General features: G+C 72.7%; 51 protein-coding genes and 2 pseudogenes (1 of these 53 only partly in view). 21 read left to right on the top strand and 32 right to left on the bottom strand.

Translation table 11 applies throughout. The annotated features are described in order from the left end of the window. The 6 genes from OG294_RS36645 to OG294_RS36620 all read right to left on the bottom strand — a co-directional run. Nucleotides 1–66 carry the 5' end (the start) of an RHS repeat-associated core domain-containing protein gene (locus tag OG294_RS36645; RefSeq protein ID WP_327071798.1) on the bottom strand. 585 nt of this gene lie to the left of the window's left edge, so 66 of the gene's 651 nt are visible here — the first part of the coding sequence; its start codon is at nt 64–66; its stop codon lies beyond the left edge, outside the window. Nucleotides 67–1,038: 972 nt separating this feature from the next. After that, nucleotides 1,039–2,268: a hypothetical protein gene (locus OG294_RS36640; protein WP_327070885.1), complete on the bottom strand. Its 1,230-nt coding sequence runs from the start codon at nt 2,266–2,268 to the stop codon at nt 1,039–1,041. Between the two features lie 25 nt (nt 2,269–2,293). After that, the gene (locus OG294_RS36635; protein WP_327070884.1) at nt 2,294–4,132 is read right to left on the bottom strand and encodes a putative T7SS-secreted protein; all 1,839 of its coding nucleotides are present in this window, start codon (nt 4,130–4,132) and stop codon (nt 2,294–2,296) included. Next, entirely contained in the window at nt 4,132–4,701 is a 570-nt protein-coding gene (locus OG294_RS36630; protein ID WP_327070883.1) for a hypothetical protein, read from the bottom strand. The genes OG294_RS36635 and OG294_RS36630 overlap by 1 nt, the downstream gene beginning before the upstream one ends. Then, entirely contained in the window at nt 4,694–5,089 is a 396-nt protein-coding gene (locus OG294_RS36625; RefSeq protein ID WP_327070882.1) for an SseB family protein, read from the bottom strand. Before OG294_RS36625 ends, OG294_RS36630 begins: the two co-directional genes overlap by 8 nt. A 328-nt stretch (nt 5,090–5,417) precedes the next feature. Beyond that, nucleotides 5,418–6,275: a carbon-nitrogen hydrolase family protein gene (locus tag OG294_RS36620; RefSeq protein ID WP_327070881.1), complete on the bottom strand. Its 858-nt coding sequence runs from the start codon at nt 6,273–6,275 to the stop codon at nt 5,418–5,420. 204 nt (nt 6,276–6,479) lie between these two features. Between OG294_RS36620 and OG294_RS36615 the strand changes: the two genes are divergently transcribed. Next, a complete protein-coding gene (locus tag OG294_RS36615; protein WP_327070880.1) occupies nt 6,480–8,234 on the top strand; it encodes an FAD-dependent oxidoreductase in 1,755 nt (584 codons plus the stop codon). Between the two features lie 93 nt (nt 8,235–8,327). On the opposite strand, the gene OG294_RS36610 is transcribed toward OG294_RS36615, so the two are convergent. Beyond that, nucleotides 8,328–9,377 carry a saccharopine dehydrogenase family protein gene (locus OG294_RS36610; protein ID WP_327070879.1) on the bottom strand — a complete coding sequence of 350 codons (1,050 nt, stop codon included), beginning with the start codon at nt 9,375–9,377 and terminating at the stop codon, nt 8,328–8,330. 110 nt (nt 9,378–9,487) lie between these two features. On the opposite strand from OG294_RS36610, the gene OG294_RS36605 reads away from it, so the two are divergent. Then, nucleotides 9,488–10,453 carry a helix-turn-helix domain-containing protein gene (locus OG294_RS36605; protein WP_327070878.1) on the top strand — a complete coding sequence of 322 codons (966 nt, stop codon included), beginning with the start codon at nt 9,488–9,490 and terminating at the stop codon, nt 10,451–10,453. A gap of 12 nt (nt 10,454–10,465) precedes the next feature. On the opposite strand, the gene OG294_RS36600 is transcribed toward OG294_RS36605, so the two are convergent. Together OG294_RS36600 and OG294_RS36595 are read right to left on the bottom strand one after the other, a co-directional pair. Next, nucleotides 10,466–11,470: an alpha/beta hydrolase family protein gene (locus OG294_RS36600; protein ID WP_327070877.1), complete on the bottom strand. Its 1,005-nt coding sequence runs from the start codon at nt 11,468–11,470 to the stop codon at nt 10,466–10,468. Continuing rightward, nucleotides 11,467–12,387, bottom strand: coding sequence for a zinc-binding dehydrogenase (locus tag OG294_RS36595; RefSeq protein ID WP_327070876.1), 921 nt, complete (start codon nt 12,385–12,387; stop codon nt 11,467–11,469). The genes OG294_RS36600 and OG294_RS36595 overlap by 4 nt, the downstream gene beginning before the upstream one ends. A gap of 89 nt (nt 12,388–12,476) precedes the next feature. Here OG294_RS36595 and OG294_RS36590 point away from each other — a divergent pair, with 89 nt between their 5' ends. Next, nucleotides 12,477–13,400 carry a LysR family transcriptional regulator gene (locus OG294_RS36590; protein ID WP_327070875.1) on the top strand — a complete coding sequence of 308 codons (924 nt, stop codon included), beginning with the start codon at nt 12,477–12,479 and terminating at the stop codon, nt 13,398–13,400. Between the two features lie 7 nt (nt 13,401–13,407). Here the strand turns inward: OG294_RS36590 and OG294_RS36585 are convergent, their stop codons facing one another. The 10 genes and pseudogenes from OG294_RS36585 to OG294_RS36540 all read right to left on the bottom strand — a co-directional run bounded on the left by OG294_RS36585 (nt 13,408) and on the right by OG294_RS36540 (nt 23,753). Beyond that, on the bottom strand, nt 13,408–14,421 hold the full coding sequence (locus tag OG294_RS36585; protein WP_327070874.1) for a phosphotransferase family protein: 1,014 nt from the start codon (nt 14,419–14,421) through the stop codon (nt 13,408–13,410). Next, the gene (locus OG294_RS36580) at nt 14,418–15,053 is read right to left on the bottom strand and encodes a maleylpyruvate isomerase N-terminal domain-containing protein (RefSeq protein ID WP_327070873.1); all 636 of its coding nucleotides are present in this window, start codon (nt 15,051–15,053) and stop codon (nt 14,418–14,420) included. Before OG294_RS36580 ends, OG294_RS36585 begins: the two co-directional genes overlap by 4 nt. 295 nt (nt 15,054–15,348) lie before the next feature. Next, nucleotides 15,349–16,149 carry an aldose epimerase family protein gene (locus tag OG294_RS36575; protein ID WP_327070872.1) on the bottom strand — a complete coding sequence of 267 codons (801 nt, stop codon included), beginning with the start codon at nt 16,147–16,149 and terminating at the stop codon, nt 15,349–15,351. Between the two features lie 169 nt (nt 16,150–16,318). Further along, nucleotides 16,319–17,272, bottom strand: a complete 954-nt coding sequence (locus OG294_RS36570) for an SGNH/GDSL hydrolase family protein (protein WP_327070871.1) — start codon at nt 17,270–17,272, stop codon at nt 16,319–16,321. A 272-nt stretch (nt 17,273–17,544) separates the two neighbouring features. Next, nucleotides 17,545–18,579 (bottom strand): annotated as a pseudogene (locus OG294_RS36565) (alanine racemase); the annotation flags it as partial. A gap of 161 nt (nt 18,580–18,740) precedes the next feature. Beyond that, complete coding sequence (locus tag OG294_RS36560; protein WP_327070870.1) at nt 18,741–19,853, bottom strand: lipid II:glycine glycyltransferase FemX; 1,113 nt, start codon at nt 19,851–19,853, stop codon at nt 18,741–18,743. A gap of 83 nt (nt 19,854–19,936) precedes the next feature. Beyond that, nucleotides 19,937–21,157, bottom strand: coding sequence for a L,D-transpeptidase (locus OG294_RS36555; RefSeq protein ID WP_327070869.1), 1,221 nt, complete (start codon nt 21,155–21,157; stop codon nt 19,937–19,939). 313 nt (nt 21,158–21,470) lie between these two features. Further along, a complete protein-coding gene (locus OG294_RS36550; protein WP_327070868.1) occupies nt 21,471–21,878 on the bottom strand; it encodes a protease pro-enzyme activation domain-containing protein in 408 nt (135 codons plus the stop codon). Between the two features lie 6 nt (nt 21,879–21,884). Beyond that, the gene (locus OG294_RS36545) at nt 21,885–23,108 is read right to left on the bottom strand and encodes an MFS transporter (protein ID WP_327070867.1); all 1,224 of its coding nucleotides are present in this window, start codon (nt 23,106–23,108) and stop codon (nt 21,885–21,887) included. A gap of 9 nt (nt 23,109–23,117) precedes the next feature. After that, nucleotides 23,118–23,753, bottom strand: coding sequence for a winged helix-turn-helix domain-containing protein (locus OG294_RS36540; protein WP_327070866.1), 636 nt, complete (start codon nt 23,751–23,753; stop codon nt 23,118–23,120). A 122-nt stretch (nt 23,754–23,875) separates the two neighbouring features. Between OG294_RS36540 and OG294_RS36535 the strand changes: the two genes are divergently transcribed. The 3 genes from OG294_RS36535 (at nt 23,876) to OG294_RS36525 (ending at nt 25,181) form a co-directional block, all read left to right on the top strand. Next, the gene (locus tag OG294_RS36535) at nt 23,876–24,316 is read left to right on the top strand and encodes a helix-turn-helix transcriptional regulator (protein WP_327070865.1); all 441 of its coding nucleotides are present in this window, start codon (nt 23,876–23,878) and stop codon (nt 24,314–24,316) included. 82 nt (nt 24,317–24,398) lie between these two features. Next, nucleotides 24,399–24,818 (top strand): VOC family protein, encoded by a 420-nt coding sequence (locus tag OG294_RS36530; RefSeq protein WP_327070864.1) that lies wholly within the window; start codon nt 24,399–24,401, stop codon nt 24,816–24,818. A 159-nt stretch (nt 24,819–24,977) separates the two neighbouring features. Then, nucleotides 24,978–25,181, top strand: a complete 204-nt coding sequence (locus OG294_RS36525) for a cold-shock protein (protein WP_327070863.1) — start codon at nt 24,978–24,980, stop codon at nt 25,179–25,181. A 40-nt stretch (nt 25,182–25,221) separates the two neighbouring features. Here OG294_RS36525 and OG294_RS36520 read toward each other — a convergent pair whose 3' ends face one another. Next, nucleotides 25,222–26,784: a PTS transporter subunit EIIC gene (locus tag OG294_RS36520; RefSeq protein WP_327070862.1), complete on the bottom strand. Its 1,563-nt coding sequence runs from the start codon at nt 26,782–26,784 to the stop codon at nt 25,222–25,224. A gap of 292 nt (nt 26,785–27,076) precedes the next feature. Beyond that, nucleotides 27,077–27,901, bottom strand: coding sequence for an SAM-dependent methyltransferase (locus OG294_RS36515; protein ID WP_327070861.1), 825 nt, complete (start codon nt 27,899–27,901; stop codon nt 27,077–27,079). 248 nt (nt 27,902–28,149) lie between these two features. On the opposite strand from OG294_RS36515, the gene OG294_RS36510 reads away from it, so the two are divergent. Then, the gene (locus OG294_RS36510) at nt 28,150–29,613 is read left to right on the top strand and encodes a hypothetical protein (RefSeq protein ID WP_327070860.1); all 1,464 of its coding nucleotides are present in this window, start codon (nt 28,150–28,152) and stop codon (nt 29,611–29,613) included. 80 nt (nt 29,614–29,693) lie between these two features. Here the strand turns inward: OG294_RS36510 and OG294_RS36505 are convergent, their stop codons facing one another. After that, nucleotides 29,694–31,658: an AMP-binding protein gene (locus tag OG294_RS36505; protein WP_327070859.1), complete on the bottom strand. Its 1,965-nt coding sequence runs from the start codon at nt 31,656–31,658 to the stop codon at nt 29,694–29,696. A gap of 187 nt (nt 31,659–31,845) precedes the next feature. Continuing rightward, nucleotides 31,846–32,352 carry a GNAT family N-acetyltransferase gene (locus tag OG294_RS36500; RefSeq protein WP_327070858.1) on the bottom strand — a complete coding sequence of 169 codons (507 nt, stop codon included), beginning with the start codon at nt 32,350–32,352 and terminating at the stop codon, nt 31,846–31,848. Nucleotides 32,353–32,819: 467 nt separating this feature from the next. Between OG294_RS36500 and OG294_RS36495 the strand changes: the two genes are divergently transcribed. Beyond that, the gene (locus OG294_RS36495) at nt 32,820–33,128 is read left to right on the top strand and encodes a DUF4193 domain-containing protein (RefSeq protein ID WP_327070857.1); all 309 of its coding nucleotides are present in this window, start codon (nt 32,820–32,822) and stop codon (nt 33,126–33,128) included. Nucleotides 33,129–33,325: 197 nt separating this feature from the next. Here the strand turns inward: OG294_RS36495 and OG294_RS36490 are convergent, their stop codons facing one another. After that, complete coding sequence (locus OG294_RS36490) at nt 33,326–33,763, bottom strand: VOC family protein (protein WP_327070856.1); 438 nt, start codon at nt 33,761–33,763, stop codon at nt 33,326–33,328. Nucleotides 33,764–34,077: 314 nt separating this feature from the next. On the opposite strand from OG294_RS36490, the gene OG294_RS36485 reads away from it, so the two are divergent. Beyond that, complete coding sequence (locus OG294_RS36485; RefSeq protein WP_327070855.1) at nt 34,078–34,449, top strand: YciI family protein; 372 nt, start codon at nt 34,078–34,080, stop codon at nt 34,447–34,449. Continuing rightward, nucleotides 34,446–35,657, top strand: coding sequence for an RNA polymerase sigma factor (locus tag OG294_RS36480; protein WP_327070854.1), 1,212 nt, complete (start codon nt 34,446–34,448; stop codon nt 35,655–35,657). The genes OG294_RS36485 and OG294_RS36480 overlap by 4 nt, the downstream gene beginning before the upstream one ends. 108 nt (nt 35,658–35,765) lie before the next feature. Here the strand turns inward: OG294_RS36480 and OG294_RS36475 are convergent, their stop codons facing one another. Continuing rightward, the gene (locus OG294_RS36475; RefSeq protein WP_327070853.1) at nt 35,766–36,341 is read right to left on the bottom strand and encodes a hypothetical protein; all 576 of its coding nucleotides are present in this window, start codon (nt 36,339–36,341) and stop codon (nt 35,766–35,768) included. A 288-nt stretch (nt 36,342–36,629) separates the two neighbouring features. Further along, nucleotides 36,630–36,908: pseudogene (locus OG294_RS36470) on the bottom strand (hypothetical protein); the annotation flags it as partial. Nucleotides 36,909–37,180: 272 nt separating this feature from the next. Here OG294_RS36470 and OG294_RS36465 point away from each other — a divergent pair. Further along, entirely contained in the window at nt 37,181–41,320 is a 4,140-nt protein-coding gene (locus OG294_RS36465; protein ID WP_442789386.1) for a molybdopterin-dependent oxidoreductase, read from the top strand. 31 nt (nt 41,321–41,351) lie between these two features. Here the strand turns inward: OG294_RS36465 and OG294_RS36460 are convergent, their stop codons facing one another. Then, nucleotides 41,352–42,137, bottom strand: coding sequence for an AraC family transcriptional regulator (locus OG294_RS36460; RefSeq protein ID WP_327070850.1), 786 nt, complete (start codon nt 42,135–42,137; stop codon nt 41,352–41,354). 122 nt (nt 42,138–42,259) lie between these two features. Between OG294_RS36460 and OG294_RS36455 the strand changes: the two genes are divergently transcribed. Next, the gene (locus OG294_RS36455; RefSeq protein WP_327070849.1) at nt 42,260–43,978 is read left to right on the top strand and encodes an MFS transporter; all 1,719 of its coding nucleotides are present in this window, start codon (nt 42,260–42,262) and stop codon (nt 43,976–43,978) included. Between the two features lie 41 nt (nt 43,979–44,019). Here the strand turns inward: OG294_RS36455 and OG294_RS36450 are convergent, their stop codons facing one another. Next, nucleotides 44,020–44,301, bottom strand: coding sequence for a hypothetical protein (locus OG294_RS36450; protein WP_327070848.1), 282 nt, complete (start codon nt 44,299–44,301; stop codon nt 44,020–44,022). Nucleotides 44,302–44,400: 99 nt separating this feature from the next. Next, on the bottom strand, nt 44,401–45,717 hold the full coding sequence (locus OG294_RS36445; protein WP_327070847.1) for a helix-turn-helix transcriptional regulator: 1,317 nt from the start codon (nt 45,715–45,717) through the stop codon (nt 44,401–44,403). 155 nt (nt 45,718–45,872) lie between these two features. On the opposite strand from OG294_RS36445, the gene OG294_RS36440 reads away from it, so the two are divergent. The 5 genes from OG294_RS36440 to OG294_RS36420 all read left to right on the top strand — a co-directional run bounded on the left by OG294_RS36440 (nt 45,873) and on the right by OG294_RS36420 (nt 49,687). Then, nucleotides 45,873–46,865, top strand: coding sequence for a Gfo/Idh/MocA family protein (locus tag OG294_RS36440; RefSeq protein WP_327070846.1), 993 nt, complete (start codon nt 45,873–45,875; stop codon nt 46,863–46,865). Next, entirely contained in the window at nt 46,862–48,115 is a 1,254-nt protein-coding gene (locus OG294_RS36435; protein ID WP_327070845.1) for a DegT/DnrJ/EryC1/StrS family aminotransferase, read from the top strand. The genes OG294_RS36440 and OG294_RS36435 overlap by 4 nt, the downstream gene beginning before the upstream one ends. Further along, the gene (locus OG294_RS36430; RefSeq protein ID WP_327070844.1) at nt 48,112–48,552 is read left to right on the top strand and encodes an NUDIX domain-containing protein; all 441 of its coding nucleotides are present in this window, start codon (nt 48,112–48,114) and stop codon (nt 48,550–48,552) included. Before OG294_RS36435 ends, OG294_RS36430 begins: the two co-directional genes overlap by 4 nt. 104 nt (nt 48,553–48,656) lie before the next feature. Beyond that, a complete protein-coding gene (locus OG294_RS36425) occupies nt 48,657–49,127 on the top strand; it encodes an NUDIX domain-containing protein (RefSeq protein WP_327070843.1) in 471 nt (156 codons plus the stop codon). A 74-nt stretch (nt 49,128–49,201) separates the two neighbouring features. Then, the gene (locus OG294_RS36420) at nt 49,202–49,687 is read left to right on the top strand and encodes a glutathione peroxidase (protein WP_327070842.1); all 486 of its coding nucleotides are present in this window, start codon (nt 49,202–49,204) and stop codon (nt 49,685–49,687) included. Nucleotides 49,688–49,780: 93 nt separating this feature from the next. On the opposite strand, the gene OG294_RS36415 is transcribed toward OG294_RS36420, so the two are convergent. Both OG294_RS36415 and OG294_RS36410 read right to left on the bottom strand, forming a co-directional pair. Further along, nucleotides 49,781–50,392 carry an RICIN domain-containing protein gene (locus OG294_RS36415; RefSeq protein ID WP_327070841.1) on the bottom strand — a complete coding sequence of 204 codons (612 nt, stop codon included), beginning with the start codon at nt 50,390–50,392 and terminating at the stop codon, nt 49,781–49,783. Between the two features lie 314 nt (nt 50,393–50,706). Further along, nucleotides 50,707–50,943 carry an MbtH family protein gene (locus OG294_RS36410; protein ID WP_327070840.1) on the bottom strand — a complete coding sequence of 79 codons (237 nt, stop codon included), beginning with the start codon at nt 50,941–50,943 and terminating at the stop codon, nt 50,707–50,709. A 239-nt stretch (nt 50,944–51,182) separates the two neighbouring features. Between OG294_RS36410 and OG294_RS36405 the strand changes: the two genes are divergently transcribed. From OG294_RS36405 to OG294_RS36390, 4 genes are all read left to right on the top strand, one after another. After that, a complete protein-coding gene (locus OG294_RS36405) occupies nt 51,183–51,911 on the top strand; it encodes an ABC transporter ATP-binding protein (RefSeq protein ID WP_327070839.1) in 729 nt (242 codons plus the stop codon). Between the two features lie 17 nt (nt 51,912–51,928). Further along, the gene (locus OG294_RS36400) at nt 51,929–53,701 is read left to right on the top strand and encodes a hypothetical protein (RefSeq protein ID WP_327070838.1); all 1,773 of its coding nucleotides are present in this window, start codon (nt 51,929–51,931) and stop codon (nt 53,699–53,701) included. 132 nt (nt 53,702–53,833) lie between these two features. Next, complete coding sequence (locus OG294_RS36395) at nt 53,834–54,577, top strand: dienelactone hydrolase family protein (RefSeq protein WP_327070837.1); 744 nt, start codon at nt 53,834–53,836, stop codon at nt 54,575–54,577. A gap of 2 nt (nt 54,578–54,579) precedes the next feature. Further along, nucleotides 54,580–54,846, top strand: a complete 267-nt coding sequence (locus tag OG294_RS36390) for a DUF6295 family protein (RefSeq protein WP_327070836.1) — start codon at nt 54,580–54,582, stop codon at nt 54,844–54,846. A 66-nt stretch (nt 54,847–54,912) separates the two neighbouring features. Here the strand turns inward: OG294_RS36390 and OG294_RS36385 are convergent, their stop codons facing one another. Continuing rightward, nucleotides 54,913–56,238: a S53 family peptidase gene (locus OG294_RS36385; RefSeq protein WP_327070835.1), complete on the bottom strand. Its 1,326-nt coding sequence runs from the start codon at nt 56,236–56,238 to the stop codon at nt 54,913–54,915. Between the last annotated feature and the right edge of the window lie 260 nt (nt 56,239–56,498).

Below are 56,498 nucleotides of genomic sequence, written 5' to 3'. Positions count from 1 at the left end.
CTGGCCGGGAAAGCGGAGGGGGGTCGTAGTGCTGACGGCCTTGGGGTGGGTGGTGGTACCCCACAGGGTCGTGCGGGCTTGCCAGGCGGCGGTGCCGTCGTCGGGGTTGAGGAGGTGGGTGGGAGTACCGATGAGGTCGGTGACGATGGCGAAGAAGCGGCGGTCGACGTCGTTTTGAGTGTCGAGGTGCTCGGTCTGGGTGAGGGGGTGAAGGCCGTCGTGGTCCCAGGTGAGGGTGTAGGGGCCGGGGAGACTGGGGCCCTGGGCGGTCTGCTCGGCAAGGGTGGTGCCGTCCCAGGTGAAGAGGGTCCACTCGGCGGTGGCGGGGCACTGCTTGGCGATGCGGCGACCGAACGGGTCGTAATGGTAGAGCCACTGGGTGCCGTCGGGGGTGGTGACGGCGATGAGGCGGTCCTCGGAGTCCCAGGTGTAGTGCCAGGTGTCGCTGCGGCCAGAGAGGGTTCGGCGGCGGCGGGTGGTGACGCGGCCCTGGTCATCGTGGGTGTAGTGGGTGCGGCCGGCGATGGTGATCCGGGTGCCGGTGTAGGCACGGGGGCCGTCGGCGCTGTCGTCACGGGCGGGCCAGGTGGCGTGTGTGAGATTTCCGGCGTCGTCGTAGGCGTAACGCTCGGTCCAGTCCGTGGCATGGACGGCGGTGACGCGACCGGCGGGGTCAAGTTCGAAGCGGCGGGTGCCGGTGTGCTGGTCGTCGATGCCGGTGAGGTTGCCGTCAGCACGGTAGCGGTAAGCCCGCTGCTGGAGCGCATGGCGGGAGTCCCCTGCAACGAGAGCCTGGCCGGTCAGGCGGTGGGTGTTGTCCCAGGTGCTGGTGAGAGCGAGGTCGTTGGTGAGGTGGCGGGTTGTCTCACGGCCAGCGGCGTCACGGTCGAAGGCGAGGGTGCGCCCGCCGGTGTTGAGAGTGAGCGGGTTGCCGGCCGGATCGTAGGTCCAGGTGCTGAGCGTGCCGCTCGGGGTGGTACGGGAGACACGGCGGCCGACGGCGTCGTAGGTGTTGGCGAGGGTGCGGCCGTTGACGGTCTAAGTGAGGAGGCGGCCCAGCGGGTCGAGGGTGCGGACCAGTGCGACGGCGGGGCCCGCGATGGTGAGCAGGCGGCCCAGCGGGTCGTGGGTGTAGGTGGTCAGGTCACCTTCGACATCCTTGGCAGTGAGGTTGCCCAGGAGGTCGTAGGTGTAGCCAATGGTTTCGCCGAGGCCGTTGGTGCGGGCGGTGAGTTGACCGGCCGCGTCGTGGGTGTAGCCGAGGGTGCGGCCGTCGAAGTCGGTCTCCGCGGTGAGCCGGCCTGCCCGGTCGTGCTGGTAGGTCCAGGTCAGGCCCTGGGGGTTGGTGACCTCGACCAGGCGCAGCTCGGTGTCATGGGCGAAGGCGTGCCGGACGCCGTCGGGGGTGGTGCGGGCGGTGAGAAGGTCGAAGTCGGTGTACTCGAAGGTGGTGGTGGCGCCGAGCTGGTCGGTGTGGGTGAGGGTGTTACCCTCGCCGTCGTACGTCCACCGCTCCGTGGAGCCGTCAGGGGCGGTGCGGGAGGTGAGCAGGCCCTCGGGGTTCCAGACCAAGAGGGTAGTGCCGCCCACAGGGTCGGTGACGGCTACAGGACGGCCCAGGCTGTCACGCCGGTAGGCAACGGTACCGCCAAGCGGGTCGACGGCGGCGAGTACCAGACCCGCCGGGTCGCACTGTACGCGTGCGGTATGGCCCAGCGCGTCGGTGCTGGCGGCGAGGTGACCCGCAGCGTCGTAGGCGAAGCGCGTGGTGGCGCCGGCGGGGTCGGTGATCGAGGTGCGGTTGCCGAGCTCGTCGTACGTCTGACGCCAGATCGAGCCGTCCGGGGTGATCACCGTGAGCGGGAGATTGAGAGTGCTGTAGGTGACAAAGGAGCGTGCACCATCGGGGCGAGTGACCATGACAACGTTGCCCGCCGCGTCGTACTCGAAAGCATTGGTGCGCCCGAGCGGATCGGTCACTGACAGCAGGCGGTGGAAGGCGTCGCGGGCGAAGCGGGTGGTGTGGCCAAGCGGATCAGTGTGCGCGGTGATCTGATGGCTTCGGTTGACCTCGAAGCGGCTTACCGCGCCCAGTGAGTCGGTGGCGAACGTCTGGCCAGGGCGGTACTCGTAACTCCACCGAAGGTGGCCGTTCGCACCGCCCTGGGCTATGCAGCGGTCCTGATCGTCGTAGACGAAGTGGTAGCGCGAGCCGTTGCGGTCGATCCAGGCCGTCATCCGCCCCGCCGCATCGTACTCGAAACGCATCGGCAGACCCGAGGAGTTCAGTACCTCAGTGAGGTGGCCGTCCGTGTAGCCGTAGCGGACGAGCTCCACCCCGCCCGCGCGCAACGCCGTGATGCGAAAGTCGGCGACGTCGACTTCCAAGTGATAACCAGCTGAGTGCCGGATGCCCATCGGGGCTCCGTCGTGGTCGTACTCGAATACCAGTTGGTGGCCGACCCGGTCGGTGATCGAGTCGAGCGGGGCGAGCACCGGGTTGGTCGGGTCGGAAGACCCGCACCTGCCCCGTGGCGGGGTTGGTAACCGTGTACCGGCCCTCGGCGTCCACGGCCAGCGGCCAACGCGCGCCGGTGCTCGGCAGCGTCGATAGGCCCGGTGCCGGGTGGGGGTAGGCCAGGGCGATGCTGTCGGCACGGAGCAGAACCACGCCTTCGGCGTCGATCTCCAGGCGCTCGTCCAGCGTGCACGCCCAAGTCGGGCCCAGCCAGCGCCCGGCGCGGTAGTGGGAGTCGTGGGTTCGGGTGAACAGGAGTGGCAGAACGCCCGCGAGGTTGGCGTCGGTTTGACTTAGGGTCATGTAGCCGGTGGCCATGTCGATCGGGTCACCGCCGCGGCACCGATCACCCGGCTGGCGACCGTTGACGTCAGGGTCCTTGACCGCGTCACGTCCCGAGCCGCCGGCCGCGTCCTGGGCGGCGTCCTTGGTGGCGTTCTTGGCCGCGTTCTCGGCGGTGTCCTTGGCGGCGGCCGCGGCGGCGTCGGCTTCGGGGCCGGCGCCGTCGGTCAGGGCGCCGAAGGCGATGTTGGTGATGAGCTTGCCGCCCGCTTCGAAGGGGTCGGAGCCCCAGCCGGAGCCGACCAGGGACTTGACCACGTCGGTGGGGTGCATGTCGGCGTGCACCAGGCCGGCGGCGACCTGGTTGACGTGGTCGAGGTAGGTGGCCGGGTGGGTGACGTTGTAGACGTCCATCGGGTTCAGACCACGCCCGAAGTTGACGATGTCGGCGCCGCCCTTGAGGATCCCGCCATACAAGTGCGCGTCGCCCATCATGCCGCCCTCGGCCAGGTCCATCGAGTCCAGCTTCATCCGCTGGGTGAAGCTGGGCGTGGTCGGCGCGGTGGCGGTGGCCGCCTTCAGGGCGCTCGCCGCGTTGTCGGCCGCCGTGTCGCGTCCGGCGCGGGCGGCGCGCAGCAGGTCCTGGGCGTGGGTGAGTTGGTCGGTGCTGGGGTCGTGGAATTCGCCCGGGTCGGTGGGCGGGGGGCCGGGGTTGGGGTTGGGTTGGGCGGCGGCCTTGTTCCAGGTTTTGACGGCGGTGTTGTAGCTGGTGACGCTCGCGTTGTAGGCGTCCTGGGCCTGTTGGTGGGCCTTCTTGGCGGCGTTGTAGGCGTCGATGGCCTGCTGGGCCTGGTCTTGTGCCCAGGTGAGGCTCTGGGCGAAGGCGTCCAGTGCGGTGGCGGCGGCCGCGCAGGCGTCGGCGGCGGTCAGCCACAGCGCGGGGTGCGGGGCGAAGCGGGCGCGGAAGGCGTCGGCGGCCTGGCCCTGCCAGTGGGAGGAGTCCAGCGCCTGCAGGCCGCTGCCGGTCTCCTGGAACGCGTCGTGGAACCTGCGCAGGTGCGCGGCCGTGTCGGTGAGCGCCTTGGCGTCGCCGTGGACCAGGTCCTTGGGGTCCTCGGACTGCCCGAGCTGCTTCTCCCCGATCTGTGCGCCGAGGTCGTCGGCGACGCTGTCGCCCCAGCCGTCCACCGTCTTCGCCGCGCCGTGCAGGCCGACGAAGTCCAGCATCCCGCCCACTTCGTGGGCCTTGTGGTCGATGGCCTTGCCGACCTGCTTCTTGCCGTCCTTGTACAGCCCCTCCAGGGCGTCCCCGACGTCGTCCAGGAACCCCATCAGCCCTTACCCCCCAGGTCCGGGGCCGGTATGAAGACCCCCGGGAGGCCGGGCACCGGAACATGGCCCTCGATGTCCTTGCCCTCCGTGGCCCACGTCTTGCGGGTGTCGGCGGCTGCCTGGTCGAACGAGGCCTTCGAGTAGTCGGGATCGGTGACCTGGGTGTAGGGGTTGTTGTCCCAGGTCTGGCTCCAGGACTGCTTGTCCACCTGGTCCTGCGTCAGGTCCGGGTTGCCGATCGCGGCGTTGACCACGTCCTTCAGCACACCGGAGGCGTACTGCTCCTGGTCGTAGTACCGGCCCGCCGACAGACCCAGCCGGTCCGCGATCTCGGTACCGTCATGGACCAGGGTGCGAACCCCCCAGCCCCACCGGTCGCAGAAGCCGTCCAAGGCCGACTGCAGACCCGGGTTACCGACCTGCATCCCCGTCAGCGACAGACCGGAGAAACCCCGGCCCACCTCGGCACTCTCATCGATCCCCAGCGTCTTCAGCTCGGCGACCGCGTCATTGATGCCCTTCGCCGTGTTCTTCAGCGCGTTCGGATCGACCTGGTACGAGTCACCCACCGGACACCGCCGAGACGGGCAGCAGGAACGACGCCGGGCCGGCCACATCCAGCGCCACACCAGCCCGAGCGCCCAGTGCCGTCACCGCCACCTCCAGCACGCGGGACCCACGCACCGTCAGATACTCGACCTCGCCGCCGATGCCGCGCGCGGACGCGAACCGGGCGAGCGTCGACTCGCTGGTGAACGCGTACAACCAGCGCACACCCTCCGCCTCCCCCGCCAACGGCTCACCGCACCGGGTCGGCAGCAGGACGAGCGCCTCGCGCAGTTCCCCGACCAGCTCCGGGCCGTCCACCTGCCCGTCGTGCAGCGCCGCCAGACGCTCGGCCAGCCCCACCCCTGACATCAGCCCCCCGTAACGCTCGGCAATCAGTTCGACACGCATCTCAGCGTAGCCGACCGGAGTGACAGCGCTACCACCCTCCCCCAGCTGCCCAGCGTCCCGGTAGAACATCTGACGTGACCACGAGGTCGTGCAGCCGGACGAGGCCAACCCATGCCGTGTCGGTCGGCCCGGTTGCGACAGCGGAAGGCGATCCACTTGCCGCTGGAGCTCACAGACCATCCAGATCCAGCACCACGCAGGCCCACTCCGGGTTGGCGAATGGTGCAAGTCCCCCCTCGGACATGAACCCCCACGGGTGATGTCGCCGTGGTGGCGGACTGCCCTCAGGCGCGCAGGTGTCAGGGGGTAGGCGTCGTGAGAGGGAGGCTCAGGTCAACGGGGCCGTGCGGCGGGGGCCGGGTGGGGTGGTGAGGGACGGGTCTAGCAGGACGGGCTCGGCGGTGCGGGCGGCGGCGAGGGGGTGGGGGTCGAGGCGGGCGACGGCGATGGCGGGGTCGGCGGGGCCCGCGTCGGTGAGGAGGGTGCCGTCGGGGTTCCAGACGGCGCTGCCGCCGCAGCCGTGGAAGGGGCCGCTGGGGGCGCAGTGGTTGGCGAGCAGGGTGTAGCTGGTGTTGTCCAGGGCGCGGGCCGGGAAGACGACGGCGCGCTGGTGGATGCCGGCGCCGAGGCCGAACATGGCGCCGACCAGGTAGGCGTGGCAGCCGTCGAGTGCGGCGGCGCGGGCGTGTTCGGGGAAGCCGGAGTCCCAGCAGATGCCCAGGCCCAGGCGCCAGCCGTCGAGGGTGAGGGTGCAGCCGTGGGTGCCGGAGCTGAAGCCGGCGGCGCGCTCGCTCGGGGTGGAGTGCTGCTTGTCGTACTGGACGGCGAAGCGGCCCTCGCGGTCGAGGACCAGGGCGGAGATGTGCAGCCGCCCGGTGTCGGGGTCGCGGGTCGGGGCTCCGGCCACCACCGCGGTGCGCGTCTCGGCGCAGGCCGCGGCGAGGGGGTCCAGCCGGGGGTCGGCCGCGTTCAGGGTGTGGCGGTCGGGATCGGCCGCGATGCCCGCGGGCTCGTAGCCGGTGAGGAAGAGCTCCGGCAGGACCAGCAGCTCGGCTCCCCGGTCGGCGGCGCGACGGACCAGGTCGGCGGCTGCGGCGACGTTCGCGGGGATGTCCAGCGCGACGCAGGCGGCCTGGCCGGCCGCGACCGTGAGGGGGGTGGTGGGCAGGGGGTGAAGATCATCCATGGATGGCCAGGATAGCCCGGCCCGCGGGAGCCCGGCCGCTCGGGGGGGGAGGGTCGCGCGAGGGCAGCATCCGGCCGGGGCGGTCACGGAATTGATGGATCATCAATCATCGGGCGCGGCACGGTGATTAGGCAGCAGTGCGCGTGTAGCGTTCGCGGGCGGGCGAGGACACGGGGCCTTGCCACGGGCGGACGGGAGAACGTGATGGACCGATCGACGGACGAGCGGCTGGGACGCCGCCAACTGCTCACCCGCGCCGGTGCGGTGGCGGTCGGCGGCGCGGTGGTGGGGCTGGCCGGGGGCACCGCCGAGGCGGCGGGGACAGCGAGTGGGAGTCCGGGTACGGGCACCGGAGCCGCCACGGCCGACCGTGGCGGCGCGCCGCAGGCGACACCGTTCGGGCCGGTGACGGTGCGGCCGGGCGACACCCGGTACGACAGCCTGCTGCGCGGCGACAACTGGCGATTCGTCGGGCAGCCGGAGGAGATCCGCGTGGTCGGCTCCACCGAGCAGGTGGTGCAGGCGGTGGGCGACGCTGTCCGCTCCGGGCGGCGGATCGCGGTGCGCAGCGGCGGCCACTGCTTCGAGAACTTCACCGCCGATCCCGCGGTGCGGATCCTGCTGGACCTCTCCCCGATGGACGCCGTCGGCTTCGACCCCGTGATGGGCGCCTTCGCGGTGCAGCCGGGGGCGACGCTCGGGCACGTGTACCGGACCCTGTTCAAGGGCTGGGGCGTGACGATCCCGGCGGGCGGCTGCCCGGAAGTGGGCGCCGGCGGGCACCTGGTCGGCGGCGGGTACGGGCCGCTGTCCCGCCGGTACGGCTCGGTGGTGGACCATCTGCACGCCGTGGAGGTGGTGGTCGTCGACCAGGACGGCAGCGCCCGCGCGGTGGTCGCCACCCGCGACTCCGACGACCCGAACCACGACCTGTGGTGGGCACACGCCGGTGGCGGTGGCGGCAACTTCGGCGTCGTCACCCGCTACTGGCTGCGCTCGCCCGACGCCACCGGCAGCGGCAGCGGCAGCGGCAACGGCAACGGCAACGGCAGCAACACCGTCACCGGCGCCACCACCGACCCGACGAAGCTGCTGCCGCCCGCGCCGGGCGAGCTGCTGGAGTGCCTGGTCGTCTGGGCCTGGGACGCGAAAATGAATGAACAGGCATTTACCACCATCCTGCGCAATTTCGGGACCTGGCACGAGGACAACAGCACACCCGGCTCCCCCGCGGCGGGCCTGTACGCCGTCCTCGAACCCGCGCACTGCAGCGCCGGCAGCTTCCAGCTGGTCGTGCAGATCGACGCGGGCATCCCGGGTGCCGACGCCCTCGTCACCGACTTCGTGACCGCTCTGACCGCCGACACGGACGTCACCGAAGTCCTCAACGGCCGGCGCACCATGCCCTGGCTGCACCCCATGACCTGGCCCGGCAACGGCGAACCCGGCGACATGATCACCCGCCGCTACAAGGAGAAGGCCGGCTACCTGCGCCGCCGCCTGACCGACGACCAGCTCTCCACCATCTACCGCCACCTGACGAACAGCACCGGCGGCACGACCAGCGGCATGCTCCTGGTCGGCTACGGCGGCCAGGTCAACACCGTCGCGCCGCAGGCCACCGCCGTCGCCCAGCGCGACTCGATCATGAAGGCCGTCTACCACGCCACCTGGGCCGACGAGTCGGACGACGCCGGCAACCTGGCCTGGGTCCGCGAGCTGTACCGCGACGTGTACCGCGACACCGGGGGCGTCCCCGTCCCCGGCGAGGTCAGCGACGGCTCCTACATCAACTACCCCGACGTGGACCTCGCCGACCCCGCGTGGAACACCTCCGGGACCCCCTGGCACGCCCTCTACTACAAGGACAACTACCCGCGCCTGCAGCAGGTCAAGGCCCGCTGGGACCCGTGCGACGTCTTCCGCCACGCCCTCGGGATCGAAGCGCCCTCCGCCTGACCGTGCCCGACCCGCCCGACCCACACGACCCGCCCGAGCGTGCCCGACCTCAAAGCGTGCCTGAGCGTGCCCGCTCTCAGAGCGCGCCCGACCTCAGGCGGGAGCCACCCCGAGCTCCACGGTGATGTGCGGTGACAGCGCACGGAGGAAGTCCCGCGCGTCGAAGACCTCGCCGGCGGAGGCGACGCCCGTCGTCATCGTCCGCCCGGAGAGGACCCGGTCCACGGCCTCCACCACCAAGGGGGCCGTGACGGCGTAGATGTCCTGCCCCCTGGCGACCGCGCGCCGTCGCTCCCCGCCGCTGTGCACGACGACGTCGACGAGGAAGGTCTGGTCGGACCGCCCGTGCGCGTCGACCGCGGTCGGCGCCGGGGTGTCCGGGTCCGCGATGTCCCGCGCCGCCTCGGTGGTCATGTAGGTGCGCACCTCGGGGATGGCCAGGTGGCTCGGGACGGTCACCACGTCGGCCATGGTGAACTCCCCGATGACGGCCCGCGGTCCCATCGGGGCGGGGAAGGCCCACTCCAGGGCCGGCGGGTCGTCATGGCGGCGCTCCAGCCGCCCGTTGGCGTACACGACGCGCCCGCCGCCCCGTCGCTCCCGGGAGACCGCGCCCGCTGTCCGGGTCCCCGCGGTGGGCTGCCAGCCGCTCAGCCCGTACGCGACGTGCGCCTCGTCGGCCGCCGTCCAGTCGCCCATCGCGGCGGTGACCAGCAGGTCGCCGAGGCCGCCGTAGAAGGCCATCGCCGGGACGACCAGCACACCCGCGGCGCGGGCACGGTCGGCGAACTGCGCGAAGGTGTCGGCGTTGGCCTCGATCTCGGCCGCCACATCCAGGTACGGGACCCGGGCGCGCAGCGCCGCCTCGATCACCGGGGCGGCCGTGGTGGCGAACGGCCCGGCGCAGTTGACGACGGCCGCCGCGCCGGCCAGGGCGCGGTCGAGCGAGTCCGGGTCGTCGACCGACGCGGGGCGGACCGAGGCCGGGCCGTCGAGTCCGAACTCGCGTGCCAGCGCGTGCAGTCGGTCGGCGTCGCGGCCGGTCAGGACGGGGACGAAGCCGCGCTCCAGCAGCTCCGCCACCACGAAGCGTCCGGTGTGCCCGTACGCGCCGAACACCGTCACCGTGTGTGCTGATCCCATGGGTTGTCCCCCGTGCTCGAATGATCTCTGCGCTCTGTCACGGACATCCTGGCGGTTGTGCGCACCCCGGGACGAGTGTCCGGAACGCCATCGCTCGTACAATTCCGGACATGGGAACTGTCGCACTGGCCGTCACCGACGGAATGCTGCACTTCGAGCTGGCCCTGGCCTGCGAGGTCTTCGGCGCCAACCCGATCGGCCTGGCGGACCCCTGGTACCGCCTCTCCCTCTGCGGGCCGGGCGCCGTGCGGGCCGGCCGGTTCCGGCTGGAGCCCGACCGCGGGCTCGACGGGCTCGCGGACGCGGACACCGTGATCGTCCCGGGCTGGGCCGACGTCGACCAGGATCCACCCGCCGACCTGGTCGACGCGGTGCGCACGGCCCATCGCGCGGGCGCCCGGGTGGCCTCGCTCTGCACGGGCGCGTTCGTGCTGGCCGCCGCCGGGCTGCTGGACGGGCGGAGCGCCACCACCCACTGGGCGCACACCCGGGCCCTGGCCGCCCGCCATCCCCGGGTGACGGTGGACCCGGACGTGCTCTACGTGGACAACGGCAGCGTGCTCACCTCCGCCGGCAAGGCCGCCGCGATGGACCTGTGCCTGCACCTGGTGCGCCTGGACCACGGCTCCTCGGTCGCCAACACCCTCGCCCGCCGCCTGGTCGTGCCCCCGCACCGTGACGGCGGCCAGGCCCAGTTCGTGACCACCCCCGTGCCCGCCCCCGACAACCACCCCCTGGCCGACCTGCTGCCCTGGGCCGTCGAACGACTGGACCAGCCGCTCACCGTCCAGGACCTGGCCCGCCGTGCCAACATGAGCTCGCGCAACCTGGGCCGGCACTTCAGGACGGTGACCGGCACCACCCCGCTGCAGTGGCTGCTGGTCCAACGGATCCGCCACGCCCAGGAGTTGCTGGAGACCACCGACGACAGCATCGAGGCCGTCGCGACGGCCACCGGCATGGGCACCGCCACCACGCTGCGCCGGCACTTCAACCGCACGGTCGGCGTGCCGCCGGACACCTACCGCCGCACCTTCCGCGCGCGCTCGATGCCCGCCGCGCGGAACCGGCCGTGACGGTGCGGCGGTTCAGCCGCCGGCCCCCGTCAGCGCCTGCGCCATCCGGTCCGCCACCCGGGGCAGCCAGTCGGGCCGCGCGTTGCCGAGCAGGTGATCGCCGTGCGGGACGGACAGGTAGCTGCCGTGCGGCGCCAGACGGGCCAGCGGCTCGCCGTTCGTCACGCCGGGAATGACGTCCTGCGCCCCGTCGACGACCAGCAGCGGAGCCGCGATGCGCGGTGCCAGCGCGGCCAGGTCGACCTGGCGGGCGAACTCCCGGGCCGCAGCCGCCCCGCCGGCCCGCGTGGCCATGATCTCCCTTACCGGAACAGGCAGTTCGTCCCAGTCGAGCCGGAAGGGCCCGCTGACGGTCGCGACCGTCGCCACCCGCGGCTCCAACGCCGCGGTCCGGGCGGCGAAGTAGCCGCCCAGGCTGAGGCCGACGAGCCCGATGCGCGCGACCCCCAGGGCATCGACGACCCGGCCGACCACCTGCTCGTACGCCGGCTGCAGGGTCGTGGTGGCCGCGAGCACGCCCTGCCCGGGGCCGTCCATCGCGAACACGGCCAGCCCCCGGTCCAGCAGCGCGGACGCCAGATCGAGGAACTCCTCCTTGGCCGAGTCCAGCCCGGGGACGACGACCACCGTCCCGGGCGCATCGGCCGGGCCGCGCAGCCAGCCGGTGAACCCCTCCCCGCTCACCCGCCGCGCACCGGGCTCCAGCAGGGCGAGCGCCTCCCCCAGGGCGCGGTCCGCCTGGGCGGCGGCCTCGCTCGCCGCCCAGGACGGTGCCAGGGTGGCGAGATGGAACCAGCGGGCCGCCGTCAGCCGGTACTCCCCCGCCGAGCGGGACGATCCCGCCTCCTGTGCGCGCTGGAGGTAGGCGTGTCCCGTGCGCGCGAAGGCCGGTCCGCAGTCGGCGACGGAGCCGAGGCCGTCGGTGACGCGCCGGTACTCGTGCGGGTCGACGCCCACACCGGTGGCGCGCGTCCACAGCGCGGCGGCGAACTCGGCGGCGAGATCCCGGGCGCTCATCGTGCTCCTCCCGTCAGCAGCACGGCCTTGCCGCGGATGCGGCGCTCGCGCAGGTCGACCAGCGTGTCGGCGGTCTGCGCCCAGTCGGCGGTCCGGCCGATCTCCGGGTGCAGTCGGCCCTGGTCCACCAGGCTCACCAGGGACTTGAGGTCGGCGTCGTACGGCGCACCGGCATAGTGGAAGTGCTGGATCCTCACGCGCTCGGGCCCGCCCAGGAGTTGGAAGAAGTCGAGGGTCACCGGGGTGCGGCTCGCCTGGCCGAACCAGACGAGCAGGCCGCCCGGGCGGACCTTGGAGAGGGCGACCGGCAGATCCGGCCCGCCCGTGGACTCCAGCACGATGTCGAACGGCCCCTGCGCCGCCGCGACGTCGTGCACGACCGTGGCGCCCAGCTCCGCGAGCCGCTCGCCACGCTCCGGTGTGGCCGTCACCGCGGTCAGTTCGGCGCCGGCCCCGACGGCCAGTTCGGTGACGTAGTGCCCGACGCCTCCCGAAGCTCCGGTCAGCAGCACCCTCCGACCGGCCGGTGAGCCGGCCGTGCGCAGCAGCCGCAGGGCGGTGATTCCGGCCAGCGGCAGGGCCGCCGCCCGTACGCTGTCGATGCCGTCCGGGAGCGCCGCGAGCGAGTGCGTGGGCACCGCGGCGTACTCGGCCCAGCCGCCCTGGGCCGGATGCCCGACCACGCGGGTGCCGATGCCGGGGCCCGTGCCGTCCGCTGCGGCCTGCACGACGAGCCCCGCGATGTCCTTGCCGGGAAGCACCCCCGGCCGGGGGCGTTCGAGGAGGAAGGTCTCGCCGCGGTTCGGCGCGAACGCCTCGACCTTGACCAGGGCCTCACCGGGCCCCGGGACGGGTTGGGGGGCCTCGGCGAAGGCGACCGGACGCGCCTGCTGGCCCGTGGGAATCAGTCTCTGCATGCCGATGATGCAACCGCTCGGGCCGACCCGGGGTCCAACAACAACCGGGGGAATCCGACAACCCCTGGTTGTCACCTAAGGTGGGCGCCATGGATCTCGACGTGGCGCAGGTACGTGCCTTCGTGCGCACCGCCGAGGAGCTGCACTTCGGCCGGGCCGCCGCGGCCCTCGGCATCAGCCAGCAGGCGCTGTCCAAGCGGGTCGCGCGGCTGGAGTCCCTGCTCGGCACCAGGCTGCTCGAACGCGGCGCCACCGGGGTGCGCCTCACCGAGGCCGGGGCGCGGTTCCTGCCGCCGGCCCGGCAGACCCTGGCCGCCGCCGATGCCGCGGTCGCGGCGGTGGTGGGGCCGGACCGCCCGCTGCACGTGGACGTCTGGGGGCACCTCTACGCGCCGATGCGGACGCTGGCCCAGGTCGCCGGCCGGGCCGGTGAGCTGGTGCTGGGACACGGGCGCGATCTGCCGTCGGTGACGACCGCGCTGCTGCACGGCGACATCGACGCGGCCTTCGGCCGGGTCCACCCGCCGCTGCCCGCCGCGCTCACGCACCGGCTGGTCCGCCTCGAACCGGTGGACGCCGTGCTGAGCGCGGACCATCGGCTCGCGACCGAACCGGCCCTGCGGCCCGAGCAGTTGCGCGACAGTCTGCTGTGGGCACCCGGCCCGCTGGAGCGGCTCGACTTCCTGCACCAGTTCGCCGAGCGCTTCGGCATCCGGCACCGGAGCGCGAGCGTCAACCTGGGCCTCCCCCATTTCCTCGCCGAGGTCGCCGAAGAGCCGCACCGCTTCTCGCTGCTGCCCGCCGACCTGTCCCTGCCGCAGGTCCCGGGCCTTCGCACCGTCCCGCTGGTCGACCCCACCCCGCTGTACGCCTGGTCGCTGCTCTGGCCCGCCGGCGGCGGGCACCCCGGCCTGGCCGGCCTCGTCGCGGCCTGCACCGCGCAGGCGGCGCAGCACCGTTGGCTGGAGTACGACCCGAGGAACGACTGGCTCCCCGAGCCACCGGCGCGGTGACCGGCCCTCACCCGTCCCGCAGGAACGCCAGCGCCTGCTGCAGGTTGTGCTCCGCGATCCCCCGCATGAAGTCGCGGTCGGGGAAGTCGCCGTCCAGCAGCCGCAGCGGACCGGCGACCAGGGACAGGCGCATCGCCAACAGGTAGCACTCCAGGCGCTGTTCGTCCAGGCCGCCGGGGTCGAGCCGCTGGTGGTGGGAGCCGAAGCGGATCCGCAGGAAGGCGTGCTCCCATTCGGCGTCGAAGAACATCAGGCCCTCGATGTCGATCAGGACCGGCTGCCCGAACCGGTCCACCAGCACGTGGTCCGGGCCGAGTTCACCGTGGACGAGGGCGTACTCCGCGCGCGGGCGCACCCGGGCGGCCAGGATGCGAAGCCTCTCCTCCAGCCGGGCGCGGGCATCCGCGAGGCGTGGATCGCGCGAGGCGGCTTCGGCGAGGTCGTCGAGCGCCCGATCGAGGACGATCCCCTCGCACGACTCCCCGCGGGAGTGACCGCCGCCGTCGATCAGCGCGACCTTGCCGAAGTGCGGCGCGGTCGAACTCCTCAACACGTCGAGCAGCGCGGCTAGTTGCTCCAGCGTGGCGGCTGCCCGGCGAGGATCGCGGTCCAGCAGCGTCTCCAGGTTCTCGCCGGGCACGTCCTCGACCACCGCGAGGTCCGCCGGGTAGTGGGCTCCGCTGCGGTCGGCCCAGTGGAGGCGGGGCGTGCGGATCCCCAGGGCCGCCAGGCGCCGGTGGGCTGCCTGGAAGAGGTCGAGCCCCGAGGCGGCCGAGAAAGGGTCGGCGTGGTCCTGGGCGGCGTCGGCGGGCGCGGTGGGCCAGTAGTTCTCGGCCTCGTGCCAGCTGTAGAGGATCGCGGTCGAGTCGTCGTCGAAGGTCAGCCGGTACACGCCCTTCTTGGTGCCGCCGCGCAGCCGTGCCACGCCGACGAGGCGGCGGCGGGCACCCAGGGCCGCGCGGGCGACGCCCGCGAGCTGCTCCGGCGTCGGCACACCGCGGATCTGCTCGCGGCCGCTCACAGGGCGTTGACCGCCGCGGGTGCGCGTTCGGCGCGGGCCAGGGCTCGGAGCAGGGCGGGCTGGCCGTGGCGGCGGGCGGCGAGGCGGGCCAGCAGGGTCAGGACGGGGTCGAAGGCGGCGTCGGGGAGTTGAGGTGCGGCGGTTCCCACGCTGACGGCGAGGTCGTCGAGGTGGACGGCCAGCTCCAGCAGCCGTGTGGTGAGGAAGTCGTCCAGCCGCAGCGACCACCCGGTCGGCGACAGGAAGACGGCCTGCTCGCCGGAACGCCCGGCGAGCAGCGCCCGCTGCCCGGTGAGGGAGCCGCGGGCCCGCTCGGCCAGCGCGCGGGCGCCCTCGGCCGCGATGTCCGCGCCCTTCGCCCGGATTCCGGTGTTGGCCTCGCCGTCGAGCGGCGCGTCGATCCAGGCGGCGCGCGCGTAGTGCTCCAGCAGCGGGATGGGCTCCTGCTGCGGCTCGGGCTCCGCCAACGAGGTGTCGACGCTGAAGATCTGGTACGCGAGATGGCCGGCCAGGCTGCCGACCGTCATCCTGGCGAGCGCGCTGGGTTGCTCCCACGCTGCGTCAACTTCGGTGCTCGCCAGCAGTTCCACTGCCAGACTCGCGGCGGCCAGGTAGCCGTCCTTGACACTCATGCAACCCCCCGGGATCCGAGCCCCGAGACTACCGTGGGTCCGACGGCCGGACAGGCCGTAGGCCGTGTCTCACCATTCCCACCAGGCGCGCGACGCCGGCCCGCAGCGTCAGCTGCTGATGTCGCTGCCCGCCTGGACGCACCGGCGAATCATCCACGTACGACCCAGTACGAGGACGCTTCGCCGGCACGCCCAGCCGGGCGCCACCCAGCCGCCAGGCTGGGTGGTGGGGGTGCCTCCCGGCCGAAGGCTGGGGGAGCCGCGCGCTGATCCGACGCGAATGGTGAGACACGGCCTAGCCGAGGGTCCGCCACGTCCAGGTGGTGGAGATCTCCAGCGGGTCGATGGGGGTGACCAGGCGCGGGAGGGTGTTGAGGCCGTTCGGCGGGCCGCTCTGCGGCTCGACGGCGATGGCCTCGGCCTGTTCGTCGTAGACGACCACCCACTCCGCGTGGCTGGTGACCTTCAGCTCCAGGGCGCCGGGCCAGGTGAGGGTGACGTCCACGCCGTCGGGCATGCCGAAGCAGTCGTCCCAGGGGCTGGGCAGCGGCTCGATCCGCCGGCCGGTCGGCAGGTGGTCCTCGCCGCGCTCCTCCTGCCAGGCGGGGTCGAAGGCCAGCTGGAGCGGGCCGCCGGTGCCGAGGTCGCGCAGGAACCAGGGGTGCCAGCCCGCCTGCGCGGGGAAGCTGTCCTGGTAGGTCTCGACGCCCATCGTCAAGGTGAGCCGGTCCTCGGCGAGTTCGACGACCTGGGTGACGCGGCCGGGGTAGGGCCAGGGCTCGGCGAGGTCGTAGAAGAAGGCGGCGGAGTTCTCGTCGGCGCGGGCGGTGCGCCAGGCGGTGTCGCGGCCGGTGCCGTGGATGGCGTGCGGTGCCGCGTTGACGGGCAGCTGCACGAGCTCACCGCCGTTGCGGAACCGGCCGAGTTCGGTGCGCCCGCACCACGGCACCATCGGGAAGCAGCCGAACCTGGCGCCCTGCCGCAGCAGTTCGACGCCACCGACGCGCAGCCCGGTGATCCGGCAGCCGTTGTGCGGATCGACGGTCAACTCGGCATCGGCAGCCTTGAGCAGGACGGTGGTGTCGTTGTCGGCCATGGGTGTCCCTCCCTCGTGGACGCGAGGCTATCGGAACAAGGCCGGTGCCACCGGGAAACAGCTCCGGCCGCCACGAGAATTCTCGTGACGGCCGGAGCGACGGGGCGCCGTGACGACCGCAGTCAGGGCCGGAGCGGACGGCGTCGCGTCGTGTGCGCCGTTGCTCCAGCTACTTCAGCGCCGCGAGGACCGCGCCGGCCATCACCTGCTCGCCGGTGGCGTTGGGGTGGAACGGGACGGCCGGCGAGCCGGGCAGCGCGCCCTCGATCCAGCGGTCGTCGGAGCAGACGTCGTGGCCCGCGGTGGGCGTGGCGGTGTCCACGAAGGTGGCGCCGTTGGCCGCCGCCGTGCTCGCCAGCATGCCGTTCAGCTGGTCGAGGATCCCGCGCAGGTAGGCGACGTCGCCTACGGTGACGGGCTGGCGGCCCGCGCAGCTCGCGGCGTCCGCGGGCAGGACGGACGGGTAGCCGACCAGCATCACCTTGGCGCCGGGGGCCTTGGCGTGGATCTGCTGGAGGGCCGTGGCGAGCGCGGGCGCGGCACTGTTGATCCGGTCCACCAGCGTGTCGTCACCGTACTGCCAGCTCCAGCTGAACGTGCCCCAGTTGAACGCCCAGTGGCCGTGGGCGTAGACGTCGTGGCAGGGCGTGCCGAGCGGGTTGACCACGGCACCCGCGATGCAGGTGGCGATCACGTCCCCGATCCCGAGGTCGGAGGTGCCGAGCTCGTTGCCGCCGATGCCGAGGGTGACCAGTTGGGTCTTGGCGGAGATGGCGTTGATCTGCGGGTCGTTGACCTTGATGCCCAGGTCCGTCTGGGCGCCGGTGATGTCCTTCACCTTGGCGGCGGCACAGGTGACATCCGTGTACGAGCCGACATTCAGCGCGGCGGCCACCAGATGACCGTAGTTGTGGTCCGAACGAAGGCAGAGCCCGGCCGACTGGTCGAGGACTCCGGCTCCTGCCGCATAGGAGTCGCCGAGTGCGACATAGGAGTTGTAGCTCGCTCCGGTGCGCGGCGCGGTGGTGGCACTGGCCGAGGGCGCGGTGGCCGCGACCAGCGAAGTGGCCAGGGCGAGGCCGCCGCAGAGGGTGGCGGCAAGCTTTCGGGCAGGGCTCGGCACGGTTTCTCCTGGGGGCGCGGAAGAACAACGGGTGGGGGGCGCGTGGGAGGTGCGGGGGCGTGCGTGGGGGGGCTGCCTGACGCAGCTACTACTGGCAGGTAAGTTACCGTCAGGTTTCGTGGTCGTCCACAGAATCGCGGCTAATTTTTCCCCGGCTGCCCGACAGGGAAATTCCGAATTTCGCTCCACTGTGGAGTGGAATGAATTTCGATCCGCTCCGGAGCGGAATACGGCACGCGCCCGCGCACCGGACCACCCGCGCCGATTCGGGCCACCCGGTCGAAATGCGTGGTGGTGGAGCGGATCCGCAGCGGCAGTTCGTCGCCGATCGCCGGGGGCCTGGCGGTGCCGGTCACCCGGGCGGCGGGCAGGAAGACGATGCTGACCTGCATGTGCGGCGGTTCGGCGAACCAGAGTTGACGGCCCTGCCAGTGATAGGGCGACAGGGTGCGGTTCACGGTGGCCAGGCCCGCGCGGACGAGGCCCTTGATCCGGGGCATCAGCCCGCGCACGTACCTGGGCGCCTCCAGCCCGATGCCGTGCGCGGTGCCGCCGGAGACCACCAGCAGGTGGCCGTCGGCGGGTGCCTTGTGCTGGCGGTAGCCGTACCGGGCGCCCTTGGCGACGGGAACGGTGTCCAGCACGGTGGCGCGGGCCGCCATGCCGCCCTCGTCGCCCAGCCACAGCCGGGTGCCGATCCGGCAGTGGAAGCGCGTGTCCGGGTGGCGTTCGGCCAGCCTGGCGAGCTCGGCGGCGCTCACGTGGCTGAGGTGGAAGGTGTGGGTGGGCAGCCCGGCGGCGGCCACCGCCCGGACCCAGCCACTCACCTCCTCGACCGGGTCGGAGCGGTCGGGCCGGTCCAACGGCAGGTGCAGCGCGAAGCCTTCCAGGCAGACGCTCGCGGCGAGGCCGGCGAGTTGGGCGAGGTCGGTGCCGGCGATGCCGTGGCGGCTCATGCTGGTCATGCACTCCACCACCACCTTGCCGCCGGCCAGCGCCCGCACCGCCTCCAGACCGGCGACCGTGCGGATCACCTGCCGCAGCAGCGGTACCGGCTCCTCCCCCGGCCGGTACGGGGTGAGCACCAGCACCTCGCCGTCGTACCAGCAGACCGCCTCGGCCGCCTCGGCCGGCGTGCCCACCGCCAGCAGCGGCACCCCCAGCCTGGCGGCCTCCTCGGCGAGCAGGCGGTTGCCCAGGCCGTAGCCGTTGCCCTTGGCGACCGGGACCAGGGTGGGGAACTCGGCGAGCACCGCGCGCTGATGGGCCCGCCAGCGGTCGGTGTCCAGGTAGAGCGAAAGGGGCATCGGGCTCTCCCAGGGTGATTCGTAGGTACGGACGGTCCGGGCGACCGGCCTGCGTGCGGGCACGACGGATCGCCGGGCCGACGCCACGGCGGGCGCCGGTCCGCGGGATTCAGGGGTTCAGGGGGTACGGCAGGCTCAGCGGGTCCGCCGGGCTCAGCGGCTCATCGGCGGCGTTTCAGGTAGCGGCCGAGCGCCTCGTGCAGCAGCCTGTTGAGCGGGAAGTCCCACTCGCCAAGGTGTTCGACGGCCTGGCCGCCCGTGCCGACCTTGAACCGGAGCAGGCCGGCGAGGTGGTCACCGGGCACCAGGGTGTCGCTGATGCCGCGCAGGTCGTACACGCTCGCGCCCAGCGCGTACGCGTCGCGCATCATCCGCCACTGGATCGCGTTGGAGGGCTTGACCTCGCGCCTGTGGTCGGCCGAGGCGCCGTAGGAGTACCAGACGTGCTCGCCAACGGCGAGCATCGTGGTGGCGGCCAGCGGTTCGCCGTCCAGGTAGGCGATGTACAGCCGCATCCGGTTGGGGTCCTCGGCGGTCAACGCCGTCCACATCCGCTGGAAGTAGGCCAGCGGGCGCGGGGTGAAGCGGTCGCGTTCGGCGGTGACCTCGTAGAGCCGGTGGAAGACCGCGAGGTCCTCGTAGCCGCCCTGGACCACCTCGACGCCGCTCTTCTCGGCCTTCTTGATGTTGCGCCGCCACAGCTGGTTGAAGCCGCGCTGGATGTCGTCCAACGACCTTCCCGCCAGCGGCACCTGGAAGACGTAGCGCGGCTGCACGTCGCCGAAGCCGGCGCCGCCGTCCTCGCTCCGCAGCCAGCCGGCCCGGCGCAGCCCGTCCACCAGCTCGAAGCACTGCGGCTCGTGCCAGTCGGCCTCGACGTCCCGCAAACGTCGGGCCGTTCCGCCCGCGATCGCGTCCTTGACGGTCGCCGCCTCCCAGCGCCGCAGCGCCACCTGCGGGCCCATCTTCACCGAGAAGGCACCCTGCGCCTTCAGGTGCGCCAGCATCGGGCGCAGCCAGCGCCGGTCCAGCTCCGGATCGAACCAGTCGATCACCGGACCCTCCGGCAGGTAGGCCAGGTACCGCTTCAGCAGAGGCAGTTGGCGGTAGAGCACCAGCCCGGCGCCCACCACCGCACCGCTCTCGTCGATCCAGCCGATCGACTCGCTGCGCCACTGCGACTTCAGCTCGCCCCAGGAGGGCAGTTGCATGGGGCTGGCGGAGCGGCGGCCGGCCACGAAGGCCCGGTGTTCGGCACGGCTGATCGTCCGCACGGTCGGTCCCGTGGCCGGGTTCCGCTCCTGGTGCGAGGGATACGAGGGAGGTGTCGGACTGCCCGCAAGCAGCCCGGCGACCGTCACCAGGTGCTCCACGGCATGTTCCAGCCGCTCAGGCCGTTGTCCGGCGCCACCTGGCCGCCCTTGGAGTTGACGACCTTGACCACGTCGCCGACCAGCGAGTCCGCGTAGAACGTGCCTGCCACCGAGGTGTCGCTGCCGCCCTTGACGTCCTCCAGGCCGACGCAGCCGTGGCTGTTGTTGGAGTGCCCGTAGGCGCCCGCGGACCAGTAGTTGCCGTGCACGTAGGTGCCCGAGTCGGTCAACCGCATCGAGTGCGGGACCACCAGGTCGTAGTCCCCCGCCTTGAGGCCCGGCACGGTGGCGGAGTTCATCTCCACCGTGCCTTCCTTGGCACTGATCACCATGGTGCCGTTCCAGGAGGCGTGGTCGTCCGAGCCGGCGGTGATCGGGATCCGGCGCAGCTCCTGGCCGTCGCGCTGGACGTCCATGGTGTGCGCCGCAGCGTCGACGGTGCTGATCTGTGAGCGCCCGATGGTGAACTGCTCGTCACGGTCGCGACCGCCGTACACGCCGGGCGCCACCTCCACGTTGGAGAGCCGGACGTGCACCTTCACCGTGGTGCCCGGCTTCCAGAAGTCCTCCGGGCGCAGCTCCAGCCAGTTGTCGTCGTCGAACCAGTGGCCCTTGACCTGGGTGCCGTCGGACGCCTCGACGGTGATGCCGTTCGCCACCGCCGCCTTGTTCGTCACGGCGCGCTGGAAGTCGACCTTGATGATCATGCCGACGCCGTAGGTCCGACCGGTGTCGATGTTGTCGCCGGACCGGCTGGTCCTGGCCGGGGTCAGCGTGGTGAACGTGCTGTCGGCGCCGGCCACCACGCCCTGGGCGTCCACGGCCCGAGCGCTGACCCGGTACTGCGAGGAGACCGAAAGACCGGCCGCCGGGACCCAGTTGGTCCCGTCGGCGGCCATCGTCCCGGCCACCGCCTTGCCGTCCTTGTCGGTCACCGCGACCTGGGTCAGCTTGCCGTTCGCCACGGCTATCTTCAGCGCGTCCGGCGCCACCCCCTGCGCGCCGTCCTTCGGCTCGACGTCCAGCACGGCCGCCGAGGTCTTCGGCGACGGCGGGGCGGCCGGTGCGGACGGCGAGGCGGGCGGGCTGCCCGGGGCCGCCGCCCGGTCCGAGCTGCCCGCGCCGGCCGCGTGACTGCCGCCATCACAGGCCGTCACCAGGAGCAGCACGCTGCCCACGGCCAGTCCTATGCGTATCGCCTTCATGCCACATCCCTTGCTCCGGCGTTCCTCGCTCCCTCCTTCAAACGGCCCAAGGGGCGGTTCAGGTCGCAGCTGACTTTCAGATTTTTTTCATCGCCCCTCGTCAGGCGCTCCTTCCGGAGGCCGCCGGGGGCTTGTCGACGGGTGCAGGAGTGCGGGTCGGGGTGGTCGGCGCCCGTGCCCGAGGTGTCGGATCCCGGGCCCGGGCCGGCCGGCCGAGCCGTGCCGGAGCGGTGGTGCAGCCGCGCTGGGTCCGGGATGGATCCACCGCGCGGCCACCGTCAGTGACGGGCGAAGAAGCGCGCGAAGTCCGCGGTCACCGCGCCGACGCCGATGACGTCGTCGTGGCCGGAGCGGTGGCGGCACTCTGCGGCACAGCGGCCTGGGGCGTTGCCGTCCGGGACGCCGCGGGACGGGGTGCTGCGGGACGGGGTGCTGCCGCCTGCGGCACCGTGGTCCGCGGCGCCACCGTGCCGGCGGCGTCCGGTACGTAGGGGTTGTCGGAGTCGAGGCCGAGCACCGTGCTGATGTCGTGGCCGAGCGCGGTCGGCATCGAGACACCGGTCACCGGGCGCAGGAACACGGGATCCTGCCCCGCTCCCCAGGCGTAGCCGTGCACCGAGGTGGCGAACGCCGTCCGCGCCTGGTCCACGGTCGCGGTGACCGCCAGGTCGTGGGCGTTGGCTCGGCGGACCGGACCACCGGGGGACGCCCGGCGCGTCACGACCGCTCAGCCGGAAGGGACGGGTTGGGGCGAGCATTCGGTCGCCCCCGATCCCTGCCGCTGTTCGGGCCGGGTGGCGAGGTAGAGGGTGGCGAGGGCGAGCACGCCCGCGGCGACGTAGCACAGGTCCCGGTAGTACAGCGCGGAGACGAGCGCGGCGCCGGTGGCGATGCCCAGCGACTGCCCGCCGACCACGAGGAAGTTGTCGGCGCCGACCACCCGGCCCAGCAACTCGCCCGGGGTGTTCAGTTGGATCGCGGTCATGGCGCCGACGATGGCGAACGGCAGCCCCAGCCCGAGCAGCAGCGCGCCGCCGACCACGACCGCGTCCTCGGGCACGGCCAGCACCAGGGCGGACGCGCCGGTGACCGCGAGTCCCAGCGCCGCCAGCCGACCGGGGCCGAGCCGGCGGGCGAGGGCTCCGGCCCAGAGCCCGCCGAGGATCCCGGTGACGCCGACCGCCGTGGCCAGGACGCCGGTCCAGGCCGGGGAGTGGTGCAGGCCCGTGGTGACGATCGCGATGTCGAGCGTCTCGAAGAAGCCCATGACGAAGACCCCCGCGGTCATCGCGACCGTCAGCTGACGCAGCGCGGGCCGGCGGACCAGGAACGCGAAGCCCGCGGCGGCCTCGTGGCGCCACCGCGCGCCGGACGGCTGCGGTTTCTCCTCCTCGACCCGGACGAACGCCCAGCAGAGCACGCCGGCCGCGAAGCTGGCCGCGTCCAGCACGGCCACCGCACCGCCGCCGTGCAGTTCGAGCAGGCCCACGCCGAGCGCCGGGGTGATCAGGCGCTGGCCCTGCGTCAGGGCCTGGGCGAACCCGTTCGCAGAGCCCACCAGCTCCTCGGGGACCAGCCCGGGCAGCAGCGCGGAGGTCGCCGCGCTGCTGATCGAACCGGCCAGTCCGTAGAGGACCATGACGCCGTAGACCAGCCAGACCTGGTCCGCGCCGTGCACCTGCGTGAGCACCAGCACCAGCAGGCCGGTGGCCGTGTTGGTGACCATGATCAGCGGCTTGCGGCGGACCCGGTCGACGAGCAGGCCGGTCAGCGGTGAGAGCAGGGTGCCCAGGGTGAGGCAGAGGAAGCACAGGCCCGCCTTCGCGGTCGAGCCGGTCAGCTCCCTGACCCAGATGCCGGCGGCCAGCCAGAGCGCGTAGTCACCCATCTCGCTGAGGCTGTTGCCGAGGAAGTACAGGCGTATCCGGGGTAACGCGAGGAGCTTGCCCATGACACGGGGTCACCTTTCCGGTTCGGTGGGGAGGAGGACCTCGAAGGGGTGGGTGGCCGTCAGCACCTCGAAGGGCACGGAGCCCTCCGGGCGGGCGGCCGGATCGTCGATGCGGTCCGTGAACCGCATCAGGACGCTCGCGATCTCGCGCTGCGCCTGCTCGACCTCCGCCGTGGTGGCGAAGAGCACGAACTGGCTCTGACCGCTGACCGACCGCACCGCCTGCGGGTACTGCTCGCGGTGGCTGTCGTAGTGGCGCACCCGGGCCCACCAGCGGTCCAGCACGACATCACCCAGCGCCCGGGCCGCGTGACCGACGGTCAGATCGGGGTTCTCGGAGTCGATGCGCAGGCTGACCGCGCCGAGCTTCCACGGCCGTTCCCGCCCGGTGCCGCCGCCCGCCTCGACGACGTACTCGTACTTCGCCAGCGTGCGCAGGTGGTACGAGACGTTGGGGACGGTGCCGCCCACGATCCCCGCCGCCTCGGTCGCGGTGAGCGGGCCGCCCACCGCGAGTGCCTCCAGCAGCGCGATGCGTGTCGGGTGCGCGAGCGCGCGCAGCGCTCGTGGATCCGTCTCGTTGCGCATCGCGGCGTACGGGTCGTCACCGGCCGGCGGGGTGCTGTCGCGCTCTGGAGTGCTCACACCGAGGAGCATAGGCTCGCAAGAACCCTTTCGAAAGGGTTCTTGCGAAAGAGTTCTCCCGAGGCGCTGCCGAGCCCTCCAGCGGCGGCCCGATGTCACACCTGCTGCCTACGCTGGGTTCCGTGACCGCACATCCCCCCGCCCGACATCTGATGCGCGCCAAGGACCTCGCCGACGCGCGGTACGCCGATCCGCTCACGGTCGCCGAGCTCGCGGCGGCCGCCGGGCTGTCCCCCGCCCACTTCAGCCGCGCGTTCCGACGTGCCTTCGGGGAGTCACCGCACGTGTACCTGCTGACCCGGCGGCTGGAGCGCGCGGCCGCGCTGCTGCGCACCACCGACCGGCCGATCGCCACCGTCTGCCTGGACGTCGGGCTCAACAGCCTGGGGTCGTTCACCACCAGCTTCACCCGGATGTTCGGCCGCACCCCGGCGGCCTACCGGGCCGCGTTCCCGCCGGCCGCCGCGCACGCGATCGTGCCCGGCTGCGTGCAGCGCGCCTACGGCCGGCCGCAACACCGCACGTTTCGAGAAGACGGCCCGCAGGGTCCCGCCCTAGCGTGACGGTATGGCCCGCGCACCGCGGCCGACCTGTCCACACGTGCGCGCAACACACTGACAACCAGCCGATATCAGGAGGCTCACCATGATCAAGATCGCCACCGCGCAGCTCTGGGTGCACGACCAGGAGGAGGCCCTCGCCTTCTACACCAAGAAGGTGGGCCTGGAGGTCCGGTCCGATGTCACCCTCCCCGAGATGGGGGACTTCCGCTGGCTCGCCGTCGGTCCGGCCGGGCAGGAGGACGTGTCCATCGTGCTGATGGCCATCCCCGGCCCGCCGGTCCTCGATGCCGAGACCCAGTCCCAGGTGCGCGAGCTGACCGCCAAGGGCGCGGCCGGCACCGTCTTCCTCACCACGGACGACTGCGACGCCACCTACCAGGAACTCTCCGCCCGGGGCGTGGAGTTCAACGAGGAGCCGACCGACCGACCCTACGGCCGCGACTGCGGGTTCCGTGACCCCTCCGGCAACAACATCCGGCTCACCCAGCTCGCGGAGCTGTGACCGCACCCGCCACCCCATCCGGATGATCCCCCGACGACACCGGCGAATCAGCCGACCGGACACCGGCCGGGGTGACAGGGTGCAGGGGCCGGGGCCCGCGACGGACCCCGGTCGGTGCCGGTGAACTGGCGCCGTGACGTGGGCCGAAGGACGGAACAGATGGCAACTGGCAAGGTGAAGTGGTTCAACGCCGAGAAGGGCTTCGGCTTCATCGAGCAGGATGACGGCGGCCCGGACGTGTTCGTCCACTTCTCCGCCATCCAGAGCCAGGGATTCCGCTCCCTGGAGGAGAACATGGAGGTCGACTACGACGTGGTGCAGGGGCCCAAGGGGCCCCAGGCCGAGAACGTCGTACCGCAGTAGCGACCCGGGTACCGAGGGCGGCCTGCCGGGCAGGCCGCCCTCACCCCGTTCTCCCGGTCAGCGCGGTGGCCACGGGATCGCCGTCCGGGCCGGCCTCGCCCGGCTCTTCGGCGTTGAGCTCGGCCAGCATCGCCTTGGTGAAGCCGAAGCAGTAGGTGGCCAGGAACCCGGCCAGATAGCCGACGAACAGCCCGCCGGCGTAGACCAGCAGCGTGCTCCCCAGGCCGTGGTTGCCCTTCAGCAGGGGGAACAGGGCCCACCCCGAGGGGCCGATCGCCGTCGAACCGACCTCGGTGCCCAGCATGCTGCACAGGCCGATGAAGGCACCGCCGGCCGCCCCGCCGAGACAGGCGGTGACGAAGGGCCGGCCGAGCGGCAGCGAGACCCCGTAGATCAGCGGCTCGCCGACGCCCAGCAGCCCGGTGGGCAGCGCGGACCTGATGGTGGCCCGGATCGACGGATTGTGGCGCAGCCGCAGGTAGACGGCGAGGGCGCAGCCGACCTGCCCGGCGCCCGCCATCGCGAGGATCGGCAGCAGGACGGTGTAGCCGTGCTGCTCGATGAGCGTGGTGTGGATCGGGATCAGCGCCTGGTGCAGGCCCAGCATCACCAGCGGCAGGAAGAGTCCGCCGAGCAGCAGCCCGGCGAACGCGCCGCCGCGGGCCATCAGCCAGCCGGCCGCCGTACCGACCGCGGCGGCGACGTGCCCGGCCACGAACATCAGCCCGAACACTGTGACCAGGCCGGTGACCAGCAGGGTCAGCGTGGGTGTGACGAGGACGTCGAGCGCCGCGGGCACCCGGCGCCGGCAGCCGCGCTCCACCCGGCTCGCCAGCGCCGCCGCGCCCAGCGCGCCCAGCACACCGCCCTGACCGGCGGTCAGCTGCTGGCCGAACGCCGAGACGTGGGAGACCCCCGGGAAGACGATCACCGCCGCGGCGGCGCCGCCCAGCATCGGTGTGCCGCCGCACACCCTGGCCGTGTGGTAGCCGACGAACACCGCGATGAGAGCCAGGAAGCCGCCGCTGATCGCGTTCAGCGCCGGGACCAGCGCGGGCAGCCAGTGCAGGGTGGTGAACAGGCCGGCCACGCCCGCGATGACGCCCGACCCGATCAGGGCCGGGATCAGCGGGACGAAGATGTCGGCGATCCGCCGCAGCACCTCCTTGGCGGGTGTCGCGTTGCGCTGCCGCGCGGCGCCGCGCAGGGCCGCCCCGCGCTCGGCCAGCTGCTCGGCGGTCGCGGGGTGAACGGCGGTCGCCTCCGCGGTCGCCGCAGGCTCGGTGCCCACCAGCCCCTGCGCCGGCGCCGGTGTCTGTGCCTGCGCCGGTGCCTGTGACTGTGCGCGCTGCCGTGCGAGCAGCTCCTCGAACGCCCGGGCGACCCGCGCCACGCCGGGGCCCAGCACGATCTGGTACGTCGCGCCGTCGACCACCCCCAGCACGGCCGGCAGCGCGGTGAGCGCGGCCTCGTCCACCAGCGCCCCGTCCCGCAGGCCCAGGCGCAGCCGGGTCATGCAGTGGGCGACGCCGGTGATGTTGCCGGCTCCGCCGAGCAGCGGAAGCAGGGCTGCGGCGACTGCCTGGTCCTGGTCGGCGGACATGGTGCTGGCCTCCGCTGCGGTGCCGGTGGGCGGGGGCGCCGGCCCCTCGCGCTCGGCGCCCGGTCGCCCGGGGCGGCGGTGCCACCGCGCGCGCCCCGCGCCGAACCGTACCGGCCCGGGCCCGCGGCGGGGCGCCGCCACGAGCCGGGTGGGCGAGGAACGCGTCGATCGGCGCAGTGCGGCGGACCTGGCGCCGGCGGCGCGGCGGGGTGCCGGCGGCGCGACGGGGTGCCGGCGGCGCGACGGGGTGCCGGCCGCCACGTGCCGGCGGTCGGGCCGTCGGCCGCCCGCGCTACGGCTTGCGGCCGAGCCCCGCGTAGGCCATCACCTGGTTGTCCGCCAGGGCCGGGCCGTCGTCCAGCTCCGGGTACCAGCGGTTGATCAGCACCACGCCGGGATCGTCCAGCTCAAGCCCGTCGAAGAAGCGCGCCACGCCCGCCTGGCTGCGCAGGTGGTTCTCGATGCCCGCCTCCCGGTAGCGCCGGGAGGCCACCTCGGCGCGCTCCGGGATGGAGTCCGCGGTGCCGGCGGTCAGGGCGAGGAAGCTTCCGGCGGGCAGCGCCTCCAGCAGCTGCGCGACCAGCGGCAGGGCGACCTCATCGGAGAGGAAGTGCACGATGTTGATCAGGGTCAGCGCCACCGGCTGGGTCAGGTCCAGGGTCGCGCCGAGCAGCGCCGGGTCGGCGAGCAGCTTCTCGGGGTCGCGCAGGTCGCAGTCGACGTAGGCGGTGCGGCCCTCACGGGTGCTGCTGAGCAGGGCGCGCGCGTGGGCGAGCACGATCGGGTCGTTGTCCACGTAGACGACCCGGGTGGCCGGGTCGATGGACTGGGCGACCTCGTGCAGATTGGGCGCGGTGGGGATGCCGGTGCCGATGTCCAGGAACTGCCGGACGCCGTGCACCGTGGCCAGTCGGCGGGTCATCCGGTGCATCACGGCACGGGCCGCGCGGGTGGAGACGCGGGCGCCGGGCCACTCGGTGAGGATCGTGTCACCGGCGGCGCGATCGGCGGCGAAGTTGGTCTTGCCGCCGAGGAGGTAGTCGTAGACCCGGGCGGGGTGCGCCCGCTCGGTCTGCAGGTCGACCTCCGGTATCCAGTCGTCCTGATCCTGCGTCATCCAGGAGACACCCTCGAAACTCGCCACCCGTCATCCCTCCACGTTCGATGTCGAGGGCAACTGAACCACAGCAGGTGAGGGCGCGTCAGCCCGGCTCCCTGCTGAAATCGGTGAACCTCGGTCATCGCCGGTCCGGGATGGTCACAGCGGTGTGCCCGTTCCCCATCCTTCGAACGACATGTTCATGAATTCCCCTCATATTTTCCGATCCTCGGACCAGCGATCGGGTCGGCCTCTAGGCTCGGCCCGTGGCACGAGCGGAGCGAGCGGATCGGGTGGAGCCGGCGGACCCGGGGGCAACACCAGCGGTGGACCCGGCGGGGTGGGAGCAGGCCTGGACCGGCGGCCGACGGTGCGTCCACCTCGGCAACGTGGCCGACTTCAACGCCCAGTTCCTCGACCCCGGCTTCTTCGCCGACCCACTGCCCGGCAGCGCGCCGACCACCACCGCACGCGGCGGGCACCAGGTGCTGCTCGACTGGCCGAGCCAGGGCCACCGGTACGCCGCGCTCACGCCGTTCTACAGCCCGCACCCCGCCGCCGTCGTCCTCCCCCGGCACCTCGAACCGGCCTGGCTCGACGTCCTGACCCGACAGTTGGAGTGGGACCCGGTCGAGGTGCACAGCGGCATCGCCGAGCAGGACTGGTTCTGGCCCGCGCTGACGGCCCGTCCGGTGCTGCTCGGGCGGCTGCGCGAGCGCGGGCTGCCGTTCGTCCCGTGGGGCAGGTCGCCCGGCGAGGCCCTGCCGGAGGGCCCGGGGGGCAGCGAAGTCAGGGCACTGGTCCGGCGCTTCGAGTCGAAGCGGGCCGCCCTCGAACTCTTCCGGGCGACCGCCGCCGACGGCCACCCCCAGGTGCCGGTGCGTCAGGCCCAGTGGCTGGACACTCCCCGCGCACTCACCCGGGCCATCGGCCGGGCGACGGCCCGCGGCCGGAGCGTGGTCCTCAAGGCGGAGTACGGCGTCGCCGGTCTCGGCACCGCCGTGGTGACCCCCGGGCAGGTGGCGGCGGCCGGCGGCGCACGGGCGCTGCTGGACGCGCTGACGGCCCTGGACCCGCTGATCCGCGACCGCGGCGGCATGCTCCTGGAGCCCTACGTCGCGGGCGCCACCGAGCTGCGGGACCTGACCTTCGACGCGGTGGTGGCCCGGGACGGAGGCGTCCATCCGGTCGGCGTGGCGGTGATGCACGTGGCCGGCACCGGCTACCAGGGTGCGACCGTGGGGCCGGATGTGGTGCCGCCCGAACTCGCCGAGCGGGCCACCCGGTTCGGCCTGGACGTCGGGCGCAGGCTGGCCGGGCTGGGCTACCGGGGCTGGTACGACATCGACTTCGTCGCCGGCCCGGACCGCACGCTCGCCCCGATGGAGACCAATCTGCGGCTGACCGGCCCCGCCATCGCCTTCATGATCAAGGCCCGGCTCGACCGGGTCCGCGGCCCCGGTCACCTCGTCCGGGTCCTGGACGAGCTCCCGCTGGGCGCGCGGCTGGCCCAGGAGCACCTCTTCGACCACCTGCAGCGGCTCGCCCGCCGCTGCGAGCGCCACGGCGCCCTGCTGCTGCCGACGCTGCCCGACACCGCCTTCGACCCGATCCCCTCGGTCGGGGTGGCCATCGCGGCGCGGTCGCGCTCCGCACTGGACACCGCCGAGGCTCTGGTCCGCGCCGCCAACGCGGACCTCGGCCTGCTCTTCGCCGGCCTGGTCCGCTGAGCACCGCCAGCGGACTCGCCTGCTGCTGAGCGCCACGCCGGTGAGCAGGGCTACAGGGTGCGGCGCTATCGGGTGCGGGGCTACGGGGTGCGGGGCGGGCGGTCCGCAGGCGGCGGGCCGGGTCGTCGCCGGGCCGGCCACCAGCGCAGCGGCCACCACCGCGCCCGCCTTTGCGGAGCCGGGCGCGCCAGTGCTCCGGCCGGCCCGGCTCCCACGGCCCGGCCCTTGAGCGCGGACGCCCGGGTCTTGCCGAGCGGCACCCCCGCCTTGCCCCCAGCAGCCGCCTTGCGTCCCGCACCCACCGGAACCGCCCCGGCCCCCTTGGCACTCCCGGCAGCCACGGCGCCCGCGGCTTCGAGCTGCTGGGCGGCCGGCAGCGGCAGGCCAGCGCGATCCACCTTGCCGGCCCGGGTGCGGGGCAGCACCGGCAGCGGCACCACCACCTCCGGTCCCCGGCCGCCGGGCAGCCGCTCGACCGCGTGGGCCCGCACCTGCTCGGCGTCGAACGGCGCCTCGGGGTCGACCGGCACCACGTACCCCACGCGCACCAGCGGGCGCTGCGCCGCACCGGCCTCGGCCGACTCGACCGGGATCAGCTCGATGTCGGCCGCCCAGCTCTCGGCCACCAGCGGATGGGAGCGCAACACGCCGTCGAGTTCGGCCAGTTCGGCCACCGCCTCGACCCCGCCGTTGGTGTCGAGCCGGCCGAGGTACTCCACCAGGCCGTCCTCGCGCAGCCGCCCGGCGTCCCCCGTCCGGTAGCAGAGCGGGCTGCCGGGGCGGAGGTCGACGGGGTGGAACCGCGCCGCGGTCAGCGCCGGCTCGCCGAGGTAGCCGCGGCCGACCACCGCGCCGGCGAGCTGGATCTCCCCCACCACCCCGGGGCCGACGGGCCGGCCGGCCGCGTCGACCACCATGACCTCCGTCCCCGGATAAGGCCGGCCGATCAGCGACACCCGCTCGGGGTGGGTCACCGGGCCCGGCAGATCGGCCGGTTCGAAGTGCAGGTTGTCGATCCCGGCCTCGGCCGTCCCGTAGCTGTTGACCACTCTGACCTGCTCGCCCAGGTACTGCTGCACCTCCAACTGCCGGTCCAGGTACCACTTCTCGGCTCCCACCAGGAGCAGCCGCACCGACCCCAGCCGCAGCCCGAACCGGCCGACGTGGGCGTAGAGCCGCTGGAACGTCCGGGCGCTGATGCCGACGACGGTGACCTGCTGGGTCGTCAGGAGCTGGTGGAGCGCGCCCAGGTCGGGCGTGCGGTCCAGGGTGACGTTGGGCTCGAACATGATCAGCGAGCCGCCGGAGCAGAGGGCGCGCAGCCAGTCGGCGGTGAACACGTCGAACTCGAAGGTGGTGCTCTGCAGATGGCGGTCGGCCGGGGTCAGCCCCAGCTCCCGCTGCCAGCCGTGGAAGGCGCTCAGCAGGTTGCGGTGCTCCAGCAGCGCACCCTTTGGCAGGCCGGTGGAGCCCGAGGTGAAGAAGACACAGGCCAGGTCGGCGGCGTCGACTGCGGCGTCGATCACGGCGGCGGCGGCTGCTGCGGCGCTCGCGGGCGTGGCGGCGCGCGGGCCGGGCAGCGCTTGCGCCTGGGCCTCGCGGTCCAGGAGGCGCAGCGGGCGGTCGGTGGCGTCGGCCAGCCGGACCCGGTGCGCCTCCTCGGTCAGCACGACGAACGGCTCGGCCCTGGCCAGCACGTGGCGCAGCAGCCGGTCGGGCGCGGTCGGCTCCACCGGGACGTAGGCGCCGCCGGCCTTCAGCACCCCGAGCATCGCGACCAGGACCAACGGCGAGCGCCCCAGCGACACCACCACCAAGCCACCGCGCGGCAGTCCGAGGTGCCGCAGCTCGGCGGCCAACCGGTCGGCCCTGCGGTCGAGTTCGCCGTAGCTGAGCTGCTCGGTGCCGCACCGCACCGCCACGGCGTGCGGGTCCCGGCGCGCCTGCGCCTCGAAGGCGGCGTGCACGGTCGCGGGGCGCGGCGCCTCCCGGCTGCCGCGTTCGGTGGCCGGGTCCATGTCCTCGCGTGGTTCGTCCTGTGGCATCCGCCCTGCCCCCAGATCCCTTGGATCGCAGTCTGCTCGGTGACCTCAACCGCCAGTCTATGGAGGAGTGTTCACCCAGGAGCGGGTCTCGGCGAAAGTAGGGTCTCCGGAGCCGGCTGCCGCCGACCCGTGCCCCGTGCCCCGTGCTCGGGGCTCGGGGCTCGGGTCGCGGACCCGGGCAGCGGGCTCAGACCGTGGCGACGGGCACCTCGAAGCGCAGGCGGGACTTCGCGAGCGGCACGGCCGGCGGCTGCTGCTCCTCGTGGCGCACGGCGCCGTCGGCGACCGCCGCGGCCAGCGCCGGCCACAGGCGGGCGGCTGCCGTGTTGTGGTGGAGGTAGGCGAGGGTCCAGGGTCCCGGGTGCCGCTGGAACAGCAGGCGCGCGGCGGTGGCGGCCACGCCCTGGCGGCGGTACCGGCGCACCACGAAGAACTCGCTGACGTTCCACGCCCCCTCGTCCCCCGCCACGTCGCAACGGACCAGCGCGAAGCCCGCCGGCCGACCGGCCACCCGGATCAGGTACGGTTCGCGGGCCGGGCTGGTGAAGTAGGCGTCGAACCACGGGTAGCCGAAGGTCCCGTCCGCGGAGAGCTCCCGGTTGTCCAGCTCCGAGAAGTCGTGCAGATAGAGCTGCATCAGGTTCGCCAATACCTGCCTGCCCTCGGCGGTGACCGGAACGAGTTCGATGTCCATGCGGCCACGGTGCCCGTCCGCGGCCGCGACCGCCACCGATTTCCGCCCGCGGGGCTTCCGGCCGTGCGGCTTCCGGCCGCGGGCTTCCGGCCGCGGGCTTCTGGCGCGGGATTTCCGGATCGCGCGCTTCCGGATGGGACGGCGCCGATGGCCGACGGGACGGCGGAGCGCTCGGTCGGACGCCGCGCCGAGTGCCGCGCGTCACCCTTGGGCCCAGCCGCCCTGAGCAGATTTCCCGCCGCCTCGCCCGGGCACGGCAGACCGTCGATCGGAGCGTCACGGTCCAACAGGGCGGCGCGCAGGCCGTGGTGACGATTCGGCGGCGGGACGGTGACGGCGCGATGACGGGCCAGGGCCGGGCCGTCACCCGAACAGCGCCCCGGCTACCGTGCCGGTGCGCCGCTGACAGGGCAGGCTGGCACGTATCATCTCTCCGGATCCCGCCCACCTGACGAGAAGGCACCGCTTTGGCTACCGACTACGACGCCCCGCGCACCAGCAGCGACGACTCGAACGACGAAAGCATCGAGGAGCTGAAGGGCCGGCGCGACAACAAGTCCAGCGCCTCGGTCGACATCGACGAGACCGATGCCGCCGAGGGCATGGAACTGCCCGGCGCCGACCTGTCCGGTGAGGAACTCACCGTCCGGGTCATCCCGCTGCAGCAGGACGAGTTCACCTGCATGACCTGCTTCCTGGTCCACCACCGCACCCAGCTCGCCGGGGAGGACAAGAACGGTCACCCCATCTGCCGGGACTGCGCCTCCAGCTCCTGAGGCACGCCAGGGCCTGTCCGACCATGCACGTCGGACAGGCCCTGGGGCCGGGCGCCGGCCTCGCCGCGCCCGGCCGGGAGCACCACCCGCGGCCCGCTCGCTCCGCTGGCGGCCCGCCACCGGTGTGATTCTCGTCGCGCCGGGCCCGCTCTGACCCGCTGTCAGCCGAAGGCCGGCCACCGGGGCGGCCGGTTCGGTCAGCGCCGGCTGTAGGGCCGGGTGATGATCTCCATGTTGTGGCCGTCCGGGTCGGCGAAGTAGGCGCCGCGTCCGCCGAAGAGCCGGTTGATCCGGCCGGGCTCGGTGTGGCTCGGGTCGGCGTAGTAGGTGACGCGCAGCGATTCCAGGCGGGCGATCATGGTGTCGAACTGCGCCTCGGGCACCAGGAACGCATAGTGCTGCGACTGAATCGGCTCGTCGCTCTTCTGGTAGTAGTCCAGCGTGACGCCGTTGCCCAGGTCCACCGGGAGGAACGGCCCGAACGGGGCGCCGACCGCGAGGCCGAGGATCACGGCGAGGAACTCGGCCGACAGCTGCCGGTCCTTGGCGAAGACGACGGTGTGGTTGAGCTGGACGGTGTCGGTGACCGGCTCGGCGGCCGGGGACGGGTGCTGGTCGTGCTGGTCGTGGGACATCTGTGCTCTCTCCGGATCGTGGGTTCCACGGGAACGAACATCGCCGCGCGCGGGCGCGGAGCAGGATTCGTGGAGAGGGTGCGGCGGGGCCCTGGCCCGCCCCGGGCTCACCCCGAGGCCGGGCGCCTCACTCGTGCGTGGCCCATGGCCGACCCGGCAGTCACCCGACCGACCCTAGCCTCCCACCGCGTGGCGCGGCAACGGCGAAAGAATTCCTGCGAAAGTCCTGCCTGCGGACGTCAAGAAGCCGGCGGCGGCTCCGACCAAGCGGCAGAAGGGCCCGGAGCGGGCTCGCGAGACCACCGGAGGACGAGATGAAGTTCCTGATCAGTCTGCACATCAATCCCGCAGTGCTGGCCGCGCTGACCGACGAGGAGAAGGCGGCGGTCGGCGCCGGCCACGGCGCGTTCATCGAGGCGCTCAAGGAGTCCGGCGAGCTGATCACCACGCAGGCGCTGGTCGACCCGTCGCAGGCCGCCGTGGTGACCGTGCGCAACGGCCAGCCGGTGGTGACCGACGGCCCCTTCCTGGAGGCGAAGGAGTACCTGGGCGGCTTCTACCTGATCGACTGCGAGGACAAGGAGCGGGCGATCGAGCTGGCGGCGCGGATCCCGGACAGCGCGATCGAGGGGCTGGGGGTCGAGGTGCGACAGGTGATGTTCTGCGACGGACCATTGGAGGCATGACACCACTGGGCTTCGAGGACCTGCTGCGTGAGCTCGCGCCGCAGGTCCTCGGCACGCTGGTACGCCGGTACGACCGCTTCGAGGGGTGCGAGGACGCCGTGCAGGAGGCCGTCCTCGCCGCCGCCCTGCAGTGGCCGGCCGAGGGGGTGCCGGACAACCCGCGCGGCTGGCTGGTGACCGTCGCCTCCCGGCGGCTGATCGACCAGCTGCGCAGCGACCACGCCCGCCGCGAGCGGGAGTCGGCGACGGCCGCCGAGGTCCTGCCCGAGGAGGTGCCGGACACCGACGACACGCTCGTCCTGCTGTTCCTGTGCTGCCATCCGACGCTGACCGCCGCCTCCCAGACCGCCCTGACGCTGCGGGCGGTCGGCGGCCTGACCACGGCCGAGATCGCCCGCGCCTTCCTGGTGCCGGAGGCCACCATGGCGGCCCGGATCAGCCGGGCCAAGCAGCGCATCAAGGCGTCCGGCAGCACCTTCGCCCTGCCGGACGGCGCGGAGCGCGAGGAGCGGCTGCGGGTCGTCCTGCAGGTGCTCTACCTGATCTTCAACGAGGGCTACACGGCGTCCTCGGGCAACGCGCTGCACCGCGCCGACCTCGCGCGCGAGGCGATCCGGCTGACCCGGATGGTGCACGCGCAGCTGCCCGGGGACGACGAGGTGACCGGACTGCTCGCGCTGATGCTGCTCACCCACGCCCGCCGGGAGGCGCGCACGACGGCGGCCGGCGACCTGGTGCCGCTGGACGAGCAGGACCGGACGGCCTGGGACCGCGCGCTGATCGAGGAGGGCACCGAGCTGGTCCGGGCCGCGCTGGCCGGCCCCTCGCTCGGGCCGTACCAGTTGCAGGCCGCCATCGCCGCCACGCACGCCGACGCGGCCACCGCCGAGGAGACCGACTGGCCGCAGGTGCACGCCCTCTACCTGATCCTGGAGCGGATCGCCCCCAACCCGATGGTCACCCTCAACCGGGCGATCGCCCTCGCCGAGACCGAGGGCCCGCAGGCCGGGCTGGCCCTGCTGGCCGCCCTGGACGGCGACGCCCGGATGGCCGGGCACCACCGGCTGCTGTCCGTCCGGGCACACCTGCTGGAGAAGACCGGCGACCGGGCCGGCGCCTACGAGCACTACCGGCGCGCCGCGAGAGCGACCGCCAGCATCGCCGAGCAGCGCTACCTGGACTCCCGGGCCGCCCGCCTGCGGCCGTGACCGGAGGCGGACACGGGGAGGCCGTGACCGGAGGCGGACACGAGGAGGCCGTCGGCGGCCCCGGACCCTCCGGGGCCGCCGACGGCGTCAGCCGGCTCGGCTACCGGGTCAGCAGTTCTTGATGAACCAGACCGGCGCCCAGTTGCCGTGCGGGTCGCCGGAGGCGGCCGGCGGGGTGGTGTAGACCCAGTTCATCGACTTCCCGTACATCACCGCCCGGACGCCGGGCGTCTGGTTGTTGTACCAGGAGCCGCCGCTGCCCCACCCGCTGCCGGGCAGCTCCCAGGTCTGACACTTCCACATCGTGAATTCGTACCCGGAGTAGTTGGCGCCCTTGTACGCGCAGAAGTTGCCCGCCGCGCAGTTGCCCGGTCCGTACTTGACTGACGGGCCGTTGCTCAGGTCCCGGACCCGGCTCTCCCCGGGCACCGTGAGCACCACGGCGGCACCGTCGCCCAGGGCGACCTTGTCGAGCGCGACCTGGGTGCCGCCGGAGCTCGCGATGAAGGACTTCACCTCCTGCTGCAGTCCGTTGATCTGACTGCTGGTCAGCCCGGCAGCGCGCCCCTGGGCCAGGAAGGGGCTCTGCGGGGCGGCGGAGGCGGTGCCGGCGCCGGCGACCGCGCCGGCCAGGCCCAACACCGTCGCGGCCAGGGCAAGGCTGGTCCTGCGGATGGTTCGCATGGTCAGGTTCCTCCAGGTCGGAGTGCTGTGTGCGATCTGTCAGGAACACTACGAGCCGCCCCCGCACGAGCGCATGGAGCGCCGGGATGAGTTCGCCGTCCCCCGACCGGAGGGGCGCGCGGTCAACCTCCGCACTACCCCGGCGCTTTCGTCCACCCAGCGCAGTAGTCCCCCGCCCCGAACAGCACTCCGGCCCGCCCCTCACGCGGTGGGCCGTCAGCGGGTGGTGGCGCCCGGGTAGCCGATCTCGGCGATGTCCTCGGCCAGGTCCGCGAGGGTCGCCTCGGCCCCCGGCCACCCGCCGTCCGCCGCGTACGGGCTCATCGGCGACTCGTGGTCGAAGCCGCGGATGTACACACCGGCCGGGGCGAAGACGATGGAGTACTCGTCCCCGGAGCCGTTGCGCATCGACGCCAGTTGCTCGGTCGGCGACCAGCGGGAGTCGAAGGAGTAATGGCGGGCCTCCCAGTCGGGGCTCAGAATGGCATCCAGCACGGCGAGCGCGCGGCAGTGGTCGCGCAGCGCGTCGGGCTCGGGCAGCAGGCGGGCGACGTCGTCGACGGTCATGCCCGGCAGTCAGACCGACCCCACTGACAGTCCCGCCCCACAACCGTGCGGGGTGCCGGTGCGGCGGGTGCGACCATGGCACGGCGGTGTTCGTCGTCCGAGCGCAACAGGGGGTTCGCAGGTTGACCGGGGAGGGGCGGGAGCTGTCGGTGCCCCGCGGTGGAGGGAGTGCGGCTGTGACCCGGGCAACGGCGGCGACCGGGGCGGCTCCCGCGACCGCGGCGGTCGAGCGGGTGCGGACGGTCTGCTCGTACTGCGGGGTCGGCTGCGGGATGGTGCTGGACCTCGCCCGGGACGCCGAGGGACGGCGGACGGTGGCCAGGGCCGCCGGCGACCGGGCGCACCCGGCCAACCGCGGCCGGCTGTGCACCAAGGGCGCCACGCACGCCGACCTGCTGGCCGCCCCCGGACGGCTGACCACCGCGCTGGTCCGCGAGCGCCGCGGTGACGAGCCCGTGGCGCTGGACGTGCACCGGGCGGTCGCCGAGGCCGCCCGGCGGCTGCGGCGGATCCTCGACGAGCACGGACCGGACGCGGTCGCCCTCTACGTCTCGGGGCAGATGTCGCTGGAGGCGCAGTACCTGGCCAACAAGCTGGCCAAGGGGTTCCTCGGGACCAACCAGATCGAGTCCAACTCCCGCCTCTGCATGGCCAGTGCGGGCAGCGGCTACAAGCTGTCGCTGGGCGCCGACGGGCCGCCGGGCTCGTACGGGGACTTCGACCACGCCGAGGCGTTCCTGGTGATCGGCTCCAACATGGCCGACTGCCACCCGATCCTGTTCCTGCGCATGATGGACCGCGTCAAGGCCGCCGGCGCCAAGCTGATCGTGGTCGACCCGCGCCGCACCGCGACGGCCGACAAGGCCGACCTGTTCCTGCAGATCCGGCCCGGCACCGACCTCGCCCTGCTCAACGGGCTGCTCCACCTGCTGGTCGAAGGCGGCTGGACCGACCCGGAGTTCATCGCCGCGTACACCGACGGCTGGGAGCAGCTGCCGGACTTCCTGGCCGGCTACCCGCCCGCCGCGGTCGCCGCGATCACCGGCCTGCCGGAGGCGGACATCCGCCGGGCGGCGCAGTGGATCGGCGAGGCGGGCGAGTGGATGAGCTGCTGGACGATGGGCCTCAACCAGTCCACCCACGGCACCTGGAACACCAACGCCCTGGTCAACCTGCACCTGGCCACCGGTGCGATCTGCCGCCCCGGCAGCGGCCCGTTCTCGCTGACCGGCCAGCCCAACGCGATGGGCGGCCGCGAGATGGGCTACATGGGCCCCGGCCTGCCCGGGCAGCGCTCGGTGCTGGTGGACGAGGAGCGGCGGTTCACCGAGGAGCTGTGGGGCATCCCCGAGGGCACGCTGCGCACCGAGGCCGGCCGGGGCACGGTCGAGCTGTTCGAGCGGATGGCGGCCGGCGGGATCAAGGCCTGCTGGATCATCTGCACCAATCCGGTGGCCTCGGTCGCCAACCGCCGCACCGTGGTCCAGGCGCTGAAGAGCGCCGAACTGGTCATCACCCAGGACGTGTTCGCCGAGACCGAGACCAACGCGTACGCCGACATCGCGCTGCCCGCCACCCTCTGGGCGGAGGCCGAGGGCGTCATGGTCAACTCCGAGCGCACCCTGACCCTCGTCCCCGGTGCCGTCACACCGCCCGGCCAGGCCCTGCCGGACTGGCAGCTGATCGCCGCCGTCGCCTGCGAGCTCGGGTTCGCCCAGGCCTTCACGTACGCGAGCGCGGAGGAGGTGTTCGAGGAGCTCAAGCGGGCCTGGAACCCGAAGACCGGCTGGGACCTGCGCGGCGTCGACTACCCGCGGCTGCGCGAAAGCCCGGTGCAGTGGCCGGCCGCGCGGGTGGACGGACCGGACCGCAACCCGATCCGCTACCTCAACGACGGCGTCAGCCGGCCGCTGGTCGAGCGGCCGGACGGCAGCCGGCCCCGGCTGGTCTTCCCGACCGCCTCCGGACGCGCCGCCTTCTTCGCCCGGCCGCACCTGCCCGCCGCCGAACTCCCGGACGACGATTACCCGTTCGTCCTCAACACCGGGCGACTGCAGCACCAGTGGCACACCCTGACCAAGACCGGGAAGGTGGCCAGGCTCAACCGGCTCAACCCCGGACCGTTCGTCGAACTCCACCCCGAGGACGCGGGCGCGCTCGGCATCGCGGAGGGGGACGAGGTGGAGGTGGCCTCCCGGCGCGGGCGGGCGGTGCTGCCCGCCGTGGTCACCGACCGGGTCGGCCCGGGGAACTGCTTCGCGCCGTTCCACTGGAACGACCTGTTCGGCGAGTACCTGAGCGTCAATGCGGTGACCAACGACGCCGTGGATCCGATCTCCTTCCAGCCGGAGTTCAAGGCGTGCGCGGTGGCGCTCGGCCGGGTCGGCGCGCGGGAGGTGGCTTCGGCGGCTGTTGATGACGGGGTGACCGGCGAGGCGGCCGGCGGGGTTGTGGGGCCGGCGGATGGGCCGGTGGAGGTGCCGGCGGACGGGCTGAGCCTGGCGGAGGTGCTGGGCGTGGCAGGAGCGGCGCCACCGGTGCTCGCCGACCACGAGCGGCGCTACCTGGCCGGCTTCCTCGCCGGACTCGCCGCCGCTCCGCCCGGGCCCGGCGGCGGGGTGCCGGTGCTCCCGGCCACCGCCCCGCTCGACCCCGCGCACGCGCTGTGGGTGGACGGCCTGCTGGCGGGCCGCTACTCGCGCTCGGCGGCGGTGCCCGGGCCAGCGGTTCCGGCGCAGGCGGTTCCGGCGCTGGTGGCGGGGGCGCAGGCGGGGGCCGGGGCGGACTCCTCGGCGGCGCCTTCGCGGGCCCGCCAGGTCGTGGTCCTGTGGGCCTCGCAGACCGGCACCGCCGAGGAGTTCGCCGCCACCGTCGGCGGGCGGCTGGCCGAGGCCGGGCACCCCACCACCGTCCGCGCCATGGCGGACTGCGCGCCGGACGCCGTGCCGGCCGGCGCCGACCTGCTGGTGATCAGCTCCACCTTCGGCGACGGCGACGCACCGGACAACGGCGCCGGCTTCTGGCAGGCCCTCAGCGCCGCGGACGCCGCCCGCTTCGCGGACCTGCGCTACGCGGTGCTCGCCTTCGGCGACTCCAGCTACACGGCGTTCTGCGCCCACGGCCGCCGACTCGACCAGCGGCTCGCCGAACTCGGCGCCGTGCGGATGCTGCCGCGCGTCGACTGCGAGCCGGACTACGAGGCGGCGGCCGGCGGGTGGCTGGAGCAGGTGGTCACCGCCCTGGCCGTCCCGGCGGCACCGGCTGCCCCTGCCGTTCCCGCCCCTGCGGCCCGCCCCAGCAAGGCCGAGCCGTACCTCGCCCGGCTCAGCGGCAACCGGCTGCTCAGCCTGCCCGGCGCGGCCAAGGAGGTCCGCCAGTTCACCTTCGACCTCGGCGGCGGCACCCTCGCCTACGAGGCGGGCGACGCGCTCGGCGTCTGGCCCGTCAACTGCCCCTCCCTGGTGGCGGAGTGGCTGTCGGTCACCGGTCTGGACGGGGATGCCGAGGTCCTGCTGCCGGGCCTTTCGCCCATGCCGTTCGCCCAGGCGCTGCATCAGCGGCTCGACATCACCCGGCTCACCCCCGAGCTGCTGCGGCTGGCCGCCGAGCGCACCGGCGACCGCGAACTCAAGCAGCTGCTCCGCCCGGACAACAAGGGCGGCCTGGCGCAATGGGCCTGGGGCCGGCAGGCCGTCGACCTGCTCACCGCGTACCCGGTGCGGCTCGGCGCCCAGGAGTGGGCGGAACGGCTCGAGCGGCTGCAACCACGGCGGTACTCCATCGCCTCCAGCCCGCTGAGCAATCCGGACGAGGTCCGACTGACCGTCTCGGTGGTGCGCTACGAGGGGCCAGGCGGACGGCAGCGCAAGGGAGTTGCCTCGACCTTCCTCGCGGACGGCGAACTTGGCAGCCCCGTGCCGCTGTTCGTCCAGCACTCGCCCAACTTCCGCCCGCCGGAGGACTCCCGGACACCCGCGGTCATGGTCGGCCCCGGCACCGGCATCGCCCCGTTCCTGGGCTTCCTGGAGCAGCGCCGGATCCTCGGCCACCAGGGCGGCAACTGGCTCTTCTTCGGCGAGCAGCGCCGGGCCACCGACTTCTACTACCGCGAGGAGCTGGCGGAACTCCACCGCCACGGCACCCTGACCCGCCTGGACCTGGCCTTCTCACGCGACCAGCGCGCCAAGGTCTACGTCCAGGACCGGATGCGCGAGCACGGCGCCCAGCTGTGGTCCTGGCTCCAGGACGGCGCCCACCTCTACGTCTGCGGCGACGCCCGCCGGATGGCCCAGGACGTCGACCTGGCGCTGCGCGACATCGCCTGCACCCACGGCGGGCTGAGCGAGCAGGAGGCCGGCGCCTACCTCAAGCGGCTCACCGGCGAGCGGCGCTACAGCCGGGACGTCTACTGAGCCGCGCCGGGAGCTGTTCGCCGTGCCGGACCTATTCGCCGGGCACGGCGAAGTAGCTGCTCGGGGCCACCCCGAGGGCCCGGCGGAACATGGCCGTGAAGGCGCTCGGCGTCGCGTAGCCGAGCCGGGCGGCCACCGCGGTGACCGGCACATCGCCGGCCAGCAGCGTCACGGCGTGCAGCAGGCGGGACTGCTGCACCCAGTGGGCGAGCGTCATCCCGGTCGCGGACCCGAACCTGCGGTGCAGGGTGCGTGGACTCAGGTGCGCATGCGCGGCGGCCGTCGCCGTCGTCCAGCGCCGGCCCGGCTCGGCGTGGATCGCGGCACAGAGCCGGGCGAGCTGCTCGTCGCCGGCCGCGGACGGCAGGTGCAGGGCGGGCACCGGGCGCGGTTCGAGTTCGCGCAGCAGCAGGTCCATGACCGCGCCGTCGCGCCCGCCGACCTCGTACTCGACGGGGATCCGGGTCGCCGCCTCGATGAGCTCGCGCAGCAGTGGGGAGACGGCCACCACGGTCGGCACCGCCGGCAGCCGCGGCGCCGCCGCGGGCCGGATGTAGAGGGTGCGCATCCGGACCGCGCCGATGCAGCTCATCGCATGGGTGACGCCGGCCGGCACCCAGACCCCGCGGGTGGCGGGCACCACCCAGGTGCCGTGGGCCGTGTCGACGGCGATCGCCCCGGTGGTGCCGTAGATCAGCTGGGCGCGGCGGTGGTGGTGGTCGGGGATGTGGTGCCGGTCGGGCAGGTCACGCGCCATCGCCGCCAGTGGCCGCGGCACCCGCTGGTAGTCGTCCCGGTTCTCGCTCTTCTCGAACAACGCTCTCCCCGCCCCTTCGCCTCTCCGCCTCTCCGCCTCTCCGGTGGAATGGCGCACTCTCGACAGTGGACGTCACAACCGCGAAAGCATGCCACAGCGCGTGCTCCCTAGCGTGGTCCCACGTGACAGCGCTCTCCTCCGACCACCGCCCCCGCCCTCGTCCCCGCACTCGCACTCGCACTCGCACCGCGCTGCTGGCCGCCACCAGCGCGGTCACCGCCGCCAACGTCTACCTCAACCAGCCGCTGCTGACCGCCGCCGCCCACGACTTCCACCGCGCGCCCGCGCTGCTGGGCGCGGTGCCGACGGCCACCCAGCTCGGCTACGCGCTCGGCATCGCGCTGCTGGTCCCGGCCGGGGACAGCCGGGACCGGCGCCGGCTGATCCTGCTGCTCGGCACGGCCGCCACGCTCGCGCTCACCGCCTGCGCGCTGGCACCGGGCGTGCCCTGGCTGGTCGCGGCGAGCCTGGCGCTCGGCCTGTGCTCCCCCGTCCCGCAGCTGGTGGCGCCGCTGGCCGTCGCGCTCGCGGGCGGGCGGCGGCCAGGACGGGTACTGGGCACGATCCAGGGTGGCCTGCTGGTGGGGGTGCTGGCCGCTCGCGCGTACTCCGGCTGGCTGGCGCAGCTGTGCGGCTGGCGGGCCGTCTACGGGTGTTCGGCCGCCCTCACCCTGCTGCTGACCGCCCTCCTGTGGCGCGCACTGCCCACCTCTGTGCCCACGGGCGCCCTCGCCTACCGGGCCGCGCTGGCCTCGCTGCCGCGCCTGTTCACCGGGCACGCCGTGGTCCGCCGGGTGACGCTCTCGGGGGCACTGGTCGGCGCCTCCTTCGGGGCGTTCTGGACCGCGCTGACCTTCCTGCTCGCCCAGCACTACCGCTACGACTCCACCGAGGTCGGCCTGCTCGGCCTGGTCGCCGCCGCCAGCGCGCTCGCCTCCCCGCCCATCGGCCGCCTCGCCGACCGCCTCGGCCGACGCGGCGCGCTCACCGCCCTGATCGCCGTGGTGCTGGCGGGCTGGGCGCTGCTGCTGCCGGGCGGCGGCTCGCTCGGCTGGCTGCTGGCGGGGGTGGTGGTGCTCGACGTCGGGACGTGGGGGAACCAAGTGGTCTGCCAGAGCGCGCTGTTCGCCGCCTTCCCGGTCGGCCAGCACAGCCGGCTGAACACCTGCTACTTCACGCTGCGCTTCCTCGGCATCGCCGTCGGCTCACTGGCGGGTTCACTGGCCTGGCCACACGGCGGCTGGCCGGCGGTGACGGTGGTGGGAGCGGCTGCGGCGAGCGCGGCGCTCGCCGTCGCGGCCGGGGTCGGGGGCGGGCAGGCGGGGGCGTGCGAAGGCCCCGCCGGTGGCGACCGGCGGGGCCCGCACATGACGCTGTGGCTACGAGAAGATGACCGAGCGGAGCTTGAGGCGGTCACCGAGCCTCTTGCCGGGGTTCATCACGTAGTACACGTCGCCGTCGCAGTTGGAGTCCAGGAAGACCGTGGCGGTGGAGTTGGTGAAGTTCTCCGGGGCGAAGGCCGGGTCGATGTCGGTGGCCCCGAACAGGTTGATGCATTGGCCGCTCTCGGGATCGGCGAGTCCCGCAGGGACGCCCGGTCCGACCTTGTAGAGGAAGTCTCCGGTGGCGGCGTGGGCCGAGCTGGGGACGGCAATGAGGAGCGTGAGGGCGCCGAGAGCGGCGACAGCGGTCTGACGGAATCGCATGACGGACTTTCCTTGTTCGAACGGTCTCGCGCCCAGCGGACTCGCAGAGCGCAGCACACGAACGATGCCCCAGGTCATGCCTGGCTAGACACGATGTCCCTCGTGCGGCGTCATGGATGGTGGCATTGGAACTGACGATCCATCACCAGTCGGCAGTCGGCGGTTCGGGGGGCCGCTCAGAACACGTAGTAGCTCCCGCCGAACGCCGTCACGCTCTGATCGGGACCCACCTCCGCAGTCACCGGCCCCTGGCAATCCGCCGCCGCATGCACCAGGACCGTCGAATCCGTGAAGTTCTTGACGGAGACCGGAGACGACGCCGGATAGCACCCCCGCCCTGGGTTCTCATGGGCAACCCCGTTCACCACCAGAAGCCCTGTCGCCGCCTGAGCGGGAGACGTGCAGACCAAGGCGAGGGCGGCCGCGAGGACGGCGACCAAGGCATGACGAAGACGCATGACAGCTCCCTGAGTTGAGGCGGTGGGACGACCTGAATCCCAACGGAATCCCACCGCAGGAAGCGGTCACGGGCCACGATTCACCCGTTCGCGGGCATGTCACGCCGCCCGCAGGCGTTCGATCAGTTCGGGCACGCCGTCGATGCCGTGGTACCGCTTGAAGGTCGGGGCGAGTTCGCGGACCAGGGTGATGCACCGTCCGGCGCCGATACGCTCAGCGAGGTCCAGCGACTCGGTGGTGACGGCGAGGGCCTGCTCGATCTCGCAGGCGCGCAGCAGGCTGCGGGCTTCGTAGGTCAGGAAAATCCCTCGCGTCTTGTCACGTGAGCGAGGCAATAGACGCATGCCTTCGTCGATGCGGGCATGAGCCTCCTCTGTGCGGCCAAGGTCGAGCAGGCATTGGCCGGAGTCGACGGCGAGATCCGCAGTGCTCATCCACGAGCACCAGCGAGGCGCCGGGTCGACCGCGTCGGTCAACAGCTCGGTCTCGGCGGCAGAGAGGTCGCGGTGGCAAGCGGCGCGCTCACCGAGCGCGGCATGCGCGCGGGCCCGGCGAAGGAACAGCAGGGACCGAGCAGTGGGGTGACGGGTGTGGATCAGTGCCTGGCTGAGTGGTTCGACGGCTGCCTTCGGGTCTCCGAGCCAGATGGACTGGTACGCGAAGTCGGACAGCACGCCGGCGCCGAGGTCACGGTCACCGGCGGCATGCGCGCTGGTCAGCGCGGCGTTCCAGTGCTTGCCCGCCGCATAGTGCCGACCTTGGTCGAAACGGTGCCAGCCACAGATGCCCGCCAGTGACGCGGCCAGCAGGTGCAGCCGCCTGCCGGTGGCCTCAGTGTAGTTGCCGGGTTCGATGAGGTCGGTGACAGTGGCCAGGTGGGCGTCCATCAGCTTCGCCGTGTGCTGGCGCTGTTCGGTCGGCAGGGAGGTCAGCTTTGCGGTGGTCTCCTCCAGCCAGTCGACCAGTTCCAGATCGACGCGCCTGCCATCGAGGACGGTACTGATCCTCTCGGGTTCGATCGCGGCCCACTGCGCCGAGAGGCCGGCCAGCGCGACAGCGCCGAAGGTCATGAAGTTACGGCGGTCCATCGCGGTTCTCTGGGCCTCTCGAAGTGCTTGGACGGTGTACGCGGAGCCCAAGGGCAGCGGGGAGTCACAACCCGGGAGCCAGTAGGGCCAACCCAGTAGTTCGACGTCCGCGATCGGGACGTCGAGGGCTTCGGCGATCAGGAGTTGGGAGTCCGAGTTGGGCTCCTTGATCCAGTTCTCCCACTTGCTGATGGCCTGCTTGTCCGCGCCGGAGCGAAGCCCGCGCCGACGGGCGGCCTGGTCCATGCGAACGGCCAGCCCTGTCTGCGAGAGGTTGCCGCACAGTTGACGGGCGTAGGCGAGGGGGTGCCGGATCGGGTCGCTCACAGGGCCAATTCCATCATTCACAGTGACCGGAAGCCTACTGCGCGCACCGGCGGGACCACCCCGGGACTACAGACAATGCCTATCCGACCACGGGCAGTTGGGCTGTACTCGACACGCATCGACAAGTTCCCGCACGGAGCGGAAGGAGTCTGCCCATGAAGCGACGCTCAGCAGTCATCGGCCTCGGCCACCAGACACTCGAAGACCACCTGCCGGGCCTGCTCGGCTCCACCAGAGCCGAGCTGGTCGCGGTCTGTGACATCGACCCGAACGCTCTTCGTGCCCAGCAGGAAGCCCACCGGGTCCCGGGCTTTGCCAAGGCCACCGACCTGCTGGACGCTGTGAAGCCGGACTTCGTGATCGTCGCGGTCCCGCACCACGCGGGTCGGGCCGTGATCGAAGAGTGCGCGTCCCGGGGCGTGCACGTCCTCAAGGAGAAGCCGTTCGCAACCTCCCCGCAGGAAGCCCGCGAGCTCGCGGCGATCTGCGAGGCGGGCGGGGCAGAGCTGATGGTCACTCTCCAGAGGCGCTTCAACCCGATCTACATCTCCGTGGTGCAGTTCCTCGACCAGATCGGCACTCCGTTCTTGATCGACGGTCAGTACACGTTCCACACCGACGACCCCGGGGCCGGCTGGCGCGGGGACGTGAAGCAGGCCGGCGGCGGCTGCATCATCGACATGGGCTACCACCTGGTCGACCTCCTGCTGTGGTACTTCGGGATGCCCAACCGCGTCATGGCCGATTTCTCCACGGCCGCGCTGCCCGGGGGTGGCTACGACGCCGAGGACACTGCCGTCATCCAGGTCGGCTACGACTCCGACCTCTACGGCACGGTACTGCTGTCGCGGTGGATGGCGCCGAAGACCGAGAGACTGCACGTCGTCGGCACACAAGGCTCCGTGCTGCTGACGAAGGGCAGGGTCCAGCGGCTCGCTCTGGACGGCTCAGTGGTCGAGGAGCTGACCCGCCCGCAGGCGCCGGCGAGTGCGGCTACAGCCCAGATCGACTACTTCTGCCGGGTGCTGGATGGCGAGCGCCCCAACACCTCCGGTCCCCAGCAGCACCTGGCCCACGCCGCCTTCATCGCCTCCTGCTACCGGTCCAAGACGACCGGGCATTACATCAACCCCGAGGAGATGCTGTGACCAACACTCTCGCCCTGCTCGGCGGCGACGCCGTAGTGACCGCCAACGGCCCGCACTTCCAGTGGCCGCCGATCGACGACACCACCCGCGCGAAGGTCGCTGCCCAGCTCGACACCGCGATCTCTGTCCCCGGCCGGAGCGGCATCGTGGCCGAGCTGGAGGATGCCCTGCAGGAGTACTTCGGCGTCCGCCACGCGGTCACCACCAGCTGCGGCACTGCCGCCCTGCACGCTACCTACTCGGCTGCGCGGATCAAGGCCGGCGATGAGGTGATCGTCCCGGCCTGGACCTTCCACGCCACCGCCTCTCCCCTGTTCCATCTCCGCGCGGTGCCAGTGCTCTGCGAGACCGGCCCGGACGGCAACATCGACCCAACCAGGATCGAGGAGCTGATCACCCCGCGCACCCGGGCCCTCATGGTCACCCACCTGTGGGGCAGGCCGGCCGCCATGATCGCCCTGCGGTCCATCGCCAAGGCGCACAACCTGGCCCTGCTGGAGGACGGCTCACACGCCCACGGAGCCTCCCAGGGCGGCAAGAAGGTCGGCACCTTCGGACTTGCCGGAGCCTTCTCCCTCAACGGCCCCAAGCCGCTGTCCGGGGGCGAGGGCGGGTTCGTCCTCACCGACGACGACGACACGTACTACCAGTTGGTGACCTTCGCCCACTACAACAAGCGGGCCAAGTCCGAGATCCCGGACGGACACCCGCTGGCCAAGTACGCGGTCACCGGGTCCGGCCTCAAACTCCGCATCCACCCGCTGGCCGCGGCCCTCGCGCACGACCAGCTCACCCGCCTCGACGGCTACCTCGCCGGCCGGGCCGAGATCGCCGCCTACCTCACCACGGAGTTCGCGCGCATCCCCGGTTTCGAGGTCGTGCCGATGCCCGATGGAGTGATCCCGTCCTGGTACGGGCTGACGCTCACCTACCACCCCGGCGAGCTCGACGGCCTGAGCATCGAACGTTTCCACCAGGCCCTCATCGCCGAGGGAGCAACCGAGTTCGACCGGCCCGGCTCCACCTGCCCACTGAACCAGCTCCCGCTCTACCAGCATCCAGCGCAGTTGTTCCCCGGCCACCCGCGCTCCCACCGCCCCTACAAGGAAGGGGACTTCCCGATCGCCGAGCACGCCCACGCGCATACGATCAAGCTCCCGGTCTGGCATCGTGAGCAGGATCGTCCATTGGCCGAGAGTTACGTCCGCGCGGCCATTAAGGTGAGCAACCACCACAAGGAGCTGCTGTGATCTCCCCCTTCGCCGATCCTGCCTTCACTCCGGGCCTGCTCTTCGACGCCCAGGAGACCGGGATCACCCGATTCGTCGTCGCCACGGTCATCACCGAGGGCGACCGCGTCCTCCTCCTGCGCCGGCCCGCCGACGACTTCATGCCGGGCCTGTGGGAGCTGCCTTCCGGGAAGGTCGAGCCGGGCGAGGACTTCGAGAAGGCCCTGCGGCGGGAGACCAGAGAGGAGACCGGCCTCACCATCGACCAGGTCACCGCCTACCTCGGCCGGTTCGACTATGCCTCCAAGAGCGGCGCCCTCACCCGCCAGCTCACCTTCGAGGCCACCGTCGAGAATGCCGCCCCGATCACCCTCACCGAGCACGACGACCACACCTGGGCCGACCGCGGCGAACTGCCCGGTGTCAGCGAAGCAGTAAGGAAACTGATCACTCGCTGAGGGGCATCCCCCACCTCGGTCAGGGCGGTGCTGATTCGATACCAATGCCGCGAGCTTCGACGCAGTGTGGGACACCGCTCGACCGGTTGAGGAGAACTGATCACGTGGCACGAACCGAGTACTACAACGATCCCAACGCCCCCAAGCCGAACCGGGTCGTCGTCGCGGCGTCCGCCGTCGTGACCGATGACGCGGGCCGCATTCTGCTGCAACGGCGAACCGACAACGGGCTGTACCCGCTGCCCGGCGGGACGATGGATCTCGGCGAGTCGCTGCCGCACACGGCCGTGCGCGAGGTCCGGGAGGAGACGGGCCTGAACATCGAGATCACCGGGCTGGTCGGCACGTACACCGACCCCCGGCACATCATCGCCTACTCGGACGGCGAGGTCCGCCAGCAGTTCAACGTCTGCTTCACCGCTCGCATCACGGGAGGAGAGCTACGGATCTCCAGCGAATCCACCGATCTCCGGTTCGTCGCCCCGGAGGACGTCGAAGCCCTTCCCATGCACCACACCCAGCGGCTCCGGCTCCAGCACTTCCTGGAGCACCGGGAGGCTCCCCACCTAGGCTGAACGAACAGGAGCCCGACGGGCCCTGGTACAAAGGAACCGCACGGCAGCACCCACCTCCCGGAGGGACCCACCCCATGAGCCTGACCGACATCCCCCTGCAGACCCTGGCCGGCGAGCCGACGAGCCTGGCCGACTTCGCGGGCAAGGCCGTCCTCGTGGTCAACGTGGCCTCGAAGTGCGGGCTGACTCCGCAGTACACCGGGCTGGAGGAGTTGCAGCAGCGGTACGCGGAGCGCGGGTTCACCGTGCTCGGGGTGCCGTGCAACCAGTTCGGTGGGCAGGAGCCGGGCAGCGCAGCGGAGATCCAGAGCTTCTGCCAGACCAACTACAACGTCTCCTTCCCGCTGCTGTCGAAGATCGAGGTGAACGGCGAAGGCCGCCACCCCCTCTACCAGGAGCTGACCGCCCTCGCCGACGAGACCGGGGCGGCCGGGGACGTGCAGTGGAACTTCGAGAAGTTCCTGATCTCCCCCGCCGGCGCTGCCGTCGGCCGGTTCCGGCCCCGGACCGAGCCGTCGGACGCCGAGCTGGTCGCGGCCATCGAGGCCCAGCTGCCGTAGCGAGCGCGGCTGCCGTAGCGAGCGCGGCTGCCGGTGGCCGGCTCCCCGCCCTGGGGAACCGGCCACTGGTAGACCTGCCTTCGCTCACGCAGGTCAGACGTTGTGCAGGGTCCAGTTCTGGTTGGTCCAGCCGTTGCAGGCCCAGAGCTGCACCTTGGCGCCGTTGTTCGGGATGGTGTTGGTGTCACCGTCCAGGCACTCGCCCTTGTCGGCGTTCACCAGCGTGGCGCCGCCCCAGGCCCAGGTCTGGTTGGACCAGCCGTTGCAGCCCCAGAGCTGCACCTTCGCCCCGTTGTTCGGGATGGTGTTGGTGTCACCGTCCAGGCACTCGCCCCGGTCGTTGTTCTGGATGCTGTAGTAGCCGGCCGGGTAGCCGGCGGCCGGGGCCCAGTCCCAGGTCTGGTTCGACCAGCCGTTGCAGCCCCAGAGCTGCACCTTCGCCCCGTTGTTCGGGATGGTGTTGGTGTCACCGTCGAGACACTGGCCCCGGTCGTTGTTGGTCATCGTCACCTGGTAGATGGCGTTCGGCACGACCTTGGTGTGGTTGCTCACCGTCGGGATCTGCGAGACCGACGCCACCTTGATGATCCGCGGCCCGGCGGCGCTGTCCGCGCTGCTGTGGGCACTGGCCTGGGCCACCCCCGCGACCCCCAGGCAGACCGTCACCGAGACGGCCAGCACGGCTGAACGTGCACGACTGCGCATTGTTGCTCCCCCCATGTCCCGGGACGGCCGCCCCGGGCGTGCAATTCGCCGTACTGTGCGGCGAGTTGAGGAAACCCTAGGACGGGCGACAGCGGGCTGTCAGCGTCTCGACAGAAGTAGCGGGCCACCTTCCGGGTCAGGGTCCGCCCCTGGTCGCGCCCAGGCGTACGCTCCCCGGGCGTGCGGGCCGGTGCAGGGGGCGCGGGATCGAGGCTCAGCTGCCGGGCTGACCGGAGAGCGCCCGCACGGCAGTCCACCCCGGCGCGAGCCTCCGAGAGGTTCGCGCCGGGGCGGCCCGGAGAGCAGGAGGTCCCCTATGCCTCGCCCTCGGCACTTGCCTTCTCGGTAGCCTCGCGGAGCGAACGGGGCCGCATGTCCGTCCACACCTCCTTGATGTAGGCCAGGCACTCCGCCTTGGTGCCGGACTTGCCCGCTGTCTTCCAGCCGAGCGGCAGGTCCTTGCCTTCGGGCCAGATCGAGTACATCTCCTCCTGGTTGACGACGATCTGGTAGACCGTCCTGTCCTCGCTGTCGGTGTCGGTGTCGGCCATGACTGGTGCTCCGTATCTCTGTTCTCTGTCTGTCCGTGGTCTCTGGCGCGTGACTCTGGTGATCAATGTCGCCGACTTCCGGCTCACCACCGTGGCCCGGCACGCGACGATCACTCGATCGAGCGGAGGTGCCGGGAAGAGCCCGGCGGGTGGACTGCGGCGAGGTATAAGGCGACCCCGTCGTCCCACAGGTTGGGTCGCTAGGGTGGGCGGACATCACCTCTGGAGGCACCGTCCGCATGGCCAAGAAATCCGCCGCAGCACGCACCCCCGCGCGTCCGGCGCTGCTGAAACTGACCGGGGTGAGCCGCTCCTACGGCGACCGTGAGGTGCTGCACCCCGTGGACCTCGCGGTGGCCGCCGGCGAGTGCGTCGCGCTGCTGGGGCACAACGGGTCCGGCAAGTCCACCCTGCTTCGGGTGGCGGCCGGGCGCGACCTGCCGACGAAGGGGACGGTCCGCTTCGACGGGCTGCCGATGGACGAGAACGACCCGCGGATCCGGGCCCGGGTCGCGGTGGTCGGCGACACCGTCGCGCACTACCCCGACCTCACGGTGCGCGAGCACCTGCTGCTGGTCGCGGTCGCGCACGGGGTGGCCGACGCCCGGGACTGGGTCGAGCAGGTGCTCGCGGACCGGGCGCTCACCGAGCGGGCCGACGCGCTGCCCTCCGCGCTCTCCTCCGGGCAGCTCCAGGCGCTGCTGCTGGCCTGTGCGCTGGTGCGCCCGCGCGATCTGCTGCTGCTCGACGAGCCGGAGCAGCGGCTGGACCCGGAGGCCCGCAAGCGGCTCGCGGAGCTGCTGCGCGGTGAGCTGGCGGACGGCGTGGCGGTCCTGCTGGTCACCCACCACACCGACCTGGCACGGGAGTTGGCGGACCGGGTGGTGGTGCTGGAGGACGGCCGGATCGTGGCCCAGGGGGCACCGGGCAAGGTCCTGGACGGCGGCGGCGCGGTGGGTGCCCGATGACGGCCGAGGCGGAAGAGGTGGCGGAGACGGAAGAGGAGCCGGGCGAGGAAGCGGGCGAGGGGACGGACGAGGGGACGGACGAGGTGGCGGAGGCAGCCGAGGTGGCGGAAACCGCCGAGGCGGTCGAGCCCGAGGCCTGGAGCGAGGACGAGGACTGGACCGACGAGACGCTCGCCCTGCTGCGCGCGCTGCGGGCCCCGTACCGGCTGAACCGGGCCAAGCAGCTCGGCTTCGCGCTCTACTGCGTGCTGCTCGTGCTGATCATCTGGGGCGGGGTGCCGAGCCTGGGGCTCTTCCTGCAGGCCTCGATGGGCGCCGACTACACCGCGCACGGCGGCGACCTGCTCGCCGCCATGCCCAGCGGCATCGCCGCCGTCGGGCTGGCCTTCGTGCTGCTCGCGGTCCGCGACGGGCTGTGGCGCGGCCCGGTGGTGCCGCCCCGGGCGGCCACCGATTGGCTGCTCGCCCACCCGGTGCGCCCGCGCCCGGTGCTGCGGCCGTGGTTCTGGCTCTCCTGCGCGCTGGCGGTCTTCCCCGGCCTGGTGACGGCGGTGGGCGGGATGGTCGCGCTCGGGCTGCTGCTGCGGGTCGGCCTGCCGGCGGCGCTCGGCTGGTGCCTGCTCGGCGGGGCCTGCCTGCCGCTGCTGGCCACCTGCGCCGGGCTGCTGGTGGAGCGCAGCGACGCCGCCGCCCGCTGGGTGCGCCGGCTCACGCCGGCCGCGACCGTGCTGGTGCTGCTGTTCGCGGCGCAGAGCGCGCTGGCGGTGGCCGGGCACCGGGTGCACTGGCTGGAGCTGGTCGAGCTGTGGTCGGGGCCGTGGGGCTGGGCCGGGATCGCCGCGCTGTCGCCCACCCGGGGCGCGGTGCCCGGCGGCTGGGTGGCCGCCGCGCTGCTGCTCGTCGGCACCGCGGGCGCCCTGGTGCTCGCCGACCGGGCAGCCGGCACGGTGCCGCTGGGCCGGCTGCGCGAGCGGGCCCGGACGGCGGCGGGGGTGTTCGCCGCGCTGCGCACCGTGGAGCTGCGGGCCGCGCGGCTGGCGGTGAGCGGCGCGGCCGGGAGCGCGCGGGTGCGCCGGGTGCGGCTGCCGATGCCGCGCCGGGCCTGGCTGGTGGTGCCCTGGCGGGACGCGACGGCGCTGCTGCGCTCCCCCGCCCGGCTCGGCCGCGCCGTGCTGCTGAGCGTGCCGGCGCTGCTCTGCGCGGCGCTGGCGCACGGGATCGGCAGCAAGCCGTCGGTGCCGACGACGGCGGTCGCGCTGGTCTTCGGCTACCTGGCGGTGGCCCAGCTGCTGGAGCCGGCCCGGATCGAGACGGACGACGTGCGGCGGGCGGCCTGGTCGCCCTATCCGTTCGCCGAGCTCATGCTGCGCCACGCGATCGTGCCCACCGTCGCCGGGGTGCTGATCGGGCTGGCCGGGGCCGGGGCGGCGGCGCTGTCCGGGGCGGGCCCAGCGGTCTGGCTCGCGCCGGCCGTGGTGCCGGCGCTGGTGGGGGCCGGGCTGGTGAACACCTGCCGCGGCGCCGTGCGGCGCGACCTGATGTACAAGTCGCCCACCTCGGGCGGCCTTGGCCTGTTCCTCTTCGCCGCCTGGTACGCGGCCGGTCCGGGGGCGGCCGTCCTCGCGCTGACCCTGCCGTTCGCCCAGGCGCTGCGCGCGGACACGGCGGCCGGCTGCGGCAACGCCGCCGTGGTGGGCCTGGTGGCGGCGGCCGTGCTGCTCTGGTGGGCGCGGACCAGGGCCTCGGAGCTGACCGGACTCTCCCGGCCGGCGGGGCGGCAGGACCAGTAGGGCAGGCCCCGGCCCGCGAGGGGCGGCCCGGGAGCGGGTGCGGCTCCGGTGGCGCGCGGCCGACCTCCGGCCGCGCGCCACGCGCCGCCCCCGGGCCGCTCCGCACCCCAACGGTTTGATATAGCTGACCGCATGAATGGTTCTCTCACCGCGACCACCATCCACTTCGCCGGGCACGAGGGTGATGACGTCGAGGCCTACCTGGCCCGCCCGGAAGGCGACGCCCGACGCGGCGGCGTCGTAGTGATCCACCACATGCCCGGCTACGACCGGTCCACCAAGGAGATCACCCGCCGCTTCGCCGAGCTCGGCTACGACGCGATCTGCCCGAACCTCTACACCCGCGAGGCGCCGGGCGCCTCCCCCGACGACGCCGCCGCGGTGGCCCGCGCCAACGGCGGTGCACCGGACGCGCGCGTGGTCGGTGACCTCGCCGGGGCCGCCGCCCATCTGCGGTCGCTGCCGACCTCCAACGGCAAGGTGGGCATCATCGGTTACTGCTCGGGCGGGCGGCAGAGCGTGCTGGCCGCCTGCAAGCTCGACCTGGACGCCGCGGTGGACTGCTACGGCGCCTTCGTCACCGGCACCCCGCCGGAGGGCTTCCCGCTGCGGGTCACCAACCTGGTCGACCAGCTCCCCGAGCTGGGCGCCCCGCTGCTGGGCCTGTTCGGCGCGGAGGACAAGTTCCCCGGCCCCGAGCAGGTCGGCGAGCTGGAGCAGATCCTCACCGCCAACGGCAAGGACTTCGAGTTCCACACCTACCCGGAAGCCGGGCACGGGTTCTTCTCGACCGACCGGCCCGCCTACAACGTGCCTGCCGCCAACGACGGTTGGGAGCGGATCGCCGCCTTCTACGCCAAGCACCTGGGAGCCTGAGCATGTGCACCTACGCGACCGTCAAGGAGAGCATCAACGGCAGCGCCAAGGGCCCGAACGGCACCTGGTTCCACGTCTCGACCGCCACGGTGTACTTCGACCACCCGGTCCACGCGATGGCCGAGCACACCCTGAACATCGACTTCGCCGACCCGGAGCGGGACCCCGCCGCCCGGGTCGCGGTGGAGCTGACCGCGGAGTCCGCGCGGCGCCTGGTCGCCGCGATCCAGGAGGCCCTGGCGGCGGCTCCGGCCGAACTCACCGTCTGAACAGCCGTGCACGGCGCGGGCACCGGTGCGATCGCGCACCGGTGCCCGCGCCGTGCCATGCGATCCCTAGAAGCCGGACAGGCCGTTCGGCGTCCCCAGGCCGGTCGGGCCGTCCCAGCCGCGGCCCGCGGTGCAGACGACCGTGCAGCCGGCGTTCGCGGGCGCGTTCTGACCCATCGTCACATCGTTGAACGCCGAGGACGGGGCGGCGTAGAGGGTGTTGGGGCCCTCGACGTACGCCACGTGGCCGCCGCGGGCGTAGACACCGGCGATGAATGGGCTGGACTCACTGGTACCGCCCACCACCAGCCAGGACTGCTGCGAGCCGGTGAACGGGGTGTAGTCGTCGTAGACGGCCGCGCCGGTGGTCGGGTCGGCGTCCGCGGAGATGTCCGAAGCGGCGCGGTGGCCACCGCAGTTGGCCGCGACGCTGGTGGGCTGGCCGAGCGCGGGCGGCAGTTCGGCGGCGCAGCCGCTGCCGGAGCCGTCCCAGGCGACCTCGGAGTAGCCGTTGTGGCCGGCACCGGGGGTGCGGTAGAGCGCGGTGCCGCCGACCGAGGTGACGGTGGGCAGGTTCTGCGGCCAGCCGGAGGGCGTGCCCTCGTAGCCGCCGTCGCCCGAGGAGGCGGTGATCGCCATGCCGGGGTGGTAGAAGTCGCGGGCCGCCTGCCCCAGGTCGAGGGTCGCGTCCGGGTCGAACTGGTAGCTGACGCTGGCCGACGAGGCGCCGAGCGCGGCGGCGGTGTTCATCGCGACGCCGAAGTCCTCGGCCGCCTGGTCCTCACTGCTGGTCATGTCCCGGTTGACGGTGATCTCCAGGATGTGACAGGTCGGGCAGGCGGCGGTGGCCATGTCGACGTCCAGCGTGGTCTCGACGCCGACCTGCTCGTCGAAGTTCTTCTCGTCGTCGGTCGTGCCCGGGGCCAGCGGCGCCCCGCCGTGCTCGTCGACCTGCTTGAAGCAGCCGCTGGCCGCGGTGCAGGCGGCCAGGCCGTACTGCGCGCGGTAGGCGTTGAGGTTGGCTTCGAGGGTCGGGAAGGCGCCCTCGTCCAGGATCGCGATGGTGTTGGCCGGGCCGGAGGTGACGGCCGGCAGGTGGTACGCGGCGGCGAAGTCGGCCGGCCCGTACCCGGCCGGGGTGCTGGTCGCGAGCTTCTTGGTCGAGCCGGCGGCCACGGTGACGACCTGCGCCATGCAGCGGTTGTGCGCGATGCCGGCGCAGACCTGGGCGGTGCCCCGGCTGGCCAGCTCGGGGTTGGGCAGGGTCGCGGCCGAGCCGAGGTGCGGGCTCGCGGTGCCCTGCGCCTGCGCCGCACCGGCCGGCAGCATGGTCGGGGCGACGGCCAGTGCGCCGACCGCCAGGGCCGCCAGGGTGGCCTTGCGGAGGTTCATCAAAGGGGGCTTCCTCTCACCGGGCGCGAGCTCGCACCAGATGACGTGGGCACGTCAAGATTGGGCTCGCGAGACTCGCGCGATCAGAACCGTGCTGATACCTGGTGCGTTCATCGACGGCGCGGCCGAGCGGCCGTCAACCGCCCGACGGACAGTCGGCGCGGGCCCGTGCCACGGCTGCGCGCGGCGCACGGACCTTGCCCGAGGTGTCCATTGAAGAGTGCCGGTGCAACAGTCACATCGCGGGACCGGCTACGTCA

The organism is Kitasatospora sp. NBC_01302 (assembly GCF_035976515.1).
In the GTDB taxonomy this organism is placed as follows: domain Bacteria; phylum Actinomycetota; class Actinomycetes; order Streptomycetales; family Streptomycetaceae; genus Kitasatospora.
This window is presented reverse-complemented; position numbering and strand designations above follow the sequence as displayed.

Excerpts from the sequence above, each read along its gene's own strand:
- OG294_RS36440 (WP_327070846.1), top strand. The coding sequence starts at position 45,873 with ATGAAGCGACGCTCAGCAGTCATCGGCCTCGGCCACCAGACACTCGAA.
- OG294_RS36410 (WP_327070840.1), bottom strand. The coding sequence starts at position 50,943 with ATGGCCGACACCGACACCGACAGCGAGGACAGGACGGTCTACCAGATC.
- OG294_RS36420 (WP_327070842.1), top strand. The coding sequence starts at position 49,202 with ATGAGCCTGACCGACATCCCCCTGCAGACCCTGGCCGGCGAGCCGACG.
- OG294_RS36590 (WP_327070875.1), top strand. The coding sequence starts at position 12,477 with ATGGATCTCGACGTGGCGCAGGTACGTGCCTTCGTGCGCACCGCCGAG.
- OG294_RS36485 (WP_327070855.1), top strand. The coding sequence starts at position 34,078 with ATGAAGTTCCTGATCAGTCTGCACATCAATCCCGCAGTGCTGGCCGCG.
- OG294_RS36595 (WP_327070876.1), bottom strand. The coding sequence starts at position 12,387 with ATGCAGAGACTGATTCCCACGGGCCAGCAGGCGCGTCCGGTCGCCTTC.
- OG294_RS36525 (WP_327070863.1), top strand. The coding sequence starts at position 24,978 with ATGGCAACTGGCAAGGTGAAGTGGTTCAACGCCGAGAAGGGCTTCGGC.
- OG294_RS36505 (WP_327070859.1), bottom strand. The coding sequence starts at position 31,658 with ATGCCACAGGACGAACCACGCGAGGACATGGACCCGGCCACCGAACGC.
- OG294_RS36475 (WP_327070853.1), bottom strand. The coding sequence starts at position 36,341 with ATGCGAACCATCCGCAGGACCAGCCTTGCCCTGGCCGCGACGGTGTTG.
- OG294_RS36625 (WP_327070882.1), bottom strand. The coding sequence starts at position 5,089 with ATGCGTGTCGAACTGATTGCCGAGCGTTACGGGGGGCTGATGTCAGGG.
- OG294_RS36555 (WP_327070869.1), bottom strand. The coding sequence starts at position 21,157 with ATGAAGGCGATACGCATAGGACTGGCCGTGGGCAGCGTGCTGCTCCTG.
- OG294_RS36395 (WP_327070837.1), top strand. The coding sequence starts at position 53,834 with ATGAATGGTTCTCTCACCGCGACCACCATCCACTTCGCCGGGCACGAG.
- OG294_RS36620 (WP_327070881.1), bottom strand. The coding sequence starts at position 6,275 with ATGGATGATCTTCACCCCCTGCCCACCACCCCCCTCACGGTCGCGGCC.
- OG294_RS36490 (WP_327070856.1), bottom strand. The coding sequence starts at position 33,763 with ATGTCCCACGACCAGCACGACCAGCACCCGTCCCCGGCCGCCGAGCCG.
- OG294_RS36635 (WP_327070884.1), bottom strand. The coding sequence starts at position 4,132 with ATGGGGTTCCTGGACGACGTCGGGGACGCCCTGGAGGGGCTGTACAAG.
- OG294_RS36385 (WP_327070835.1), bottom strand. The coding sequence starts at position 56,238 with ATGAACCTCCGCAAGGCCACCCTGGCGGCCCTGGCGGTCGGCGCACTG.
- OG294_RS36580 (WP_327070873.1), bottom strand. The coding sequence starts at position 15,053 with ATGAGTGTCAAGGACGGCTACCTGGCCGCCGCGAGTCTGGCAGTGGAA.
- OG294_RS36605 (WP_327070878.1), top strand. The coding sequence starts at position 9,488 with ATGGGAACTGTCGCACTGGCCGTCACCGACGGAATGCTGCACTTCGAG.
- OG294_RS36640 (WP_327070885.1), bottom strand. The coding sequence starts at position 2,268 with ATGCGTTTCGAGTACGATGCGGCGGGGCGGATGACGGCCTGGATCGAC.
- OG294_RS36515 (WP_327070861.1), bottom strand. The coding sequence starts at position 27,901 with ATGACGCAGGATCAGGACGACTGGATACCGGAGGTCGACCTGCAGACC.
- OG294_RS36480 (WP_327070854.1), top strand. The coding sequence starts at position 34,446 with ATGACACCACTGGGCTTCGAGGACCTGCTGCGTGAGCTCGCGCCGCAG.
- OG294_RS36520 (WP_327070862.1), bottom strand. The coding sequence starts at position 26,784 with ATGTCCGCCGACCAGGACCAGGCAGTCGCCGCAGCCCTGCTTCCGCTG.
- OG294_RS36450 (WP_327070848.1), bottom strand. The coding sequence starts at position 44,301 with ATGCGTCTTCGTCATGCCTTGGTCGCCGTCCTCGCGGCCGCCCTCGCC.
- OG294_RS36610 (WP_327070879.1), bottom strand. The coding sequence starts at position 9,377 with ATGGGATCAGCACACACGGTGACGGTGTTCGGCGCGTACGGGCACACC.
- OG294_RS36415 (WP_327070841.1), bottom strand. The coding sequence starts at position 50,392 with ATGCGCAGTCGTGCACGTTCAGCCGTGCTGGCCGTCTCGGTGACGGTC.
- OG294_RS36390 (WP_327070836.1), top strand. The coding sequence starts at position 54,580 with ATGTGCACCTACGCGACCGTCAAGGAGAGCATCAACGGCAGCGCCAAG.
- OG294_RS36530 (WP_327070864.1), top strand. The coding sequence starts at position 24,399 with ATGATCAAGATCGCCACCGCGCAGCTCTGGGTGCACGACCAGGAGGAG.
- OG294_RS36465 (WP_442789386.1), top strand. The coding sequence starts at position 37,181 with ATGGTGCTGGACCTCGCCCGGGACGCCGAGGGACGGCGGACGGTGGCC.
- OG294_RS36405 (WP_327070839.1), top strand. The coding sequence starts at position 51,183 with ATGGCCAAGAAATCCGCCGCAGCACGCACCCCCGCGCGTCCGGCGCTG.
- OG294_RS36500 (WP_327070858.1), bottom strand. The coding sequence starts at position 32,352 with ATGGACATCGAACTCGTTCCGGTCACCGCCGAGGGCAGGCAGGTATTG.
- OG294_RS36575 (WP_327070872.1), bottom strand. The coding sequence starts at position 16,149 with ATGGCCGACAACGACACCACCGTCCTGCTCAAGGCTGCCGATGCCGAG.
- OG294_RS36600 (WP_327070877.1), bottom strand. The coding sequence starts at position 11,470 with ATGAGCGCCCGGGATCTCGCCGCCGAGTTCGCCGCCGCGCTGTGGACG.
- OG294_RS36545 (WP_327070867.1), bottom strand. The coding sequence starts at position 23,108 with ATGGGCAAGCTCCTCGCGTTACCCCGGATACGCCTGTACTTCCTCGGC.
- OG294_RS36615 (WP_327070880.1), top strand. The coding sequence starts at position 6,480 with ATGGACCGATCGACGGACGAGCGGCTGGGACGCCGCCAACTGCTCACC.